We start from the raw sequence: 53,780 nt of genomic DNA, 5'->3' as shown, positions 1-53,780 counted from the left end.
GTGATGGCGGGGAAGATGCCTTGCCAGCGGGGATTGCTCATGGGGTGAACTCCTGGGGAAGAAAGAAGGAACGAAGGGGGTGAAGGAAAGCAGTGGCTGGGATGAATCGGTGTCGTTGGTAAATATATTAAGAAAATATTTGAAATATCTTGTGAGGGTATTTAGCAGCTTGCGTGCCAGCCGAATTTGCGCTTGGATGGGCTGAATCCGGGCGTTCGGGGGCTGAAGAAGCCTGCCAGGGGGCCTTCGTGCATCGTTGTTGGGCGCTGGGCACCGCAACGGGGCATGACTTTGGTGCGGGGCGGATGCGAAGGGATCCCAGACCCGCAACGCCCTTGCGATGCTGCTTCGAGGCCCTTGCCAGCCGCGTTCGGGACAGTCAAGTGCAGTGTCTCTAGAGGCAGCAAGCCGTTTCAGCTTGCTGCCTCGATAGAATCTGTGGTTATCTCCAAAAATGGGGTTGCCGCGCCCTGCGCGAGCGGCCCACCATTCGTTCCAGGCCCGTTGCCCCTTTTCGCCCATGACCAACAACACCACGCCTTCGATCTCGGTTGCAGACATCCGCAAGTCCTTCCTGGACTTTTTCGCCTCCAAGGGCCACACCATCGTGCCCTCGAGCTCGCTGGTGCCGGGCAACGACCCGACGCTGATGTTCACCAACTCCGGCATGGTGCAGTTCAAGGACGTGTTCCTGGGCACGGACAAGCGCCCCTACAACCGCGCGGTATCGGTGCAGGCCTGCCTGCGCGCCGGCGGCAAGCACAACGACCTGGAGAATGTGGGCTACACCGCGCGCCACCACACCTTCTTCGAGATGCTGGGCAACTGGAGCTTTGGCGACTACTTCAAGCGCGAGTCGCTGCATTGGGCCTGGGAGCTGCTGACCACCGTGTACAAGCTGCCCCCCGAGCGCCTGCTGGCCACCGTGTACCAGGAGGACGACGAGGCCTACGACATCTGGACCAAGGAGATCGGCCTGCCGCCCGAGCGCGTGATCCGCATCGGCGACAACAAGGGCGGCCGCTACAAGTCCGACAACTTCTGGATGATGGCCGACACCGGCCCCTGCGGCCCCTGCAGCGAGATCTTCTACGACCACGGCGACCACATCCCCGGCGGCCCCCCCGGCAGCCCCGATGAAGACGGCGACCGCTTCATCGAGATCTGGAACAACGTGTTCATGCAGTTCGACATGGCCGAAGACGGCTCGGTCAGCCCGCTGCCCGCGCCCTGCGTGGACACCGGCATGGGCCTGGAGCGCCTGGCCGCCATCCTGCAGCATGTACACAGCAACTACGAGATCGACCTCTTCGACGCGCTGATCAAGGCCGCCGGCCGTGAGACCGGCGTGGCCGACCTGAACAACAAGAGCCTGCGCGTGATCGCCGACCACATCCGCGCCACCGCCTTCCTGGTGAGCGACGGTGTGATCCCCAGCAACGAAGGCCGCGGCTACGTGCAGCGCCGCATCGTGCGCCGCGCCATCCGCCACGGCTACAAGCTGGGCAAGAAGACTCCGTTTTTCCACAAGCTGGTGGCCGAACTGGTGCGCGTGATGGGCGACGCCTACCCCAAGCTGCGTGAGCAGGAGCAGCGCATCACCGAGGTGCTGAAAGCGGAAGAAGAGCGCTTCTTCGAGACCCTGGCCAACGGCATGGAAATCCTGGACACGGCCCTGGCAGGCGATGCCAAGGTGCTGCCCGGCGACGTGGCCTTCAAGCTGCACGACACCTACGGCTTTCCGCTGGACCTGACCAATGACGTCTGCCGCGAGCGCGACGTCGAGGTGGACGAGGCCGGCTTCAAGGTCGCCATGGAAAAGCAAAAGGCCCAGGCCCGCGCCGCCGGCAAGTTCAAGATGGACAAGGCGCTGGAGTACACCGGCGATGTGAACCGCTTCACGGGCTACGAGCAACTGGCCGAAACGGCCAAGATCACCGCCATCTACGTCGATGGCACCAGCAGCGCAGCCCTCAAGGCAGGCCAGAACGGCGTGGTGGTGCTCGACACCACCCCCTTCTACGCCGAAAGCGGCGGCCAGGTGGGTGACGAAGGCACCATCACCAGCGGCTCTGCCCGCTTTGCGGTGGGTGACACGCTCAAGGTCAAGGCCGATGTGTACGGCCACCACGGCACGCTCGAAGAGGGCACGCTGAACGTGGGCGACACCGTGCAGGCCGAGGTCAACACAGCCGTGCGCGCCGCCACGGTGCGCAACCACTCGGCCACCCACCTGATGCACAAGGCCCTGCGCGAAGTGCTGGGCACGCATGTGCAGCAAAAGGGCAGCCTGGTGAACGCCGAGCGCACGCGCTTCGACTTTGCCCACAACGCCCCCGTGACCGATGCCCAGGTGCGCGAGATCGAGCGCCTGGTGAACGAGGAGGTGCTGGCCAACGTGCCCACGCAGGCGCGCGTGATGGACATCGAATCGGCCCAGAAGACCGGCGCCATGATGCTCTTTGGCGAGAAATACGGCGAAACCGTGCGCGTGCTCGACATCGGCACCAGCCGCGAGCTGTGCGGCGGCACGCATGTGCAGCGCACGGGCGACATCGGCCTGTTCAAGGTGGTGGCCGAAGGCGGCGTGGCCGCAGGCGTGCGCCGCATCGAGGCGGTGACCGGCACCAACGCACTGTCCTACCTGCAGCAGCTCGAAGACACGGTGAACCAGGCGGCTGGCACTTTCAAGACCCCGGTGGCCGAGCTCAACCACCGCATCGGCCAGACCCTGGACAGCGTGAAGGCCCTGGAAAAGGAAATCGCAGCGCTCAAGGGCAAGCTGGCATCGAGCCAGGGCGACGAGCTGGTGGGCCAGGCGGTGGACGTGAACGGCATCAAGGTGCTGGCCGCGGCCTTGCCCGGTGCCGACGCGAAAACCCTGCGCGACACCATGGACAAGCTCAAGGACAAGCTCAAGACCGCCGCCATCGTGCTGGCCGCCGTCGATGGCGACAAGGTGCAGATCGCTGCGGGCGTGACGGCCGACAGCATCGGCAAGGTCAAGGCCGGCGAGCTGGTCAACTTCGTGGCCCAGCAGGTCGGCGGTAAGGGCGGCGGCAAGCCCGACATGGCCATGGCCGGTGGCACCAATGCGGCGGGCCTGCCTGCCGCGCTGGCCAGCGTCGAGGCCTGGGTGCGCGAGCGCGCCTGAGGCTAAGCGGTAGGTACAGGAAGGTACACCCGATGGACCTGCCTGGACTGATCCCCAAACCGGGCCGCTGCCTGCTCGCCATGGCTTTGGGGCTATGGGTGGCCTGTGCCGCAGGCGCCCCGTCGGATGCTGTGGAGCGCGTGCAGTTCCAGGCGCCTGCCGGTGAGTCGGGTGGCTCGGTGACCCTGCAGGCCTGGTGGTACCGCCCGCCCGCCGCACTGGCCCCGGCCACGGGCAAGGACACCAGGCCCCTGCCTGCCGTGATCCTGCTACACGGCTGCGGCGGCATGCTCAACCGGCGCGGCCAGCCGGCAGAGCGCATGCGCGAGTATGCGGACCTGCTCAACCAGCAGGGCTGGCATGCCCTGGCCGTGGATTCGCTGACACCGCGCGGCGAAAAGGAGCTGTGCACCCAGCGCGTGGGCACGCGCAAGATCAACCAGAACGACCGCCGCCGCGATGCGCTGGCCGCCCTGCAGTGGCTGGCCGCCCAGCCGGGCGTGGACGGCCAGCGGCTGGCGCTGCTGGGTTGGTCGCACGGCGGCAGTGCCGTGCTGGCTGCCAGCAACCTGCGCCATGCCGACGTCGCCGCTGCCAAGGTGCTGCCGCGCCTGTCCGTGGCTTTTTACCCGGGTTGCGGTTCCGACCTGCGCGGTGGCTACCGGCCGGCCGCCGATACGCTGATGCTCGTCGGCAAGGCGGACGACTGGACCCCTGCCGCACCCTGCCAGGCCCTGGCTGCGCCGCGCGGCACACCACGCGACGATATCCCGGGCAGCCGCGAGGTGCGGGTGGTGGCCTACGAGGGCGCCTACCATGGCTTCGATGGCACCGTGCCCTTGCGCCTGCGCACCGACGTGCCCAACGGCGTGTACCCGGGGCAGGGCGTGCATGTGGGTGGCCACCCGGTGGCGCGCGAGCAGTCGCGCAAGGAGTTGCTGGCCGCCCTGGGCAAGGCGTTCAACCGCTGACCTGCAGAAGGCCTGCGGTAGGCCCTCGGCGGGTCAGAACAGCTCTACATCGTCGTTGGAGACCTTGGCCGTGAGGTGCCCGCCGGCAATCAGGTCTTCGTAGAAGCAGACCTGGTTGCGGCCGTGCTCCTTGGCGTAGTAGAGCGCCTGATCGGCCTGGCCCAGAATTTCGACCGGGGAGCCACGCGAGGTGCCCACGAAACCCAGGCTCACCGTCACCCGGCCCACCTGCGGAAAGTCGTACTCCTGCACGGTCTCGCGGAAGCGGTTGAACACCTTGTGCGCCCGCGCCAGCGTGATGTTGCGCAGCAGCACCACGAACTCCTCGCCACCAAAGCGGAAGATGCGGTCGTGCGAGCGGAACGAGGTGCGCAGGATGTTGGCGATCAGGATCAGCACCTCATCGCCGTAGAGGTGGCCGAAGCGGTCGTTGACCAGTTTGAAGTGGTCGATGTCCACCACGGCCAGCCAGTTCTGCGCGGGCTCGCTTTCGGAGGCCACTTCTTCGGTGACCAGCGCTTCGGCGCTTTGCGGGCGGTTGCTGCTCAGGCCGCTGGCGGTTCGGGAGAACTGCTCGTCGAAGGTCTTGCGGTTGAACAGGCCGGTCAGCGCGTCGCGTTCGCTGTAGTCCAGCAGGTTCTGGTAGTTCTGGTAGACCAGGAACACGCCCTTGATGACTTCGAGCTTGTGGGCCGAGAACGGGCGCGACTGCGTGATCTCCAGGCAGGTGCTGACCTTCTCGTGCATCCATACCGGCAGCCACAGCGTATGGCGCCCAGGGCGGTGCGAAAGCGCGCTGTCGCCCTGGCTCTTCACGCATTCGCACAGCTCGGGGTACTGCTCCAGCAGTTCGCGCCGGGGGTCGGCGGCAGCCTCGGAGTCGGTGGAGACCAGTTGCCCGTCCTCCACCCAGGTGCGTGGGCGCACATGGGCCACGCCCTTGTCGGTAAACAGCTCCAGCGCCCGGACCGCCTTGATGCCGCTGAGTTTTTGCAGGGTGGAGAGCACCGACACCTCCAGCCGCAGGTGGTCGCGGTGGCCGGTCATTTCAACCAGGTGTTGCAGGATGGGCTTCATAGGCGCGGTGATGGCGGTCGTCCGGTGGAGGGGGCGCTAATTGCGCCGCACAAACACAATATCCCACACGCCATGCCCGAGGCGCAGGCCGCGGTTCTCGAACTTGGTCAGTGGGCGGTAGTCCGGCTGCGGCGCAAAGCCGTCGGCGGTGTTGGCCAGCAGGGGCTCGGCACCCAGCACCTGCAGCATCTGTTCGGCGTAGGGTTGCCAGTCGGTGGCGCAATGCAGGTAGCCGCCGGGCTTGAGCCGGGCGGCCAGCTTGGCGACCAGCGGCGACTGGATCAGCCGGCGCTTGTTGTGCTTGGTCTTGTGCCAGGGATCGGGAAAGAAGATATGCACGCCATCGAGGCTGGCCGGGGCCAGCATGTGGTCGATGACCTCGACGGCATCGTGCTGCAGGATGCGGATGTTGCCGATCTCCTGCTCGCCGATGCGCTTGAGCAGGGCACCCACGCCGGGCTCGTGCACCTCGCAGCACAGGAAGTTGTCATCGGGGCGCACGCGCGCAATATGGGCCGTGGCTTCACCCATGCCAAAGCCGATCTCCAGGATCAACGGGGCGGTGCGGCCAAAGGCGGCAGGGGCGTCGAGCGGGGCGGCGGTGTAGGGCAGCACGAAGCGCGGGCCCAGGTCTTCGAAGGCCTTGGCCTGGCCCGTGGTGGTGCGCCCGGCGCGGCGCACAAAGCTCTTGATGGTCTTGGGGTGGGCAACGCCAGCGGGCGCGGCGTTGCCGGCTTGGGGGGGCCTGGCGGCGGGTGCCGCGCTGTCGGGGGCAGGGGAAAGGGATGGCAGTTCGGTCACGATGGGCCATTGTAGTTTCTGAACCACGCATTGGCCCATTGCGCCAGCGCATCCCCCGTGCAAGTGTTGTGCGGATGTGCCAGCGCAGGCAGCCCCAGGGCCTGTGCCGCCTGGGCCAGCGCCTGCAGGGGATCGTGCAGGTCCAGGGCCTGGGCACCGTTCTGCTTGGAGAGTTTCTCCCCGTTGTCGCCACGGACCAGGGGGGTGTGCAGGTACTGCGGCGTGGGCGCGCCGAGGGCCTGCTGCAGCAGGATCTGGCGCGGGGTGTTGTCGGCCAGATCCTCCCCACGAACGATGTGGGTAATGCCCTGGGCCGCGTCATCCACCACCACGGCCAATTGATAGGCCCACAGGCCGTCGGCGCGGCGCAGCACGAAGTCGCCGATCTCGGCCGCCACCTCTTGCTGCTGTTCACCCAGGCGCCTGTCGCTCCAGCGCGTGGGCAAGAGGCCTTCGGGCACCCGAAACCGCCAGGACCGGCCGCCCCGCCCATTCAGGCCATGGCGGCAGGTGCCAGGATAGGGCAGGGCCGCATGCCGCTCGCGCGCATGGCCGAGCGCGAGCTGGGCCTCCTCGATGTCCTTGCGCGAGCAGGCGCAGGGGTAGGCGGCATCCTGGGCGACGAGGTGGTCCAGGGCCTGCTGGTATGCGGCGCCCCGCGCCGATTGCCACAGCGGGGGCTCATCGGGCACCAGGCCGCAGGCGGCCAACTGCTGCAGGATGATCTCGCCTGCACCCGGGATGCAGCGCGGGGTGTCCACGTCCTCGATGCGCACCAGCCAGCGACCGCCACGCCCTCCGTTGAAGGCGCGGGCGTCGAGCCAACTGGCCAGGGCGGCCACCAGCGAGCCTGCATGCAGGGGCCCTGTCGGCGACGGCGCAAAACGGCCGATGTAGCCGGACCCGGGGCCCTGCACAGGGTCCTCGCCTTCTTTCATGCCACGGCGAGTGCCAGCTCCAGTCCGGACACGAAGGCATCTTCCAGGCGGTGGCCCAGGCACCAGTCGCCGCAGGCACCCAGGCCCAGTTGGGCGTCCCACAGGTGGCTGCGGCCCAGGGGGTGGGTGGTCTGGGCATAGCGCCAGCGCTGGGTCTGGGCGTGCGCGGGTTGTGCACGGATGCCGGTCACCTCGGCAAAGGCCTTGATCAGCTTGGCCTGCACGCGCTCGGCGTCGTCTTCGAGGTGTTCGGCCGACCAGGCAGGGCTGGCCTGCACGGTCCAGCGCTCCACGCTGGGGCGGCCGGGCTTGGAGGATTCGCGCGCCAGCCAGGCAATGCGGTGGTGCGTGCTGCGTGCGGCATTCCACTGCGGGCCCAGGGTGGTCAGGCCCGGGCGCACGGCCTGCGGGTAGGCCAACATCAATGTCCAGCAGGGGGCGATGGCGACGCTGGACAGGGCCGCTGACAGGCTGCTGTCGATGGCCGAGGTGGACAGCAGGGCCTGCGCGGGCGTGGCCGGCTGGGCCAGCAGCACGGCGTCGAAGCCGGCGTACACGTGGTGGCCGCCGTCGGGCCCTTCGGTGCGCAGTTGCCAGCCAGGGGCGTTCAAGGCGTCATGCTCGATGCGCGTGACGCAGGTGTCGGTGATCAGCCGGCCGGCCTGGGCCAGCGGTTCGGCCCAGGTGGCCACCAGCGACTGCATGCCGGGGCTGGCGACCCAGTGCGCTTCGCGCGTGGGCAGGCCGGCGGCGGTCACGCGGCCGGCAGCATCCAGCACGCGCACGGAATTGGCGCTCCAGCGCTTGCACACGCCGGGCACGGTGTCGATGGCGCGCGCAAAACGCGCATCGCGCACGGTGAAGTACTGCACGCCGGCGTCGAAGCCGCCAAAGGGTGAGTCGACGGTGGTCGTGCGTCCGCCGGCGGCGGAGGATTTTTCGAAGACGGTGACCTGGTGGCCCGCCTGCACCAGGGTGCGGGCGCAGGCAATGCCGGCCATGCCGGCGCCGATGATGGCGAAATGCCGGGGTGGCTTGGCACTGCCGGCGGTTTTGCGGGTGGAGGGGGTTGTCGTCGTGGTCGCCGCCGCAGCAGCAGGGCTGGGTGCAGGGCGTCGGGGCCGTTTGGCAGGGCGAGAAACAGGTTTGCTCATGGGAGGCCTTTCGGGAACGGTTGGCAGGAAAACTCCGACACCGACCACTCTACACGCCCCACGCAGGGCTGCGCATCAGAAATGATGGTGGTTTTCCAGCAGTGCGCGGCGTGTGGCGGGGCTTTGCAGCTGGTTGAGCCACCACTGCAGCGCGCGGCCGGGCGCGGTGAAGCCCGGGCCGCCCCAGGCGTAGTGGATGGGCACGCGGCGTTCGGGCCGCGCCACCTTGCGTGTCACCAGCCGCCCGGCTTCGAGGTAGGGGCGCACCATGGGCTCGGGCAAAAAGCCGCCGCCCAGCCCGCGCAACTGGGCGCGCACCTTGGCCTGCATGGTGTCCACCGTGAGCACGTCCTGCCCGCCCAGCAGGCCCATGGTGGCGCCGCCGCGCAGCGCCGAGTCGGCCACCGCCACGGCACGGTGCTGCAGCAGGGTGGCGTCGGTGATGGGCTCGGGCACCGATGCCAGTGCATGGTGCGGCGCCACGACGTAGATGAACAGCAGGTCGCCCAGCGTGGCCTGCTGCAGGCCCGCCACGCTGGATCCGGCAATGGTGACGCCGATGGCCAGGTCCGCCCGGCCCGAGGTCAGGGCCTCCAGCGTGCCGGTCATGATGCCGTCGCGCAGCTTCAGGCGGGTGGGGGGCGCCATGGCGTAGAAGGCATCCACCAGCTCCATCATGGTGTGCGGGGAAATGGCGCCATCGACCGAGATCGTGAGCTGCGGCTCCCAGCCCGTGGCCACGCGTCGCACGCGGTGGGCCACGGCGTCGATGTCCTGCAGCAGCCGCGCGCCCTCGCGCAGCAGCTCCACGCCGGCCTCTGTGGGGCGGGCCTGGCGCGCGCTGCGGTCAAAGAGCAGCACGTCCAGCGCATCCTCGATCTGGCGCACGCGGTAGGTCAGCGCGCTTGGCACCAGGCCCAACTGGCGCGCTGCGGCCGCAAAGCTGCCGGCCTCGGCGATCACCTGCAGCATGGCCAGGCTGTCGGGGGTCAGCACATCGCGTGGGTTTTGCATGGTGGTGCCATGGTAATTCAATTTTTTTGAATCATGCCATCAATGTGCCAGCGCCCGGAACAGGGAGCACAGGCCTAAAGTTGCGTCTTGAAAGGGCTACACACCATGCTGACTGTTCGCAAATCCCAAGACCGCGGCTACGCCGACCATGGCTGGCTGCAGTCGCACCACAGCTTCTCGTTTGCTGGCTACCACGATCCCGAGCACATGGGTTTTGGCAACCTGCGCGTGATCAACGAAGACCGCATCGCCGCAGGCATGGGCTTTGGCACCCATGGCCACCGCGACATGGAGATCATCAGCTACGTGCTGTCGGGGGAGTTGGCCCACAAGGACAGCATGGGCAACATCAAGGGCATCCCGCCCGGCGACGTGCAGCGCATGAGCGCGGGCACGGGTGTGCAGCACAGCGAGTTCAACCATGCAGAGGGTCAGACCACGCATTTTCTGCAGATCTGGCTGCTGCCCGACGTGCAGGGCATTGCACCCGGCTATGAGCAAAAGGCCTTTACCGATGCCGAAAAGCGCGGCACGCTCCGCCGGGTGGCCTCGCCCGACGGGGCCGACGGCTCCGTGACCGTGCACGCCGACGCCACGATCTACGCCGGCCTGTTCGACGGCGGTGAGTCGGCCACCCTGGCGCTCGACCCGGCCCGCAAGACCTATGTGCACCTGGTGCGTGGCGCGCTGCAGGTCAACGGGCAGGCGCTGTCGGCCGGTGATGCCGCGCTGATCGAGAAGGAAACGGCCCTGGCACTGACCGAAGGCCGCGATGCCGAAGTGCTGGTGTTCGATCTGGCCCCTTGACCTAATTTTTTGTCCGCCCCCTGTTCTTTACCTGTTACCTGAAGGAGTCCACCATGTTCAATTCCCTGCAAAACCCCCTGGCCCTGGCCTCGCGCCTGCTGCTGGCTGCCCTGTTCCTGCCTGCCGGCATCGGCAAGCTCACCGGCTTTGCCGGCACCGTGGGCTACATCGCCTCCGTGGGCCTGCCCATGCCCACCGTAGCGGCAGGCCTGGCCGCCGCCGTGGAAGTGCTGGGCGGCCTGGCGCTGGTCTTCGGCTTCGGTACCCGGTTTGCCGCACTGGCCCTGGCGTTCTTCACGCTGGTCGCCAGCTTCTTCTTCCATGCCTACTGGGCACTGCCGGCCGACAAGCAGATGATGCAGCAGCTGATGTTCTTCAAGAACGTGGGCGTGACCGGCGGCCTGCTGGCCCTGGCGGCCTTCGGCGCCGGTGGCTGGAGCGTGGACGCACGCCGTTCTTCCAACTGACGTCGCCATCCTGCGGCATGATGGCGTTTTAACGTTGCAAGGAACCGCCGCATGCTGCAGATCGCTGTCGTCTACCACTCGGGCTACGGCCATACCCAGCGCATGGCCCAGGCCGTGGCCGATGGCGCGGGTGCGCAGCTGATCGCCATCGATGCGGACGGCAGCCTGCCCGAAGGCGGCTGGGAAACCCTGGCCGCCGCCAGCGCCATCATCTTCGGCTCACCGACCTACATGGCTGGGCCCAGCTGGCAATTCAAGCGCTTTGCCGACGCATCGTCCAAGCCCTGGTTCAGCCAGGCCTGGAAGAACAAGCTGTTCGCCGGCTTCACCAACAGCGCCGCCACCAATGGCGACAAGCAGATCACGCTCGACTACCTGTTCCACCTGGCCATGCAGCATGGCGGCCTGTGGGTGGGGGCGGGCGTGCTGCCATCGAACTCCAAGGCCGCCACGCGCAACGACGTGAACTGGCTGGGCGCTTACAGTGGTGCCATGGCGCAATCACCTTCCGACGCTTCGGCCGGCGAGATGGCGCCGGGCGACTTGGACACAGCCCGTTTCCTGGGACAGCGTGTGGCCGAGCTGGCTGCACGCTTTAAGTGAAGCACCCCCTGTGTCGCTTCGCGCCTTCCCCCTCTCTCGTCTCGCTGCGCGAGCCGGGAGGGGGACGCCCCCAGCGCGGCGGGGCGGCCCTTGCGCGGGGGCACTGGCCTTGGCCGTGCCAATTTCATGCGTCGCAGCTGGCGCATAGCGCAATGAAGAACTGATTCCAACCCCACGACTACAGGAGCCTCCCATGCAACCATGCCATCGTCTTCGCGCCCCGTGCGCTGGAGCACGCTCATGAGCGGCGCATTGCGCCTGTCCGGCCATGCCAAGGACCTGGGCGGCGGCTTCACCGTGCGGCGCCTGCTGCCTGCCGTGCAGTGCCGCTCGGTAGGGCCGTTCATCTTCTTCGACCATTTCGGCCCGGTGTCGGTGGTGCCCGGCGCGGCGCACGATGTGCGGCCCCATCCGCACATCGGCCTGGCCACGGTGACCTACCTGTTCTCCGGCGCCATCATGCACCGCGACAACCTGGGCTACGTGCAGCAGATCGAGCCCGGCGCCATCAACTGGATGACGGCCGGCAACGGCATCGTGCACTCCGAGCGCCGGCCCGAGAGCTTGGCCGACATGACCTATGTGAACCACGGCATCCAGCTGTGGGCCGCGCTGCCGGTGGCGGCCGAGGAGGCCGATGCCTCCTTCGTGCACACGCCGGCCGCTGCCATTCCCGAGGTGCAGGTCGGTGATGCGGTGGTGCGTGTGCTGATCGGAACCGCCTTTGGCCAGACCTCGCCCGTGGCGACCTATGCGCCCACGCTGTACCTGGACGTGCAACTGCCTGCGGGCGGCGTGCTGGAATTGCCGGCGGCCCTGGCGCAGGAAATGGCCCTCTACCCCGTGGATGCCGAGCTGCTGCTCGACGGCGAGCCCTTGCCCGACCACACCCTGGCGGTACTGCCCGCAGGTGCTGCGGCGGCGCCCGTGCGGCTGCAGGCCGGCGACAGCGCCGTGCGCCTGATGGTCATCGGTGGCGACGCGCTCGACGGGCCGCGCCACATGTGGTGGAACTTCGTCTCCAGCCGCAAGGAGCGCATCGTGCAGGCCGCCGGGGACTGGGAAGCAGGCCGCATGAAGGTGGTGCCAGGCGAAACGGAATTCATCCCGCTGCCGGAGCACCGTTTCCGCGCGGATTGAGCAAGGGTCCACTGAAACCGAGAAATCGGCGCCGATTTCTCGGTTTCAGTGGACCAGTCAGGCCCCTTCAGGCTTGTCGGTGGACAGGTCGGCGGCCAGCACCCGGCGCTCGTCGAAGACGAAGCAGCCGCCGTGGTAGTGGGCTCCATCGGTTTCCTCGAAATACTTGAGGATGCCGCCTTCGAGCTGGTAGACATGCGGCAGGCCTTCCTCGCGCATGAGGATGGCGGCCTTCTCGCAGCGGATGCCGCCCGTGCAAAAGCTCACCACCGTCTTGTCGGCGAGTTCCTCCTTGTGCGCACGCAGGGCCGGGGGGAACTCGGTGAACTTGTCGATGCGCCAGTCGATGGCGTTGTCAAATGTGCCGTGGTCGACCTCGAAGGCATTGCGGGTGTCGAGCGTCACCACCTCGCGGCCTTCGTCGTCGTGGCCCTGCGCCAGCCAGCGGTGCAGCGTGGCCGGCGTCACCGCCGGGGCGCGGCCTGTGGAGGGCTGGATGGTGGGGTGGTCCATGCGGATGATCTCGCGCTTGACCTTGACCAGCATTTTGCGAAAGGGCACCGTGTCCGACCAGCTCTCCTTGGGCGCCAGGTCGGCAAAACGGGCGTCGGTGCGCAGCGCATCCACGAAACCGCGCACCGCTTGGGCCGGGCCCGCCAGGAAGAAGTTGATGCCTTCCTCGGCCAGCAAGATGGTGCCCTTGAGCTGCGCCGCAGTGGCGCGCTCGTGCAGCAGGTCGCGCAACGCATGCGCATCGGGCAGCGGCACGAATTGGTAGCAGGAGATGTTGAGGACGTCGTTCACGGCGATGGCCTGTTTACACGGGTTCTGGGAAAGGAGTGTTCTGCCGGGGGCGACTCTCCGGACGGGCGCGGTTACGGCCTGATTGTCGCGCTGCTGCCGGCCCCTGGCCCGTAGCCTGGCGGGTTGCCCGCCAGGTTCCCTCAGGGGGCGGGTACCAGCAGCGTGGTCTCGATCTTGTTGGCCAGCTGGGCGATGGCCAGCGACGCCGGGCAGCCCGGCGTGTTGAGCAGCAGCAGCTGGCGGCGCATCACGGCGTCGCGCACCGACGGGTCGGCCGGGATGTCGCCCATGTGGATCAGCCGCACTCCGCGGCCGGTCTCGGTGCTGACGAAGCGGTCCAGCACCTGCTGCAGCTGGCTGGTGATGGCCCGGCCATCGCCCGGGCGGGCGGCCTGGTTGATCACCATGCGCACATGCTGGCGCTTTTGCTGCATGGCCAGCACCTTGATGGCGGCGTAGGCGTCGGTCAGCGAGGTGGGCTCGGGCGTGGCCACGATCAGCACCTCGGAGGCCAGCGAAATCGAGAACAGCACCACGTCCGAGATGCCGGCGCCGGTGTCCAGCAGGATCACGTCGTAATTGGGCGCCAGTGCCTGGATCACGTTCAGGAACTGGTTGCGCACCTCGGGCGTGAGGCGCGAATACTCCACCATGCCCGAGCCGGCCAGCAGCACCGAGAAGCCGCCGGGCGCCTGGATCACGGCGTCTTCCAGCAAGGCCTTGCCGGTGAACACGTCGTGCAGGGTGATCTTGGGGTGCAGGTTGAGCACCACGTCCAGGTTGGCCAGGCCCAGGTCGGCGTCGAGCACGAGCACACGCTGGCCGCGCCGCGTGAGCGCTGCCGCGAGGTTGGCCGACACGAAGGTCTTGCCCACGCCGCCCTTGCCGCTGGTGATGGCAATGATGCGCGCACCGGTGGCCGCCGCGCCGGGTGGGCGGCCGGGCGAGGGTGGGGCGTCGGAGGATGTGGGTGGGGGGGACAGCGCGTCGCTCATCTTCTAACTTTCAGTTGGCGCTGCCTGTTGGGTCCAGCGGGGGCAGATCGCCCCAGCCCGAGGGGGTGTACAAGGGGCCGAACAACAGGCTCTTCTCTTCGGCACTGACGGTGCTGTCGGGCTGCTCTTCGATGCTCACCCGGTTGCGGCCCGACGATTTGGCCTGGTAGAGCTGGTGGTCGGCCCGGTCGGTCCACAGCAGGGTGGTCGAACGGATCCATTGCAGGGCGAAGGCCCCGCCAACGCTCACCGTGACATTCAGTTCCACGGAGGGCGAGATTCTGACAGGTGTGTTGGCCACGGCACGGCGGATGCGTTCTGCCACCACCTTGCCAAACGCGGCCTGGCAGGCGGGCAGCACCACCGCGAACTCCTCGCCGCCGTAGCGTGCCAGGGTGTCCATGGGGCGCACGCAGGCGCTCAGGGTGCGTGCCACCGACTGCAGCACCACGTCACCGGCCAGGTGGCCATGGGTGTCGTTGACCGCCTTGAAGTGGTCGATGTCCAGCATCAGCAGCAGGGCCGCCTCGCCCGAGCGCGTCACGCGGTCGATCTCGCGCTCGAGCACGGCGCGAAAATGCCGACGGTTGGCCAGCCCGGTGAGGGGGTCCTTGAGGGAGAGTTCGCACAGACCGTCGATCAGGCCCTGGAGGTAGCGCGACGGTGCTTCGCGTTGCAGGGAGGCTTCGCTGCCGGCCGCCTGCGCCACGAGGGCGTGTGCAATGTCCAGACGCAGATCGCGCAGGTCTACGAGATGAGAGGCCGCAGAGTCAGACACAAATGGATAAGGCAGAGTTCGTTGAGTGTAGCAGCGGGACGGCGCAAAAATGCAGCTTCTGGGCGGGCCGTGGGGTGATACGGCTCAGGTGGCTGCACCCTCAGGGTCGGGCGGTGGTATCTGCTGCAGCGCCTGCAGGGCCTCGGCGTCGGTGCGGTACATCTGCAGCCCCGGGCCGGGTTCGAGCAAGCAGGCGCGGCGCAGCACCTGGTCCACCGGCAGTTTCATGCCGCTCACGTGCAGTATGCCGCCACGCGCCTGCATCAGGGCGCGCAGCGCGGCAAAGGTCTCCACGCCGGTGATGTCGATGCGGTTGATGGGCTGGGCCATGAGGCACAGGTGGACGATGGCGGGGTCGGCGGCCAGGTGGTCGGTCACATGCCGCTCCAGCGCGCTGGCCGAGCCGAAATCGAGCTCCGCATCCATGCGCAATGCCAGCAACTGGGGGGCCAGGGGCGGCAGGTGCCACAGGTGGCGGTCGCGCAGGCTGCCATCGGGGTGCAGGCCGACCTCGATAATGCGCGGGTGCAGGCGCTGGTACAGAAAGTGGCTCAGGTTCATCACCAGCCCCACCAGCACGCCCCAGTACATGCGCGGTGCGGTGGCCAGCGTCAGCGCAAAGGTCACGCCGGCCATCACAGCCTCGACACGCGAGATGCGCCACAGGCGCAGCAGGGTGGCGGGCTTGATGAGGCTGGTTACCGCCGTGACCACCACGGCCGCCAGCACCGACTGCGGCACGTGGTAGAGCGCCGGCGTGAGCCACAGCAGCACCACCAGCACCAGGGCGATGGCGAACACCGTGGCCCAGCCGGTGCGGGCACCGGCATACAGGTTGATGGCCGAGCGCGAGAACGAGGCGCTGGTGGCAAAGCTGCCGCACAGGCCGCTGCTGATCTTGGCCAGGCCCTGGCCGATCAGGTCCTGGTTCTCGTTCCAGCGCTCGCCCGAGCGCTGGCTCTCCACCTTGGCGCTGGAGGCGGTTTCGAGAAAGCTCACCAGCGTGACCACCAGCACCGGCATCACCAGTGCGGAAAACTGCGACCAGGACAGCAGGCCCGGCCAGTACAGGGACGGCAGCCCCTCGGGCAGCGTGCCGACCACCGAGCCGCCACTGTCGGCATAGCCCAGCGCCCAGCTCAGCGCCCCGGCAGCACCCACGACCACGATGGCGGCCGGAAAGTTCGGGCGCCAGCGCCGGGCCAGCACCAGCAGCGCCAGGCTGCCCAGGCCGAAGGCGGCAGCCACCAGGTCGAAATGGCCCAGCGACGGGGTGGACCACAGGGCGCCGAGGTCCGAGCGCAGGCCGGTGAAGGCGCGCAACTGGGAGGCTAGGATCAGCAGCGCGGCCGCCTGCGTGAAGCCGCTGAGCACGGGCGAGGTCACCAGGTTCAGCAGCCAGCCAAAGCGTGCCATGCCCATCACCAGCTGCAGCAGGCCCGAGAGCAGGGCCATCCACGCCGCCAGGGCCACCCACTGCGCGCTGCCGGGCTCGGCCAGCCCGGTCAGGGAGGCGCCGATCAGCAGGCTGGTGAGGGCCGTGGGCCCCACGCCCAGCCGGGTGGAGGAGCTGAACAGCACGGCCACCAGGGCCGGGATCAGCGAGGCGTAGATGCCGGTCACCAGCGGCATGCCGGCCAGGGCCGCATAGGCCACACCCTGTGGCACCAGCATCAGCCCCACGGTCATGCCGGCCGAAAACTCCCCTTTGAGCAGGTGGCGGTCGGGACGGGGCCAGGCGAGAAACGGAAGCCAGCGGGACAGGGAGGGCAGGGAAGGCATGGCCCCGATTGTCGCGCGCTTGTGCGGGCTGCCTGGCGTCCTACAGCCACTTCGGAGCTATCCGACCCTGTGCGCGCGTCGGTTTGCCTAAAGTACGAAGCATGTTTCAACCCGCAAGGAGCTTTCCCATGAACACCGCAACTACCGCTCAGCGCCCCCTTCACCGCATCGCCAGCGTGCTGGCCGTCAGCGCTCTGGCGCTGGGTCTGGCTGCTTGCAGCAAGACCGAAGACGCCACCGTGGGCCAGCGCCTGGACTCGGCCGTTGACCGCACCGAGCAGGCGGCCACCGAAGCCCGCATCAAGGCCGAGAGCGCCATGCAAAGTGCCGGCAACAAGATGGAGCAAGGCTCGCAGACCGCGATGGAAAAAATCGACGACGCCACCATCACAGCCCAGGTCTCTGCCGGCCTGGCCAAGGATCCTGACCTGAGCGCCATCAAGATCAATGTGGACACCGTCAATGGTTCCGTGACGCTGAACGGCCCCGCCACCACGCCTGCCGCCAAGGAGCGTGCCGAGACGATTGCCACCGCCGTGAAGGGCGTTACCTCGGTCAACAACCAGTTGACCGTCACACCGAGCTAAGGCACAGCCGTACCTGACGGCTTGCACCGGGCCCCGGGACTGTAAAGATACCGGACCCCACGCGCACCGGGCAGGGATGGACTTGCGACCCGCCAGTCGGGCAGCGAGCAGGCTGCCTCCTTCATCTTCATTGCGAGGACTGGCATTCGAAGACCGCCCATGCAAGTAATGCGTGCAATTCAAGCCATCGGCCATGCCCTGGCCTTTGCCTGCCCCCGAACAGGGGCCATGGCAAAAGAGCCGCGCCGCACAAGGTGATCCTTGTGCGGCGCGCTACCATTGGCTGCATGCAAGACCATGCCACCGACATCGCCTCCCGCCTCGTCCACCACGATTACCTTCCGCCTGCGGGTTTTCAGGCCCCCCAGACTGCCGTCTACAAGGCCTCGACCGTGATCTTCCCCAACGTGGCCGCCATGCGCAGCCGCGAGTGGAAGGACAAGAGCGGCTACACCTACGGCCTGCATGGCACCCCCACCACCTTCATCCTCGAAGAGCGCCTGTGCGCCCTGGAGGGTGGCCTGCAGTGCCTGTTGGTCCCGAGCGGACTGGCAGCGATTGCCAATGTGGCACTGGCGCTGCTCAAGCCCGGCGATGAACTGCTGATTCCCGACAATGTCTATGGCCCGAGCAAGGACCTGATCCACGGCGAGCTGCGCCGCTTCGGCATCACGCATGCGGTCTACGACCCGCTCGATCCGGCCGATCTGGCCGCGCGCATCACGCCTGCCACCCGCCTGGTCTGGCTTGAAGCGGCCGGCTCGGTCACCATGGAATTCCCCGACCTGTGCGAGCAGGTGCGCATTTGCCGCGCGCGCGGCGTCATGACGGCGCTGGACAACACCTGGGGCGCGGGCCTGGCGTTCGCGCCGTTCGACCTGCTGGGCGACGGCAGCCTGGGCGTGGATATCTCGGCCCATGCCCTGACCAAGTACCCCAGTGGCGGCGGCGATGTGCTCATGGGCAGCATCGTTACGCGCGACGAGGCGCTGCACATGCAGCTCAAGCTCACCCACATGCGCCTGGGCCTGGGCGTCGGTGGCAACGATGCCGAGGCGGTGTTGCGCTCGCTGCCCAGCATCGGCCTGCGCTACCGCGCGCACGACGAGGCGGCGCGCTCCCTGGCGTCCTGGATGCAGGCCCAGCCCGCCATCGCCCAGGTGCTGCACCCGGCATTGGCCGGTGCGCCGGGCCATGACCACTGGAAGGCGCTGTGCGGCGCAGCCTATGGCGGTGCGGGCGCGGCGGCCGGCCTGTTCAGCGTGGTGATCGATGCGCGCTTCGGCCAGGACCAAGTCGACGCCTTCTGCGACGGCCTGCGCCTGTTCAAGCTGGGCTACAGCTGGGGTGGGCCCATGAGCCTTGTGGTTCCTTATGAGCTGGCGCGCATGCGCGGCCGGCCCACGGCGCACCTGAAGCCCGGGACGCTGGTGCGGTTTTCCATCGGCCTGGAGGCGGTGGAGGACCTGCGCCAGGACCTGCAGCAGTCCCTGCAGCGGGCCTTTGCCCCCGCTTGACGGGCGCGGGGGTATGTCGGCAAACACAGGCCTAGCTGTTACAGTGGGCCTCTACTTCAGGAAGCAAACACCTTGGCAACACCCAACTACGGATACGAAAAGCGCCAGCGCGAGCTCGCAAAAAAGCAAAAAAAAGAAGAGAAGCTGCGCTCCAAAACCCAGCGCAGGCCGGATGACCCACAGGGTGACCAGCCAGCCGGTGGCAATGGCGATGGCGCACCGGGCGGCAACCAGCCCACGGGCGCACCAGGCGGCTGAGTCTTCGATCGCCGTGTCCGGCACCCTGCCGCGCCTCAATGGCCGCAGGCGGGTCCGGCAGCACGGCGCTCAGCGCAGCAGCTTTTTCAGCTCTGGCCACACGTTGGCCAGCATCTGCGGGTGCGCCTCTGCACGCGGGTGAATGCGGTCTGCCTGGAACAGGCGGGTAGGGTCCGGGCCATCGGCCACGCCCTTGAGGAAAAACGGCACCACGGCCACTTTTTTGGCCTGGGCCACGGTGGTGAACAGGCCGGCAAACCGGTTCGCGTAGTCGGTGCCATAGTTCGGCGGCACCTGCATCCCCACCAGCAAGACCTTGGCCCCGGCCTTTTGCGCCGCATCGGTCATGGCGCTCAGATTCTCTTCGGTGTTCTTGAGCGGCAGGCCGCGCAGCGCGTCATTGCCGCCGAGCTCGATCACCACCACGGCAGGCTTGTGCTGGGTCAGCAGGGCGGCCAGGCGTGAGCGCCCGCCCGAGGTGGTCTCGCCGCTCACGCTGGCATTGACCACGCGGCGCTCGATCTTTTCCTCCTGCAGCCGCTTTTCCAGGAGGGCCACCCAGCCGGCGCCGCGCGCCAGGCCGTACTCGGCGCTCAGCGAATCGCCCAGCACCAGAATGGCGGGCGCGCCTGGCGCGGAAGATGCAGGCGCCTGTGCCCAGGCTACGGGGGCGCAAACCCCTGCCAAACCCAGGATGCCCGCCGAGAGGATAAAGTGGCGCCGATACTGCAGATGTCGAATCAAAGCAAAGAACCTTTCATGTCCGAATCTTCCCCATCGCCCGTGACCCCCATTATTGCCGTCGAGCATGTCTTCAAGTCGGTCACGGATTCGACCGGTACGCTGGACATTCTGCGGGATATCGATTTCCGCCTGGCGCCAAGGGAAACTGCGGCCATCGTGGGGGCTTCGGGCTCTGGCAAGAGCACGCTCCTGTCCATCATCGCCGGGCTCGATACGCCCACGCGCGGCACGGTGCGCCTGGACGGCCATGACCTCTTCGCCATCGACGAGGACGAGCGCGCCGCGCTGCGCGCGCAGAAGGTGGGCTTCGTGTTCCAGAGCTTCCAGCTCATGGGCAACCTCACCGCGCTGGAGAACGTGATGCTGCCGCTGGAGCTGGCCAACCGGCGCGACGCGCGCAAGGCCGCTGCCGACATGCTGGCCCGCGTGGGCCTGGGCCAGCGCCTTTCGCACTATCCCAAGGTGCTCTCGGGCGGCGAGCAGCAGCGCGTGGCGCTGGCGCGAGCCTTCGTGGTGCACCCGGCCGTGCTGCTGGCCGACGAGCCCACGGGCAGCCTGGACTTTGCGACGGGCGAGACCATCATGCAGCTCATGTTCGAGCTCAACCGCGAGCAGGGCACCACGCTGGTACTGGTCACGCACGACCGCGGCATCGCCGCGCGCTGTGAGCGGCGCATCACCATTGATGCCGGGCAGGTTGCTGAGAACTAGGCTACCCCCTGAGGCGCTTCGCGCCTTCTCCCTGGAAGGGGGACGCCACCGGTGGCCTGGCAAAGCCAGTTCCACGGTGGCACTGGCCTTGACGCGCCAGTTGCATGGGCCTACAGCGCCATCGACAGCTGATAGGGAATCAGCTTCGTCCAGTCGATAATCAGGGCATGTCTTCCCCCAAAGTTCTTTTCGGCTTCCACGCCGTGGGCGTGCGTCTGAAGACCGCGCCCAAATCCGTCATCGAGATCTACTACGAGGTCACGCGGCGCGATGCGCGCATGCGCCAGTTCCTCGACCGGGCCCGCGAGGCCGGTGCCCGCCTGATCGAAGCTGACAGCGAGCGCATCGCCAAGCTGGCCGGCAGCCATGGCCACCAGGGCGTGGCGGCGCGGGTGGAGCCCGTGGCCCAGATCACCTCGCTCGACGAGCTGCTGGAGAACCTCGAAGCCGCTGGCGTCGAGAACCCGCTGCTGCTGGTGCTCGACGGCGTGACCGACCCGCACAACCTGGGCGCCTGCCTGCGCGTGGCCGATGGTGCCGGTGCCCATGCCGTCATCGCCCCCAAGGACCACGCCGTGGGCATCAATGCCACGGTGGCCAAGGTCGCCAGCGGAGCGGCCGAAACCATGCCCTACTTCATGGTCACCAACCTGGCGCGCACCCTGGGCGAGCTCAAGGAGCGCAACATCTGGTGCATAGGCACCAGCGACGATGCGCCCAAGACCGTCTACCAGGTGGACTTGAAGGGCCCCGTGGCCCTGGTGCTGGGCGCCGAGGGCGACGGCATGCGCCAGCTCACGCGCAAGACCTGCGACGAGCTGGTCAGCATCCCCATGAAGGGCGCGGTGGAAAGCCTCAATGTGTCTGTCGCCAGCGGCGTCTGCCTCTACGAGGCGCTGCGCCAGAGGACTTGACCGTATGCAGGAGGATCGCCTGGACACCGTGCGCGCCTGGGTGCAGGAGGCCCGGCACATCGCCGTGCTCACCGGCGCGGGCGTGAGCGCCGAATCGGGCGTGCCCACCTTTCGCGATGCGCAGACGGGCTACTGGGCCCAGTTCCGCGCCGAGGACATGGCCACCGAGGAGGGCTTTCGCGCCCATCCCGAGCGGGTCTGGAACTGGTACCAGCACCGGCGCCAGTTGATGGAGGGCGTGGCGCCCAACGCCGGGCACCTGGCGCTGGCGGCCTTCCAAGCGGCCCACCCGGGGCGGCTCACGCTGATCACCCAGAACGTGGATGGCCTGCACCAGCGCGCGGGCAGCACGGGCGTGCTGTGCCTGCATGGCGATCTGTTCGCCAACCGCTGGCTCGACACGCCGCGCAACTGCTGCCACATCGACGATGCAGTGGCCGGCAGCCCGCCGCATTGCGACCGCTGTGGCAACCGGCTGCGCCCCGGCGTGGTGTGGTTTGGTGAAATGCTGCCGCTGGCCGTGTTCGAGGCCGCTGAGCGGGCGGCGCAGGATTGCGACCTCATGCTGGTCGCCGGCACGGCAGGCGCCGTGTACCCGGCTGCAGGCCTGGCGCGCCAGGCGCGTGCGGTCGGTGCCCGTGTGGTCGTGGTCAACCCCGCCCCCAGCGAACTCGACGATGCCGCAGATGCCGTGCTGCGCGGTACGTCGGCAACCCTGCTGCCGCAGTTGCTGCAAGCCTGATCGGGCTACGCCTGGTTCAGGGGGCATGCCCCAAAATTGTGCGCTTTGTGCGACAGACTGTCGCAGACCGGACAAGTTGTCACGGGCCGTGCCTGTAGCCTGCGCCACCTTTGCACAATTCTCCGGGCACCTTCACATCATGAGCCGTCGTCACTTTCTCCTGCGCGCCACCCAGATGGCTGCGGCCACCAGCCTGCCTGTGTGGGCTTCCACGGCGAGCGCTGCCGAAGAACCGATGTCGGCCAGGCACATCAACCTGGGCTGCTCCATTGCCCTGACCGGGCCGCTGGGCCAGGCCGGCATCGAGCAGGTGGCGGGCATGAAGGCCGCGTTTGCCGAGCTGAACCAGGCCGGCGGCGTGCACGGCCGCGAGATCCGCATGGACGCCAAGGACGATGCCTACGTCGCCAGCCGCACCCTGCAGAACGTGACGCAGATGCTGGAGGCGCAGTCCATCTTCGCGCTGATCTCGCCCCTGGGAACGGCCAACACGGCCGCCATCCTGCCGCTGATCGAAGGCAAGGGCATCCCCACCGTGGGCCCCATCACGGGTGCGCCCTCGCTGCGCTCGGCCGAGCAGCGCAACGTGTTCTTCGTGCGCCCGAGCTACCGCGACGAAACCCAGCGCCTGGTCAAGCAGGTGGTGGAGATGGGCCTCAAGCGCATTTCCGTGGTCTACCTGGACAACCCCTTTGGCAAGGAAGTGCTCAAGGACATGTCGCGCGCGCTCGATGAGATCAAGGTCGAGCGCGCCGGCGAATTCGCCCTGGCGGTGGACGGCAAGAATGGTGCCGAGCTGGCCGAGAAGGTGGCCGCAGAGCGCCCGGGCGCCGTGCTGCTGGCCACCACCGGCACGGCCAACACGGCTTTCGTGCTGCCATTCCGTGCCAAGGCGGCCGGCGTGCCGCTGGCCGGCCTGTCGGTCACGGTGATCTCGTCGGAGCTGCCCAAGCTGGCCGCCGCCACGCGCGGCATGGCCCTGGTGCAGGTGTTCCCGGACGCGAATTCGCAAAAGTCGGTGGTGGTGCGCAAGTTCCAGAGCACCATGAAGGCCACGGGTGCCAATGCCGCCTTCATCAACAGCGGCAGCTCCCTGGAAGGCTGGGTCAATGCCCAGATCATGATCGAAGGCCTGAAGAACGCGGGCAAGGACCTGACCCGCGACAAGCTGCGCAATGGCCTGGCGGGTATCCGCTCGCTCTCGTTCGGCGACTTCAATGTCGGCTTTGGCAGCAAGGCACCCTACGTGGGCTCCGACTCGATCTACCTGGCCATCTACGCCGAGAACGCGCGCCGACTGAGCTGAGCCAAGGCCTTTCCCTGCATGCCTGCGGTCGGCGCACCAAGCGGCTGCGCCAGGCTCACAGGTACCACCGCCACGCCTGCAGCATGCCTTGCGCGGTGGCTTCGCTGCCGGTGAATGCCGCGAGCACGTGCGCCACCTGCGCGCGGCTGCTGGCCTTGAGCTCATAGGTGTCGTCGAGCGCATCGTCGCCCAGGGCCGCCAGGGCGTTGGCCACCGTGGCGATGGCGCCCAGCGCGGTGGGCAGGTCATCGGCAAAACGGTTCGGGTCGTTGAAGTTTCCTCGTCCCGCCATGTCGAACCAGACGCTACCGTCGTTGCGGTCCAGGATGAATGGGTTGGCGCCTTCCTGCGCGATCACCAGCCAGTGTGCAGGCCAGCCCTTGATCGGGTTGTCGGGGTTGCGTGACCAGGCATAGCCGTCCTGCCGTGCCCAGAGCTTGTGCAGCGGCGGCACGTCCACCGGGTTGCCCCCCGCGTTGATGGCGAGGCCCACCGGGCCTACCGACGCATGCCAGGTCTCGCCCCAGGGCCCCACCTCGCGGTAGAAGGCCTCCACGATGGCGGGCAGAGGGAAGGGCCCTTGCCAGTCGCTGGCGGGCTGGGGTTGCAGGTGGCCCCAGGGGGCGAGCAGCGGGCGCAGGCGGTCGAATGGCGCCACCATGGTCACTCCGAATGCACGTCGGTGAAGGCACCGTTGGCGGTGTTGATGTGGACGAGCTGGCTTGGCTCCCAGGGAATCTCGTAGCCCACCGAGCAGGCACTTTGCGTGGCCCCCGGGCCGTGGTCGGGATGCACTTCGATGAAGCAGGGCGTCAGAAAGCCCCAGAGCGTGCCTTCATTCAATGCAACCCCCGGTGGCACCACCTCGCATTCGAGCAGAAAGGCAACGAGCGCCGGGGTGGCGTCGTCGCGGATCTGCCGGGCATTGGCGAGCAAGCGCGAGAAAGCCTGGGCCTGCGCTGCCGTCGGCCCCTGTTTGGCGCCATGCACGCGCAGGGCAAATCCGTCGCCCAGGTGGGCAATGCCGACCGTTCCTTCCCAGACCTTGGACTGGCCTTCGGCGGACAGGGCACCGAAGGGTGCTGCCTGCAGGTTGCGGGTGAACATGCCCATGGGGTCCTTTGAGGCGGGTGTGGGGGTGCCCAAGTATCCTGCAGGATCCGCGCACTCGGCGATCCTCCCTGCTGCGGTACCGCCTGCAGATACCTGCGGTGCCTGCGGCGAACCCCGTGCCTGCGGTCGTCCTGCACAGGGCGGGGCCTGCCTGCAACCCGCCCGGGGAATATTTGGCTTGGCGTTTTGCGCAAGGCATGCCTAAGATGTTTCCAACGGGGGGCAGGGGGGTGAGCGACGGCCAGGCCCCTTCACGAAAAGGGCTGTATGGCATCTGATTTCTCCGGGGCCTACTGGGAGCACAATCCTGACGCGCTGCTGGTCATCGCGCCGGACGGTGCTGTCCTGCACTGGAACCCGGCAGCGGAAGCCACCTTCGGCTACACCGAGGCCGAGGCCCGGGGCCGCAGCCTGGCACAGCTGATTGTGCCGCCGGACCAGGTACACGACGAGGAGTCGATCTGCGCCGAAGCCCTGCAGTCCGGCGTGTCCGTGCACGAGTCGGTGCGCCGGCGCAAGGATGGCTCGCTGGTCCATGTGAACGTGTCCACCCGGGCTGTCTTTGGCGAGGGCGGTCAACTGGCCTACTTTCTGTCGAGCAAGAAGGACGTCACCCAGCTCAAGGTGCTGCGCGATGCCAAGCTGGTCGAGGCGCGCTTTCGCGACCTGCTCGAATCCACGCCCGATGCCATCGTGATGGTCAACGCCACCGGGCGCATCGTGCTCGTGAACTCGCAGGCCGAGCGGGTATTCGGCTACCCCCGGGCCCAGTTGCTGGGGCAGGCGGTCGAGGTGCTGCTGCCCCAGCGCTACCGCAACGCCCACCTGGGGCACCGCAGCGGCTTTTTCGTCCAGCCGCGCACGCGCACCATGGGGGCGGGTCTGGAGCTGTATGGTGTGCGCAGCGACGGCAGCGAGTTTCCGGTGGAAATCAGCCTGAGTCCACTGGAAACGGAAGAGGGCACCATGGTGATGAGCGCCATCCGCGACATCACGGCGCGCAAGAAGGCCGACCAGAAGTTCCGCGACCTGCTCGAATCGGCGCCCGATGCCATGGTGATCGTGGACCGGGATGGGAACATCGTGCTGGTCAACTCCCAGGCCGTCAAATTGTTCGGCTGGGCGCGCGAGGAGCTGCTGGGCCAGCCGATCGAGCTGCTGGTGCCCACGCGCCACCGCGGCCAGCACCCGCGGCACCGAGGGGGGTTCTTCACCGAGCCGCGCACCCGCTCCATGGGGGCAGGTCTGGACCTGTACGGCCTGCGCAAGGATGGCTCCGAGTTTCCGGTCGAGATCAGCCTGAGCCCGCTGGAGACCGAAGAGGGGCTGTTCGTCTCCAGTGCCATCCGCGACGTGACCGAGCGCAAGCGCTTCGAGCAGGCGCTGCGCGACAAGAACCTGGAGCTGGAGAACGCCGCGCTGGTCAAGGACCGCTTCCTGGCCAGCATGTCGCACGAGCTGCGCACGCCGCTGAATGCCGTCATCGGCTTCACCGGCACCCTGCTCATGCGCTTGCCGGGGCCCCTCAACGCCGAGCAGGAAAAGCAGCTGCGCATCGTGCAGACGGGCGCGCGCCACCTGCTGTCGCTGATCAATGACCTGCTGGACGTGGCCAAGCTGCGCGATGGCAAGCACGTGCTTCAGTGGGAGATGGTGGATTGCTGCGCAGTGGTGGAGGAGGTGGCTGCGACCTTGGGCCCTGATGCGCAGCGCAAAGGCCTGGCCTTCGTGGTGAGCATGCCCGAGCATGCAGTCCTTGTCCGCACCGACCGGCGCGCCCTCGCCCAGGTGGCCATCAACCTGGTGGGCAATGCCATCAAGTTCACGGGCCAGGGTCAGGTGCTGGTGCAGCTCGATGCGCCGGACCCGGCCAGCCCGCGGCTGAGCCTGCGCGTGCAGGACACCGGGCCCGGCATCCCCCTGGCGGACCAGTCGCGGCTGTTCGAGCCGTTCTCCCGGGTGGAGGGTGCCGAGCGGCACCAGGAGGGTTCGGGCCTGGGCCTGCACCTGAGCCGCAAGCTCGCCCAGGCGCTGGGCGGCGACATCACGCTGCACAGCCGGCCAGGCGAGGGCAGTACCTTCATTCTTGATTTGCCGGGAGCCCAGGGATGACCGCCCGCATCCTGGTCATCGAAGACGACGAAGCCAGCCGCATGCTGGTGACTTACCTGCTGGAGGCCGATGGCTACCAGGTCTACAGCGCGTCCAACGGGCGCGATGGCGTGCGCGCCGCGCTGGAGCATGGGCCCGATCTCATCCTGTCGGACCTGCAGATGCCGGTCATGGACGGTTACGAGGTGGCCAGGCTGCTGCATGCCGACCCCGGCTGGCGCCGGGCTCCGCTGGTCGCCGTGACGGCTTTTTCCATGCCCGGAGACAGGGAGAAGGCGCTGGAGGTGGGCTTCCAGGACCACATCTCCAAGCCCATCGACCCGGAGCGCTTCGTGCGCCAGGTCGAGGCCTATCTCTCGCCGTCATCGCGGGCGGTACGCCCGCCGCGGTGATCCACAAGCAAGGAGGGCGGCAGCCATGGCAAAGATCCTCGTCGTGGACGACCAGGCCCCCAACCGGGCCCTGGTCGTCACGCTGGTGCGGCATGGCGGCCATGAGGCCCTGGAGGCCGTGGACGGTGCGCAGGCGCTGGCTCTGGTGCGCGCCGAGCGGCCGGCGCTGGTGATCTCGGACATCCTCATGCCCACCATGGACGGCTACGAGTTCGTGCGCCAGCTGCGCTCCGATCCCGCGCTGGCGGCCACCCGGGTCATCTTCTACAGTGCCCACTACCAGGGGGAGCAGGCGCGCAGCCTGGCGCTGGCCGGAGGCGTCTCGGAGGTGCTGGTCAAGCCCTGCGAGCCGCAGGACATCCTGCGCGCCATCGAACGCACGCTGGCGCAGGCGGCTCGCGGCTTCGAGGGCGCACCCCCGGTCGTGGAGCCAGCCTTCCGCTCCCAGCACCTGCGCCTGGTGACCGACAAGCTGCGGGGCAACGTGGTGGAGCTGGAGGCCACCAACCGCCGGCTGGCGGCGCTCACCGAGCTCAATCTGCAGCTGGCCTCCGAGCGCGACCCGGCCATGCTGCTCAACAAGGTCTGCACGGGAGCACGCGAACTCATAGGCGCCCAGTACGCCGTGCTGTGCGCCGTGCGCAAGCCGGGCGATGCGTCGCTGGTGTGCACCAGTGGCATCGACCCGGTGCTGGCGCGCTCGCTGCCTGCGCCCGATGCCTCGTCAGGCCTGCTGGGGCGGCTGCAGACGGAGCGCCGCTCGCAGCGGCTGCTCAACCCCGGCGGCGACCCCACCATGGCGGGTCTGCCGCAGGGCTACCCGCCGCTGTACTGCGCGCTGGAGGCGCCGGTCACTTCGCTGGCTTCGTCCTATGGCTGGATCTGCCTGGCCAACAAGGAGGGTGCCGACCACTTCAGCGCCGAGGACGAACGCATCCTGTCCATCCTGGCGGCCCAGGTGGGGCGCATCTATGAAAACGGCAGCCTCTACCTGGAGGTGCAGCGCCATGCCGAGCAACTGCACATCGAGGTGATCGAGCGCCGGCGGGCCCTGGAGGAGCTGCGTGCCAGCGAGGCCAGATTGCACCGGGCGCAGGTGCTGGCCAAGATCACCCACATCATCAGCGGACCGGGCGGGCAGTTCGAGAGCTGGCCCGCCACGCTGGCGCAGATGCTGCGGCGCGACCCGAACACCATGCCGGCGTCTGCCCGGGAATGGATCGGCATGGTGTACGCCGACGACCGTGCACTGGTGCGCAGCATGGCCTTGCAGGCGGTGCGCGAAGGCGTGCGCATGGACTTCACCTACCGCCTGTGGCGTGCCGATGGGGCGCTCTTGCACCTGCGCCAGGTGATGGAGCCGCTGCCCGGCGAAGGCGCTGCCCCCGAAGGCTTGCGCTGGTTCAACACCATCCAGGATGTCACGGCGCAAAAGCGGGCCGAAGAAGCGCTGCGCGAGAGCGACCGGCGCTTCAACGAACTGCTCGACAAGGTCGAGATGGCCTCGCTGATGCTGGACCGCAACGGCTGCATCACCTACTGCAACGACTGCCTGCTGCGCCTGACGGGCTGGGAGCGCGGCGAGATCTTCGGGCGCAACTGGTTCGAGCTGTTCCTGCCGCCGGGCATGGACGGCATGCAGCGGGGGTTCGAGGACATGCTGGCCGACCGGCCGGCCGCCTGGCATTTCGAGCAGGAGATCCTTACGCGGTCCGGCGGGCGCCGGCTGGTGTACTGGAACAACACGGTGCTGCGCTCCGTCGATGGCGAGGCTATGGGCATCGCCTGCCTGGGCGAGGACATCACCGAGCGGCGCGAGGCCGAGCACAAGATCAAGCGCCTCAACCGCGTCTATGCCGTGCTCAGCGGCATCAGCACGCTGCTGGTGCGCATGCGCAGCCGCCAGGAGCTGTTTGCCCAGTCCTGCGACATCGCGGTGCGGCACGGGAAGTTCCGCATGGCCTGGATCGGCCGGGTCGACCGCGCGGCGCAGCAGGTGATTCCCATGGCCATCGCCGGCACCGACCCGGACTTCTTCGACGACCTTGCCGGCCGCCTGTCGTATGCGGACGAGCCCTCGGGCGTCTACAGCCTCACGGCCACGGTGGTGCGAGAAAAGCGCGCCGTGGTCTGCGACCAGGTCGAAGGCGATCCCCGGGTGCTGCTGCCGGCCAGGCTGCAGGCCCGTTCGGTGGCCTCCCTGGCCGTGCTGCCCCTGCTGGTGGCACACGAGGTGGTGGGCGTAATGGCGCTGTTTTCCGACGAGGCCAGCTTCTTCGATGCCACCGAGATGAAGCTCCTGGGCGAGCTGGCCGGCGACATCAGCTTTGCGCTTGACCACCTCGAAAAATCCGACCGCCTGAACTACCTGGCCTACTACGATGACATCACCACCTTGCCCAACCGCACGCTGTTTCTGGACCGCGTGAACCAGCACATGCGTGCGCGCGAGGGCCACCGGCCGCAGGGTGCGCCCTTCCTGGGGGTGGCGCTGATCGACGTGAACCGCTTTCGCATCGTCAACGACACGCTGGGGCGCTCGCTGGGCGACGAGCTGCTCAAGCTGGTGGCGCAGCGCCTGCAGTTGCATGCCAGTGCGATGGACATGCTGGCGCGCATTGGCGTCAACAGCTTTGGCGTGGCCGTGTGCGAGGCGCGCGATGCGAGTGCGGTGGCCATGGCCGTGGACCACCTGGTGCGCGCCTGCTTCGACGAGCCCTTCCAGCTGGGCACGCAGGAGCTGCGCATCACTGCGAAGGCGGGCGTGGCCCTGTTCCCCATGGATGGCGGCGATGCCGAGGCGCTGCTGCGCAATGCCGAGGCCGCGCTCAAGAAGGCCAAGGCCTCGGCCGACGCGCTGATGTTCTACACCTCGGAGATGAATCTGCGCGTGGCCGAGGCGCTGAGCCTGGAGAACCACCTGCGCGAAGCGCTGGAGCGCGGCGAGTTCGTGCTGCACTACCAGCCCAAGCTGCACCTGGCCAGCGGCGAGGTGACCGGCGCCGAGGCCCTGATCCGCTGGAACGACCCGCGGCGCGGCCTGGTGCCGCCGGGGCAGTTCATCCCCATCCTCGAAGAGACCGGCCTGATCTACGACGTGGGCCGCTGGGCCCTGGGCCAGGCGCTGGCCGACAACCTGCGCTGGCGCGCCGCAGGCCTGGCGCCAATACGGGTGGCGGTGAATGTCTCCTTCTTGCAGCTGCGCCACCGGGGTTTCATCGAACAGGTGCGCGCGGCTGTGGCGCACGGCCCAGAGGCTGCTGCCGGGCTGGAGCTGGAGATCACCGAGAGCATGGTGATGGACGACGTGCAGCACAGCACCCAGAGCCTGCACGCCATCCGCGAGATGGGCATCACCGTGGCCATGGACGATTTCGGCACCGGCTTTTCCTCGCTGAGCTACCTGGCCCGGCTGCCGCTCGACACGCTCAAGATCGACCGCTCGTTCATCCTGCACATCGCCGCCGGCCCCAAGGGCAGCGCGCTGGTGTCCACCATCATCAACCTGGGCCATTCGCTGGGGCTCAAGGTCGTGGCCGAAGGGGTGGAGACCGAGGAGCAGTCTCGCCTGCTGGCACTGCTGGGCTGCGACGAGATCCAGGGCTTTCTCTACAGCCGGCCCGTGCCGGCCGATGTGTTCGAGCAGCAGTTCCTGCGCGGCGCGCAGCCCGCCAGTTGATGAGGACATTGCTGCCCGGCGGCGGTTCGCAGCTGCCCTATGATTTGGGGCTCTGCATTTGAATGCCAGGCCCATGGGCGAAGAACACGACTACCTGCGACCATCCCCAGCGGACGACCAGACGCGCCGCGCACTGCGCACCAACACCCTGGCCATCCTGGCCTTCTGGCTGGTGGTCATGGGGCTTCTGTACTTCGGCATGAAGCAATTCATGGCGCCGCGCGGTGCCACCGTCACTTCCACCGGCTCGCTGGTGATACCGCGCCACAACGACGGCCATTTCCGCGTGGCGGGTACCGTCAACGGGGTGCCGGTGAACTTCATGGTGGACACAGGCGCGAGCCTGATCGCGGTGACCGATGCGGTGGCGAAAAAGGCCGGCCTCACGGGCGGTGTGCCCACCACCTTCCGCACGGCCAATGGCAACCGCGAGGGCAAGGTCTCGGTCTCCGACTCCATCACCGCGCGCAACCTTGCGGTTTCTGGCCTGCGCGTGGGCACGGGCTACACCGGCGAGAGCGAAGACGACGCCCTGCTGGGCCAGAACTTCCTGCGCCAGTTCGACGTGGAGATCAAGCGCGACTCCATGGTGCTCAACCCGCGCGGCAGTTGAAAAAAGGCACCGGCACGCCGGTGCCGGGCCTCAGCCCTTCTTTTGCACGGACTTGATGATGCTGGAGAAATCCAGCGCGCCATGGCCCGCCAGGCTGTGCGCCGCATACAGGTTGCGCGCCAGGCCGCCCAGGGGCGTGGCGGCCTTCACGGCGGCGGCATTCTCCTGCGCCAGGCCCAGGTCCTTGAGCATCAGGTCGGTGCCGAAGCCGCCGGCGTAGCCCTTGCTGGCAGGCGCGGTCTCCATCACGCCGGGCATGGGGTTGTATTTTTCGAGTGCCCAGTTGCCGCCCGAGCTGCGGCGCATGATCTCCGACAGCACCTTGGGGTCCAGGCCATTGGCCACACCCAGGGCAATCGCTTCGCTGGTGCCGGCCATCAAAATGCCCAGCAGCATGTTGTTGCAGATCTTGGCCGTCTGGCCCGCGCCCACGCCACCGGCGTGGAAGATATTGGCGCCCATTTTTTCGAGCACGGGGCGCGCACGCTCCAGGTCAGCCTCGTCGCCGCCGACCATGAAGGTCAGCGTGCCGGCAATGGCGCCGCCCGTGCCGCCCGATACCGGCGCGTCGATGAAGGCCACGCCCTTGGCCTTGGCGGCCTCGGCCACCTTGCGCGAGGTGGCGGCGGCGATGGTCGAGCAGTCGATCACCAGCGTGCCGGCCGGCAGCTGGGCCAGCAGCTCGCCGGTGCCCAGGAACAGGCTGTCCACATGCTGGCTGGCGGGCAGCATGCTGATGACCACTTCGGCGCCCTGCACGGCGGCTGAGGCATCGGCCGCGATGCCCACGCCATCGGCGGCCAGCTTGTCGCGCGCGGGGTGCGAAAGGTCGAAGGCCCGGACTTCGTGGCCCGCCTTGTGCAGGTTCACGGCCATGGGGCCGCCCATGTTGCCCAGACCGATGAATGCGATTTTCATGTTCGTATCTCCTTGGTGTCGTTGTGATGTGGAAAGGGGGTCAATCCGTGGCGATGTCTGCGCCCCGGCCGGCGAGTTCCTCACGCAGCACGGAGCGGTGGCAGCGCGCCTCGCTCTCGCAGTAGCAGCCGACCGACATGGCACCATGGTGCGAAAGGGTGGCCAGCAGGTCCAGCGTGCGGCTGGTCTCGGGCTGGGCCAGTTCCTTGCGGAACTGCTTCACGAAGGCTTGCCACTCCTTGTCGCTCTGCGCCTGCTGGCCTTGGGCCATGAGTTCGGCGCTGGGCGAGAGCAGGGGGTACCACACGTCGTACCAGTTCTGGCTGCCGAACTCGGCCTTGGGCACACCGCGCGGCGGCCGGCGCACGGTGCCGATGCGGGTGCCTTCACCGGGGGCACGCGGGGTGCCGAGGCGGACGATGCGAAGTGGCATGGTGGTGGCTTCCTGGGTGGCGCGTCAGTCGTCGGCCTCGAAGATGCTGTGGCGCTTGGTCGCTGGCTTCTTTTTGGTGGCGGTGCCTGGCTTTTTTGTGGCCGGGCTGGCCTTGGCAGCGGCCGACTTGCGCGGCGGCGTGGCCTTGGCCTGGGGGTTGTATGCCAGGGCCGTGTCGATCCAGAAGCTCCACTGCGTGCGCGTGGCGTAGCCATTGGGCTCGATCCAGAAGTAGCCCTTCATGCCGCCACCGGGCGACAGCTCGCGCGTGTTCTGCATTTCCTGGAACTCCGGGTGGCGGTCCGGCGGCAGGCGCACCAGCAGCTCTTCGCCTTTGACGCCGATGCACAGCTTGCCATCCACGAAGAAGCAATAGCAGCCGAACATGGTGCGCTCGTCCCCATCGCTGCGCTGCGCCAGCGCGGCGCGCACGGCGTCGATCAGGTGCAGGGTCTCGTCGGAAAGGGGGCGGGCGGGCATGGGTTCGGCGGGCTCAGCGGATCACGTCAGGGGCATCGCCGTCGAGCATGCGCCGCGCAATGATCACGCGCATGATCTCGTTGGTGCCCTCCAGGATCTGGTGCACGCGCGCATCGCGCAGCAGCCGCTCCAGCGGGTACTCGCGGATGTAGCCGTAGCCGCCATGCAACTGCAGCGCCTCGTTGCACACGGTAAAGCCCGCATCGGTGGCAAAGCGCTTGGCCATGGCGCAGTAGGTGCTCGCATTCGGGTCGCCCGCGTCGAGCTTGCTGGCGGCCATGCGCACCATCTGGCGCGCGGCCACTAGCTCGGTGACCATGTCGGCCAGCTTGAACTGTAGCGCCTGGAAGCTCGCAATCGGCTTGCCGAACTGCTTGCGGTCGTGCATGTACTGTTGCGCCTGCGTGAGCGCGCCCTGGGCCGCGCCCACCGAGCAGGTGGCGATGTTGATGCGACCGCCGTCCAGGCCCTTCATGGCAATCTTGAAGCCCTCGCCCTCGCGGCCGAGCAGGTGGTCGGCCGCAATGCGCACGTTGTCGAAGCTGATGGTGCGCGTGGGCTGGCTGTTCCAGCCCATCTTCTCTTCCTTCTTGCCGTAGCTGACGCCCGGCGCATCTGCCGGCACCACGAAGGCCGAGATGCCCCCCGCACCCGAGGCCGCATCGCCCGTGCGGGCCATGAGCACCAGCACGTCGGTGGCGCCCGCGCCCGAGATGAAGGCCTTCGCGCCATTGATCACGTACTCATGCCCCACCAGCTCGGCCCGGGTCTTGAGCGAGGCCGCGTCCGAGCCCGCGCCGGGCTCCGTCAGGCAGTACGAGGCGAGCTTTTCGCCGGTGGTCAGCAGCGGGCCCCAGTGGTCGCGCACGGCCGGCGTGGCCCAGGTGCCCAGCATCCAGGTCGCCATGTTGTGGATGGTGATGAAGGCCGTGGTGGACGGGTCCACCGCCGCCATTTCCTCGAAGACCAGCGTGGCATCGAGCCGCGGCAGGGCCAGGCCGCCCGCAGCCTCGGGCGCATACAGGCCGCAAAAGCCCAGCTCGCCGGCCTTGGCAATGGCCTCCTTGGGGAAGATGCCTTCGGCGTCCCAGTGCGCCGCGTGAGGCGCGAACTCGGCCCGCGCAAAGTCGCGGGCCGTCTGGGCAAAGGCGCGTTGTTCTTCGGAGAGCTCAAAGTCCATGGTGTCTGTCTCGCTGTCGTCTTTGTTGTTCTGTTGGGGCAATGCGCTCAAGGCTTGGCGGGGCTGTCCATGCTGAGCCAGCGCATCAGCCCCTTGCGGCGCTCCTGCGTCTCGCGGGTCAGGCACTCGTGGTAAAGCCGGGGCCCTTCGGGCTGCTGCTCGCTGGCACGCGTGGCCTGCTTGCACTGCGTGGTGCGCGCGCGCAGCCAAGCCGAGTGCTCCTGGCGCAGCTGCGGGCGCTCATGCGCCGACAGCGCGCGCATCACGTCGCCGTAGAGCACGGCCATGGTGGTGTCTGCCGCCTGGAAATCCTGCACCGCGCAGGCATTGGTCTCGGCCACCGTGCCGCCTTGCCGGCAGGCGGCACCGGCCTGGGCGAGTGCGATGGATGGACCCATGAGCAAGGGCAGGGCGCAGGCAATGGCCTGGGCAGCAAGGCGCGCCATGGTGGCTGGCGGGGAGGGCAATGGATCTCGGTACATGCAGCCGATTTCACCATGCCCTGCCAGCCATGCCCTCACAACGCACAGCGCCGCCTGGGGCCATTTTTACTTCAGGCTGATCGTGGTGTTCACACCATGCGAGGTGGTGCTGTCGTCGAACCAGCGGGCCGTCACGGTCTTGGTCTGGGTGTAGAACATCACCACCTGCTTGCCGTAGGGGCCCAGGTCGCCGAGCTTGGACGCGCGCGAGCCCGTGAACGAGAACAGCGGCACCGGCACCGGGATTGGCACGTTGATGCCGACCTGGCCCACGTCGATCTCTTCCTGGAACTTGCGCGCTGCGGCACCCGATTGGGTGAAGATGGCCGTGCCGTTGCCGTTGGGGTTGCTGTTGATGAACTCGATGGCTTCGTCGATGTCGGCTGCAGGCACCAGGGCCAGCACGGGGCCGAAGATTTCCTGGTCATAGATGGCCATGCCGGGCTGAACGTTCGAGAAGATGGTCGGGCCCACGAAGTTGCCCTTTTCGTAGCCGGGCACCGTGGGCTTGCGGCCATCGAGTTCCAGCGTGGCGCCGTCGGCAATGCCGCGTTCGATCAGGCTCTCCACGCGCTCCAGGGCGGCGCAGGACACCAGCGGGCCCACGTCGGTGCCCTTTTCGGTGCCGCCGTTGATCTTGAGCGTCTTGGCCTTGGCCACCAGCTCGGGAATCCACTTTTGCGACTCGCCCACCAGCACCACCACGGGCAGTGCCATGCAGCGCTGGCCGGCAGCGCCGAATGCGGCGCCGGCAATGGCGTTGAGCGTCTGCTCCTTGTTCGCGTCGGGCAGGATGATGGCGTGGTTCTTGGCGCCCATCATGCACTGCGCACGCTTGCCGGCCAGGGTGGCGCGGTTGTACACATGCGTGCCCACCTTGGTGGAGCCCACGAACGATACGGCCTTGATGTCCTTGTGGTCGCAGATCGCGTTCACGGCCATTTCGCCGCCGTGGATCACGTTGAGCACGCCGGGTGGAATGCCGGCTTCCAGCGCCAGCTCCACCAGGCGCATGGTCACCATCGGGTCCTGCTCGGAGGGCTTGAGCACGAAGGTGTTGCCCGTGGCGATCGCCATGGGGAACATCCACAGCGGGATCATCGCCGGGAAGTTGAAGGGCGTGATGCCGGCGCACACACCGAGCGGCTGCAGCAGGGTGTAGGTGTCCACGCCACCGGCCACGTTGTTGGCCAGCTCGCCCAACTGCAGGTTGCCGATGCTGGCGGCGTGCTCCACCACTTCGAGGCCGCGGAACACATCCCCTTCGGCGTCGGGCAGGGTCTTGCCCTGCTCGGCCGTCAGGATAGCGGCCAGCTCGGCAATGTTCTCGCGGATCAGCTGCTGGTACTTGAGGAAGATGCGGGCACGGGTGCCGATGGGGGTCTTCTTCCAGGTCTTGAAGGCGTCCTTGGCCGAGGCCACGGCGGCATCGATCTCTTCGGCCGTTGCAAACGGCACACGGGCCAGCACCTGTTGCGTGGCCGGGTTCACCACGTCACGCCACTCGGTGGTCTTGGACTCGACGAACTGGCCGCCGATCAGCAGCTTGACGGTGGGGGCCAGTACGGCCGAAGAGGTAGGTGCGTTCATCGGGTTGTCTCCTGAAAGTGGGGGCGCGAAAACGGGGAAGTATCTGGCAACCTGTGCATGGTAGCTGTGCAAAATTGTGAAGACAATAGACAATACTGCGCACAAGGTTTGCAAAAATGCACATGATGCGTTGGCCGCTGTGCATGTGCACCTGCACGCTTGACGAGAGCTTCCATGGACTGGGACAACCTGCGCTACTTTCTGGAATTGGCCCGTGCCGGCACCCTGGTGGGTGCGGCGCGCCGCCTCACCGTGGACCACACCACGGTGGCGCGCCGCATCCAGGCGCTGGAAAAGCAGGTCGGCTCGGCCCTGTTCGCCCGCGAGGCCGGCGGCCACCGGCTGACCGAGGCCGGCCGCGCGCTGCTGCCCCAGGTCGAGGCCATGGAAGCCGCCTTTCTGGCGGTGGAGAACGCCGCCCCCGGCGTGCGCCAGGGACTGCAGGGCCTGGTGCGCATCGGCACCACCGAGGGCTTTGGCAACCTGGTGCTGGCACCGCAGCTGGCGCATTTCGCGCTGCAGCACCCGGGCCTGGTGCTCGACCTGCTGGCCCTGCCGCGCCTGGTGCACCTGTCGCGGCGCGAGGCGGACATCGTGATCTCGCTGGAGCGCCCCGCGCGCGGCGCGGTGCTGGTGGTCAAGCTCACCGACTACGTGCTGCAGCTCTACGGCACGCGCGACTACCTGGCCCGCTATGCGCCCATCCGTACCGCGGACGACCTGCGCGGCCACAGCTTCATCAGCTATGTGGACGACCTGCTGTTCACCAAGGAGCTGCAGATCCTTGATGAGCTGCACCGCCCCGCACGCTTTGCGCTGCGCAGCACCAGCATCCTCGCGCAGTACGAGGCGGTGCGCGCCGGTGCCGGGCTGGCGGTGCTGCCGGCCTTCGTCGCCGCGCAGGATCCGGCCCTGGCGCCCGTGCTGCCCGGCATGGCGCGCTTCACGCGCACCTTCTGGATGTCCATGCCCGAGGAGAACAAGCACGTGGCGCGCATGCAGGCCACCTGGGCCTTTCTGCGCGAGACGGTGGCGGCCCAGCAAGGGCTGCTGCTGCCCGAGCCCGTGGACAACACGGCTGGCTGATAGGGCTATGGCGCGAGCAGCGCCCGGTGCACGGCATCCCAGGTGTCCGGATTCTGTGCGGCCAGCAGGCCCGGCCGCACGTCCACCGGGGTGTAGCCCGTTCCATCCAGACGCGCCACCTGCCCGCCGGCCTCGGTCAGGAACAGGGCGCCTGGTGCATGGTCCCAGGACTCGGCGCGCCAGAACAGCGCGAAGTGCTGCTGGCCCGCAGCGATGGCAGGGTACTCGTGGCCTGCACAGCGCAGCCCGGGCAGTACCTGGGCGATGCGCCCGGCGCGTGCCTCGGTGCGCGTGCGCAGGTCCGGCGGCAGAAACCGCGTGAAAACGGCACCGCGCAGTGCCTCTTCGCAGGGCGCTGCGTGGGACGTGTGCGCACGCACGCCGTCGGTCCAGGCCCCGCTGCCGCGCTCTGCGGTATGCATCCGGTCCGCCAGCGGGTCCAGCATCCAGGCGGCCACGGTCTCGCCGCGCCGCACCAGGGCCACCATCACGGCAAAGCAGGGCTGGCCCGCGACGAAATTGGCCGTGCCGTCGAGCGGGTCTACCAGCCACAGGTCGCCGTCGTGGGCAAGGCGCTCGCGCAACTGCGCCTGCGCGCTCACCGCTTCCTCGCCCAGTACCACCGACCCGGGCAACAGGGCCGTCAACCCGGCCGTGATCAATGCCTCTGCCTCTCGATCCGCCGCAGTCACCAGCTCGCCGGGGGACTTCTCCACGATGTCCTGCGCGCACAGGGCCTGGTAGCGGGGCAGGATGGCCTGCGCCGCAGTCTGGCGCAGGAGTTCGGTGACTTGGTCGATCATGGGGCAGCAGCGGGGCGGTTGAAGCAGGGCAGGGCGATGCTACTACCCCCTGCGCCGGAATGCCTGGCGCGATAGGATCGGCCTCCATGACCTTGCCTGTGGCCCAAACGCCTACCCCGCCCCGCGTGCGCCCACGTGCCGCCGCCATCATCACGCGTCCCGGGCAGGTGCTGCTGCACCGCGCCGAAGGCGATGCGTTCTGGGCCCTGCCCGGCGGCGGCATCGAGCCTGGCGAGAGTGCCAGCGAGGCCCTGGTGCGCGAAATGCAGGAAGAACTCGGCCTGGCGGTGGTGCCCGGCGCGCTGGCTTGCGTGGTCGAGAACTTCTTTGTCTATGCCGGCGTGGCGTACCACGAGACCGGCCTGTACCTGCATGTGCACCCCGCGCCGCAAGGCCTGCTGGACCAGTCCGACGGCCCCTATGAAGGTGTGGAGGGCCGGCGCAGGCTGGAGTTCGCCTGGTTCGAGCGCGCCGAATTGGCGCGGCTCGATCTGCGCCCACCCTTTCTGCGCGAAGCGCTGGCGCGCGACACCGCGCAGGTGCTGCACATCGTCTACCGCGACCCGCTGCCCCCAGGGGTGCTGCCGGCCCCTTCGCCACCCCCCTCGAAAGCCCCCGCATGAGCCCCAACGACCTGCAGGCCTACCTGCACCAGCACATTCCCCTGTCCATCGCGATGGCCGTGTCCGTGGTGGAGGCATCGCTCGAGCGCGTGGTGCTGAGCGCGCCGCTGGCACCCAACATCAACCACCGCGAGACCGTGTTCGGCGGCAGCGCATCGGCCGTGGCCATCCTGGCCGCGTGGTCCATGCTGCACATGAAGCTCTCGGCGCAGAACCTGGGCAGCCGCCTGGTGATACAGCGCAACACCATGGAGTACGCTTTGCCCATCGACGGGACGTTCACGGCCGTGGCCGAGGCGCCCACCGAGCAGGCCTGGCGCGCCTTCGTGCGTGTGTTCGAGCGCAAGGGGCTGGGCCGCATCGAGCAGGCGTCGGTGCTGATGTACCAAGGGCAGCCCGCCGGGCGGCTCACCGGCGAATTCGTGGCCTTCGGGCAGGGGTATCGGTAGTCCCGCTACCATGCGTCGACCAACTGCAAGGGAGACCACCATGGGACTGCTGGACGGCGTGATGGGCAATGCATCCAAGATCGATGCATCCAAGATTCAGGAAGAGTTCGCCCGCATCCTGATGCCGGGCGAGGTCGTGGAGCATGCCTACCAGCTGATTCGCGACTACTTCGTCTTCACCAACAAGCGCCTGGTGCTGGTGGACAAGCAAGGCATCACCGGCAGCAAGGTCGAGTACCACTCCTTGCCGTACAAGAGCATCACCCACTTCAGCATCGAGACCGGCGGCACCTTCGACCTCGATGCCGAACTCAAGATCTGGATCTCGGGCAGCGCCACGCCCTTCCAGAAGCAGTTCAACAAGAAGCTCAGCATCTATGATGTGCAGAGCGTGCTCGCCAGCTACGTGCTGAAGTAGGGGCATGGCCCGGAAAAGCGGCTGTGCAGCGCCGCTTTTCTGCCCATTGCAGGAGGCGCTTGCCGCATATGCTGGACCACCGGGCGATGGTCTGCCCTGGTGCTTTGCCGGAAAGCACCGGCAGCCAATCCCTGCACAGGAGTCCAGTGGCCATGTCCCCCCTCATTTCCGGCCTCGCGTCCGTCGCATCCTTTCTCTACAACGCCGCCTCGGGCAGCAAATCAGCGGCCTCTTCGCGCACCAGCCAGCCGGCTGCGGCCGAGCCATCGGCCGTGGTCACCCTGAGCAAGGAGGCCGAGGCCCTGACCGGCTTTGCCGGCAAGGGCATCCTGATGGCCTCTGGCAAGCTCGACGGCCCGCTGGGCACACGCGCGGCTGCCGATGCGGGCACGGCGCTGACGGCATCACAGGCCGACCGTTCGGTGTCCAAAAAGGATTTCCAGGAACTGCTCACCAGCTTTGGCGCCAGCGATGCGCAAAAAGAGCAACTGGCCGCTGGCTTCGACGCCAACCAGGACGGCTCCATCACGCGCGACGAATTCCTCAAGGGCATTGCCGCCACCTCGGGCACCAAGGGCGGCAGCGAGCTGTCGCAGTCGCTGCTGCAACTGGTGGATCGCCATGGCAATGCCAACGGCGTGGTGAACCAGACCGAACTGGCACAGCTCACCACGGCGTTTGCCAACGCGCAGCTGCGCAAGGCGGCCTGACCGCCTGCACCCTTCGGGCGCATCCACAAAGCAAAAAGCGTGGCCATGCCACGCTTTTTGCTTTTGGGCCTTCAGCAGGCCGCCGCAGGTTTATATCCTGCCCATGAGCAGCAGGATCACCAGGATCAGCACCACCAAGCCGATGCCGCCGCTGGGTCCATAGCCCCACGAACGGCTGTGGCCCCAGGTGGGCAGCGCGCCGACGAGGATGAGGATCAGGACGATCAGGAGAATGAGGGAGAGCGACATGGCAGTTCCTTTTGTTGTGGTGACTGCATTGTTCGATCACCCCCTGCGCCGGATCGCAGGCGGCGGGCGCGCCCCCATGTCAGGCTTTTCCGACGCAGCGTGTGGGAGGTGCGGGCCCTGGCCTCAGTCGAGCGTGATCCCGGCCTTGGTGATCAACTGCTCGTACTGGCTCGACTTGGCTGCGGCGTTGCGGCCGATCTCCTCCACCGACCAGGCCAGCGGCTCGAAGGCGAAGGTGTTGAAGCGCTCGCGCACTTCGGGGTCGGCCAGTGCGGTGAGCACGTCCGCATGGATCTTGTTGCGCACGGCGGCGGGCACGCCCTTGGGGGCCACCAGCACCACGAAGGAGTTCACATCGAGCTGGGCCGGGCCGCCGGCCTCGGCCACGGTGGGCACATCGGGCAGCTGCGGGATGCGCCTGGGCGCTGCCACCGCCAGGTATTTGATCTTGCCCGCCTTGTAGACCCCCTGGCTTGAAGGAATGCTGGCAAAGCTCCAGGCCACCTCGCCGGTGGCTAAATTGGTGTAGAGCTGGCTCACCTCCTTGTAGGGCACATGGGTCATGCGCACGCCGGTGATGGATTCGAGCCACTCGCCGCCCAGGTGGCCCGGGCTGCCCACGCCCCAGGATCCATAGCTGAGCCCGCCGGACTTTGTCTTGGCGTCGTTCAGCAGGTCGGTCATGTTCTTCCAGGGCGACTGGGCCGGCACCGCCACCATGAACGGGGTGCGGAACAGCGGCGCCACCGGGTCGAAGGCCTTGAGCGTGTCGACGTTGCGCTTCTTGTACAGGTGCGGCACGGCGGCCAGGTGCTCGCTGTCGAGTTGCAGCAGCGTGTAACCGTCGGCCGCGCCCCGCTTGGCCGCATCCATAGCGATAAAGCCACCGCCGCCGGGGCGGTTGTCCACCGTCACGGTCTGTTTCCACTGGGTCGACAGCTTGTGCGCCACCAGCCGCAGCACGGCATCGGGCCCGCTGCCCACGGCAAAGGCGGTGTAGAGCGTGACCGGCTTGCTCGGAAAGTCGCTGCCCTGGGCATGGCTGGTGCCCGCAGTGCCCATCAGCATGCCCGCGCAGGCAAGCGAAACGAGCAATGGGCGTCTGGTGGTCTGGTTCACGGGTGTCTCCTGGAGGTGTGATGGATCGTCTGATGGCTGATTGACAGTATGCTGATGAAAATCATAGATCCGGCAAACGACGGATGCGCTCGGTGAAAACCCTTGATGCGATTTTTACGGCAAAAGTGAGTAACGACAGCTTGCGTTCATGCCTTCCAAATTGCTACACTTATCATCAGCATGCTGATTAAATTTAATCAAGAGGTGAGCAATGGAGCAGACAAATGAGCGCGCTGCGGGCCTTCCCGTGCTGGTGGCGGGCGGTGGCATTGGCGGGCTGGCAGCGGCCCTGGCCCTGGTGCGGCAGGGCTTTGCTGTGCAGGTGCTGGAGCAGTCGCCGGCCATCGGCGAGATCGGTGCCGGCATGCAGTTGGGCCCCAATGCCTTCCATGCCTTCGATGCCCTGGGCGTGGGCGAGCAGGCGCGCAACCGCTCGGTGTTCACCGACTGCATGGTGATGCACGATGCGCTGGACGAGTACCAGGTGGGCCGCATCCCGACGGGCGAGGCCTTCCGTGCCCGCTTCGGCAATCCCTATGCGGTGATCCACCGCGTGGATGCGCACAACTGCCTGCTCGACGGCGCGCTGGCCACGGGGCGCGTCACCTTTCAGACGCACACCCGCATCGAACGCGTCGAGCAGGACGCGAGCAGCGTCACCGCCTTCGACCAGCAGGGCAAGGCCTGGCGCGGGGTGGCACTGATCGGTGCCGACGGCGTGAAGTCCGTGGTGCGCCAGCAGTACGTGGGCGACCCGGCCCGCGTGACCGGCCACGTGGTCTACCGCGCCGTGGTGGAGCGCGAAGAGTTCCCCGAGGACCTGCGCTGGAATGCCGCCAGCATCTGGGTGGGGCCGCACTGCCACCTGGTGCACTACCCGCTGCGCGGCGGCGAGCAGTACAACGTGGTCGTCACCTTCCACAGCCGCCAGACGGAGGAGTGGGGGGTGACCGAAGGCAGCCGCGAGGAGGTGCAGAGCTACTTCCAGGACATCTGCCCCCGCGCCCGCCAACTGATCGACCTGCCCAAGAGCTGGAAGCGCTGGGCCACCGCCGACCGCGAGCCCATCGCCCGCTGGACGCATGGCCGCACCACGCTGCTGGGCGACGCGGCCCACCCCACGACGCAGTACATGGCCCAGGGCGCCTGCATGGCGCTGGAGGACGCGGTGACCCTGGGCGAGGCCCTGCGCGTGCACGGCAACGACTGGGACGCTGCGCTCGACCTGTACCAGCGCTCTCGCGTGGCGCGCACCGCGCGCATCGTGCTCTCGGGCCGCGAGATGGGGCGCATCTACCACGCCCAGGGCGTGGAGCGCCTGGTGCGCAACGACCTGTGGCGCGGGCGCGGCCCCGAGCGCTTCTACGACGCCATGGAATGGCTGTATGGCTGGAACGTGGGCAATTGCCTGGCCGCGCACTGAACCTTGAGGAGACACAACACCATGCAAGAACTTGGACGCCTCGAAGACCTGCCCCAGGACTACCGCGACGAACTCGCGCAATCGAACCTCGTGCCGCTGTGGCCCAGCCTGCGCGCCATGCTGCCGCCGGGCACGCCGCGGCCGCGCACCGTGGCCACGCACTGGCCCTATGCGGCGCTACGGCCTCTGTTGATGCGCGCCGGCGAGCTCACGCCCATCGAGAAGGCCGAGCGCCGGGTGCTGGTGCTGGCCAACCCCGGCCACGGGCCGGACAGCATGCAGGCCAGCGCCGCCATGTACCTGGGCATGCAGCTGCTGCTGCCCGGCGAGTGGGCGCCCGCGCACCGCCACACACCGAATGCCGTGCGCATGGTGGTGGAAGGCGAGGGCGCCTGCACCACGGTGGATGGCGAGCGCTGCCCCATGGAGCGTGGCGACCTGATCCTTACGCCCACCGGCCTGTGGCACGAGCACGCCCACGAGGGCACCGCGCCCGTGGTCTGGCTCGACGTGCTGGACCTGCCGCTGGTGCACTACCTGGAGGCCTCATACCACGTGGATGGGCCGCGCCAGGCCATCACCCAGGCTGCGGGCGACCGCGCCTATGCGCACGGCGGCATCGTGCCCACGCCTGTGTTCGGGCGCACGGCGCGCGCCTACCCGATGTTGCGCTATCCCTGGGCCCAGGCGCGTGCCGCCCTGCAATCGCTGGCGGCCGACCAGCCCGCGCTCGCGTCGGTGCAGATCACCTACGTGAACCCCGAGACCGGCGCCGATGCCGAGAACATCCTCGGCTTCTACGCGCAGATGCTGCGCCCGGGCCAGGTGCTGCGCCTGCCTGCACGCTCCCCTGCCATGGTGTTCCACCTGATCGAGGGCATGGCCGACGTGCAGGTGCAGGAGCAGCGCTTTGCGCTGGCCGAGGCCGACACCTGCTGCGCCCCGGGCTACACGGCCGTCACGCTGGCCAACCGCTCGGCCGACCAGCCGGCCTTTTTCTTCATCGCCGACGAAAGCCCGCTGCACCGCAAGCTGGGCGTGTTCGAGAACCGTGGCTGATCGCTGCGCCATTCCTTTTGTCTTTTTGAAAGCCCTGCATGTCCACCACCTACCTCTGGACCCCTCCCGCCACCGTTTCGCTGCCTGTGCGCGGCCAGGCCGCGCGCCTGCCCGTGAACCGCCTGTTCTTCGTGGGCCGCAACTACCACGCCCATGCCGTCGAGATGGGCCGCCCCGTGGACAAGTCGCAGGAGCGGCCGTTCTACTTCACCAAGTCGCCGTCCACCGTCGTGGAATCGGGCGCCACCGTCGCCTACCCGCCGGGCACGGAGAGCTACCACTACGAGATGGAGCTGGTGGTGGCCATCGGCGCGGCGGGCTTTCGCATTGCACCGGAGCAGGCGCACACCCACATCTACGGTTATGCCTGCGGGCTGGACATGACGCGGCGCGACCTGCAGCTCGTGGCGCGCGACAAGGGCCGGCCCTGGGACCTGGGCAAGGATGTGGAGCAGTCCTCCATCGCCTCCGAGGTCGTGCCTCTGCCCGGCGTGGTGATCGAGCGCGGCGCCATCGCGCTCAGCGTCAACGGCCAGGTGCGCCAGCAGTCCGACGTCGCCCAGCTCATCTGGAACATCCGCGAGATCATTGCCGACCTCTCGCAGTTCTACCACCTGCAGCCGGGCGATCTGGTCTACACCGGCACGCCCGAGGGTGTCGGCGCGGTCGTGCCGGGCGACCGCATCGAGGGCCATGTCGAGGGCGTGGGCTCCATTGCGCTGACCGTGGGGCCTGCCGAATGAGCGAGGCTGACGGCATGAGGCTGCACCACTTCTTTCGCAGCGGCACCTCGCACCGGCTACGCATCGCGCTGCACCTCAAGGGCCTGCAGGCCGAACACATTCCCGTGGACCTGCGCCAGGAAGAGCACCTGGGTGACGCTTACCGCGCCATCAACCCGCAGAGGCTGGTGCCCGCGCTGGAGCATGACGGGCAGACTTTCATCCAGTCGCCTGCCATCATCGAATGGCTGGATGAGCGCTACCCCGAGCCGCCGCTGCTGCCGGCGAGCGCCGATGCCCGCGCCCACGTGCGCGCCCTGGCTGCGCTGGTGGGCTGCGACATCCACCCGGTCAACAACCGCCGCATCCTGGAGTACCTGCGCCACCAGCTGGGTTGCGACGAGGTGGCCGTGAACGCCTGGTGCGCCACCTGGATAGGCGCGGGCTTCGACGCCTATGAGGCGCTGCTGGCGCGCGATACCGGGCGCGGCGCCTTCAGCTTCGGGCATGCGCCCACGCTGGCCGATGTGTACCTGGTGCCCCAGGTCGAAAGCGCGCGCCGCTTCCAGGTCGATCTGGCGCGCTGGCCGCTCATCAGCGCGGTAGACGCGGCCTGCGCTGCCTTGCCTGCCTTCCGGCTCGCAGCGCCTGCGGCCCAGGCGGGCGCGTGAGTGCCCGGCCCGGCAGCGGCTTCCGATAGACTGCGGCCTCACGGATTGCCGCTGCCTGCTGTCCACCACCGCCCGCCTGCTCGCTTGTCTGCCCATGTCCTCATCCCATTCCCCAGCGCTTGAAGAACTGCCCGGCCACTACATCCGCCGGTTGCAGCAGATCGCGGTGGCCATCTTCCTCGAAGAGACGCAGGAAGTGGGCATCACCCCCGTGCAGTTCGCCGCGCTGGCGGCCGTGCAGCGCGAACCGGGCCTGGACCAGCGCCGGCTGGCTGGCCGCATCGGCTTTGACACCTCGACCATCGGCAGCGTGATCGACCGGCTCGAGGCGCGCGGCTGGATGGTGCGCAACAGCAGCCCGGGCGACCGGCGTGTGCGCCTGCTGATGCTCACGCCCGACGGCGAAGACCTGCTGCGCCAGGTGGAGCCCGGCATGCGCCGTGCCCAGAAGCGCATGCTGGCCCCCCTGCCGCCCGAGCAGGGCGAGCTCTTCATGGCCATGCTCAAGACCCTGGTCAACGCCAACAACGTGCTCAGCCGGGCGCCCAGCGTCACCAGCACGCCCGAGCTGCCCGCCTCGCGCACCCGAGCCAAGGCCAGCAAGGGCTGACCAGGAATGAAAAAGGTGGCGAGCCCGAGGGCTGCGCCACCTTGTCATGCATGCGGTCCGGAGTCCCGGTGTCAGTGGGCCCCTGCGGCGTCGGCCGAGGCGGCGCCCCCTTGCGATGGCCGCTTGGTCAGCCAGATCAGCCCGATCAGCAGCACGAACAGGCCGGCCGATCCGAGGAAGATGTCGTCTGCCGCGCGGGTGAAGGCCTGCTGGTCGATCAGCCGGTTCACCTGCGCCAGTGCCTGCAACTGCGTCATGCCAGACGCCATCAGGTTGTCCAGAGTGGCGCCGAACACGCCCTGGCCCTGGATCAGGCCCTCGGTCAGGTGGGCATGGTGCATGGCGGCCCGGCTCTCCCACAGCGTGGTGGCGATGGACGTGCCCATCGCCCCGGCGGTGATGCGCACGAAGTTGCTCAGGCCCGCAGCGGCCGGGATGCGTTCGGGCGGCAGGCCCGACAGCGTCAGCGTGGTCAGCGGGATGAAGAAGAACGCCATGGCCGCGCCCTGCAGCAGGGTGGGGATCAGGATATGCACGAAGTCGGTCTGCACGGTGAACTGCGAGCGCATCCACAGCACGATGCCGAAGACGATGAACGCGCCCGTCGCCATGCGCCGCGGATCCCACTGGCCCACCTTCTTGCCCACCAGCGGCGTGAGCAGGATGGCGAAAATGCCCACCGGCGCCAGCGCCATGCCGGCCGAGGTGGCGGTGTAGCCCATCCACTGCTGCAGCCACAGCGGCAGCAGCACCACGTTGCCGAAGAACAACGCGTAGGCCACCGACAGCGCCAGCGCCCCGAAGGTGAAGTTGCGGCCCTTGAAGAGCTTGAGGTCCACCACCGGGTGCTTGTCGGTGAGCTCCCAGACCAGGAACACCGCGAACGCCACCACGGCCACCACCGCCATCAGGATGATCTCGTTGGAGGCGAACCAGTCGAGCTCCTTGCCCTTGTCGAGCATGAGCTGCAGCGCACCCACCCACAGCACCAGCAGGGACAGGCCCACGGTGTCGATCGGCAGCTTGCGGATCGGTGTCTCGCGCTTGCGGTAGATGCCCCAGGTCAGCAGGCCGGCCAGCAGCCCCACCGGCACGTTGATGTAGAAGATCCACGGCCAGGAGATGTTGTCGGTGATCCACCCGCCCAAGAGCGGCCCCACCACGGGCGCGACCAGCGTGGTCACGCCCCACAGGGCCAGCGCCGTGCCCGCCAGGGCGCGCGGGTAGCTGGCCAGCAGCAGGGTCTGCGACAGGGGAATCATGGGCCCGGCGACCAGGCCCTGCAGCACGCGGAAGAAGACCAGCATCTCCAGCGACGAGGCAAAGCCGCACAGCCAGGAGGTCAGCACAAACAGCAGCACGCTCATGGTGAACAGCCGCACCGCGCCAAAGCGCTGCGTGAGCCAGCCCGTGAGCGGCACCGAGATGGCGTTGGCCACGCCGAAGCTGGTGATGACCCAGGTGCCCTGGCCCGGGCTCACGCCCAGGTCGCCGGCAATGGCGGGGATGGAGACGTTGGCGATGGACGAATCGAGCACGTTCATGAACGTGGCCAGCGACAGCGACAGCGTGCCCAGCAGCAGGGCCGTGCCCTGCAGCGGTGGATACGCCGCAGGCGGCCCGGGCGGGGCGGCTGGCGGCGTCGTCACAGCAGGCGGCGCCGAGGCGCCGGCCTGGTCTGCGGTGGGGTTGGCGGCAGTCATGCGGACTCCGGCTTACTGCACCACAGGGGCACGCACGGGCGCCGAAGCGTGGTTCTGTGCCTGCGCTGCGCTGCTGGCCTGTGCCTGGGTCACCTTGGGTGAGGCCACGGCCACGGCCTTGCGGCCCAGGTTGGCGGCGATGATGTTTGCCACCTCGTCGTCAGCGGCCTTGAACTGCTCGTCGAACACGGCGGTGGCGGCCACGGGCGTCGTGCGCTGCGTGTCCGAGAGGGTCTTGCCGCTCTGGTCGGCGGTGTCCACCTTCACGTCCATCGACAGGCCCACGCGCAAGGCGTGTTCACTGACTTCCTTGGGGTCCAGCGCAATGCGCACGGGCACGCGCTGCACCACCTTGATCCAGTTGCCTGTGGCGTTCTGCGCGGGCAGCAGGGCAAACGCGGCGCCGGTGCCGGCACCCAGGCCCGTGACCTTGCCGTGGTAGACCACCTTGGTGCCGTATACGTCGGCCACCAGTTCGGCCGGCTGGCCGATGCGCAGGTTCTGCAGCTGGCTTTCCTTGAAGTTGGCGTCCACCCACAGGTCGTTCAGCGCCACCAGCGTCATCAGCGGGGCGCCGGCCTGCACACGCTGGCCCACCTGCACGCCGCGCTTGGCGACATGGCCGTCGAGCGGTGCGAGCAACTGGGCGCGCTGCACGGCCAGGTAGGCCTCGCGCACGCGGGCCGAGGCACGCTGCACGTTGGGGTGCTGCTCGATGGAGGTGCCTTCGGTCTGGGTCTGGCTGGCGGCCAGTTGCTCCTGCGCTGCCACCACGGCGGCCTGGGCCGCTGCCACCGTGCTCTTGGCAGAGGTCACCTGGGCATTGGCGTGCTGGAACTCTTCCTTGCCCACGGCGCCGCTGGCCATCAGCGGGGCTCGGCGGGCCACGTCGTCCTGCAGGCGCGCGGCTTCGGCCTGGGCGCGGGCCAGGTCGGCGCTGCGCAGGCTGACCTGGGCTTTCAGGGTGGAGTTGTTGGCGAAAAGCGTGCGCACTTCGCGCACCGTCTGCGCCAGTTGGGCCTCGGCCTGTTCCAGCGCGACGCGGGCGTCGGCTGGGTCGAGCTTGACCAGCAACTGGCCGGCCTTCACGTAGTCGGTGTCGTCCGCACCGATGGAGACCACGGTGCCACCGACCTGCGGCGTGATCTGCACCACGTTGCCCGCGACGTAGGCGTTGTCGGTGGTCTCCATGTGGCGGCCATTGGCCCAGTGCCAGGCGCCCCAGCCGATGGCGGCAATGGCCACGGCGGCGGCGATCAGGGTCAGGCCGCGGCGGCGCGCTGGGTTGGTGGCTTCTTTGTTGGAGGCAAGGGGTTCGCTCATGGCAAGGGTCCTTCGGGAATGTGCTGTTGTGTGTGGTTTTTTATGCGTCGTATCGGGGTGCTGGTGCTCAGCGGGCCGCGGTCTGTAGCGTGGCCGTGTCGTCCGTCCAGCCGCCGCCCAGGGCCTTCATCAGCTGCAGGCGGGTGTCGAGCTGGCGCGCGCGCAGGTCCACGGCCAGGCGGCGCTGGGCCAGCACCTGGCTTTCTGTGGAGAGCACCACCAGGTAGTTGCCCAGGCCCGCGCGGTAGCGCTCCTGTGCGAAGCGGTAGGCCTTTTCGGCGCTGGCGGCGGCCTCGTCCTGCAGCGCCTGCTGGCGCGTGAGCGACTGCACGGAAGCCATGGCGTCGCCGGCTTCCTTCACGGCGTCGAGCACCATGCCGTTGTACTGGGCGATGGCTGAGTCGAGCTCGGCCTGGCGGCCGCCCAGTTGGGCGCGCAGCCGGCCACCGTCGAAGATCGGCAGCCGCAGCGCGGGCGTCACGCCCATCTGGCGCGAGCCTGCGTTGAACAGATTGTCCAGCCCCAGCGAGTTCAGGCCGATGAAGGCGGCGATATTGATGTTGGGGTAGAACTCCGTGCGCGCGACCTTCACGCCCTGGGTGGCGGCTTCCACACGCCAGCGCGCAGCCACCACGTCGGGGCGGCGGCCCAGCAGGTCGGCACCCAGTGCGTCGGGCACGGCCGTGGGCTGCAGGGCGGCCAGTTGCGGGGTCAGCGAAGTCAGCGCATCGGGCGCCTGGCCGCTGAGCACGGCGACCTGGCGGCGCGCCAGGGTGATCTGCTCTTCCAGGGCCTCGATCTGGGTGCGCGCATCGGGCACGGCGGCCTGGGCCTGCGTCAGCTCGACCTGGCTATCGAGGCCTGCGGCCACGCGGTCGTTGGTCAGGCGGCGCTGCTCTTCACGCTGCGCAAGGGCCCGCACGGCCACCTCGCGCTGCGACACCAGGCGGGCCAGGGCCACATAGCTGCGGCCCACTTGGGCGGCCAGGGTGTTGGCGGCAGCGGCGGCATCGGCCTGGGCGGCGCGGGCCTGGCCCAGGGCCGCTTCCAGCTCGGCCGCGTGCTGGCCAAAGAAGTCGGGCGACCAGCTGAAGCTGGCCTGCACCGTGCCGCTGTTGTAGGTGTTGCCGGCCACCGGGGCGGGCACCAGGCCGTGGGCCGTGTAGCGCTGGCGCGTGGCGTCCACGCCCAGGTTCACCTGCGGGCCGTTGGCGGCTTCGCGCACCTGGCTCAGCGCCACGGCCTGTTCCAGCCGGGCGCGGCTCACGGCCAGGCTGGGGCTGCCCTGCAGGGCCTTGTCGACCAGGGCGTTGAGCTCTGCGTCACCGAGGGTGGTCCACCATTGCGACGGGGCGCCAGACTCGGTGGCCGCTGCGTTCAGGCCCAGTGCGGCCGGCGTGGTCTGTGCCAGTGGCGTATGGGCTGCGCCGGGGCTGGCGCAGCCGACCAGGAAGAGGGCGGCCGCCAGCGCGACGGCCGACACGGCGAAATGGGCCGCCATGGCGGCACGGGTGGACAGGGGGGTGGTGGATGAGGACATGTCTGCTATCTCTTGGGGGGATACGGGGGCGGGGCGGCCGGGTCAGGCGGCCGGTGGCTGCTGTTGTTGTTCCTGGCGCACGGCATCGCCGTTGGCCAGCATGCGGCGCAGCATGCTGAGCAGCAGTTGCCATTCATCGCGGGTGAAACCGCGCAGGTGGTTGTTGAGCACTTCGGCGAGCACAGGGGGCACCTTGGCGGCGACGGCCTCGCCTTCGGGCGTGAGCACCACGTGCACCACGCGCCGGTCGGTGGTCGAGCGTTCGCGCAGCACCAGGCCCTTGGCTTCCAGGCGGTCCAGCGTGCGCGTCATGGAGGCCGCATCCGTCTCCAGTTCCCGGGCCATCACGGCCACCGTGGCCGCGGCCTGGCCCGTCATGGCCTGGCATTTGGAGATCTTGAACAGCGGCAGCCACTGCGCGAAGGTGAGGTCGTGGGTGGACAGCTGCGCGTCCGCCTGCGTGCGGATGGACGACATCACCTTGCGCATCAGGTAGCCCACGCTTTCCTCGGCAGGGCTGTGGCTCTTGCCGTAGAAAGGGGTGGACGAAGCGGGTGCGGAGCTGGTTGTCATGGGATAGGAATTTAATTGACTAGACAATGATTGTCATTGCAATCAATTAATTCCCGAGCTGTAACTAGGGGTTATTACCAGTGTCGCTGGGGGTTGTCGGCGTGGCTTCGCGAGGGCGGGTGCACTGCCCGATATAGTGGGCGGGCCATGTCGGCAGTCCTGCGGGTATCCCCGAATCGTTCATGACCATCCCTGCTTCCCCTATTGCGCCTGCGGACCCTTCTTCGTTGTTGCGCATCGCCGTCATGGGCGCCGGGGCGGTGGGCTGCTACTACGGCGCGCTGCTGTCCCGCGCCGGCCACCCGGTGACCCTCATCGGCCGTGAGGCCCATGTGGCGGCCGTGCAGCAGCGGGGCCTGCGGCTGCAGACCGCAGTGCTCGACGTGCAGGTGCCCATGCAGGCCAGCACCGAGGCCAGTGCCGTGCAGGGGGCCAACGTGGTGCTGTTCTGCGTCAAGTCCTCGGATTCCGAAGACGCGGCGCGCCAGATCCGCCCCCTCCTCGCGCCCGGTGCGCTGGTGCTCACGCTGCAGAACGGGGCGGACAACGACGAGCGCGTGCGCGCCGTGCTGGACGCCAGCACACCCGTGGCGGCTGCCGTGGTCTACGTGGCCACCGCCATGGCCGGGCCCGGGCATGTGCAGCACCATGGCCGGGGTGAGCTGGTGATTGCGCCCTCGCCGCGCAGCGAGGCGGTGGCGGCACAGTTCGCCGCCGCCGGCATTCCCACGCAGATCTCGGACAACGTGCGCGGCGCGCTGTGGGCCAAGCTGGTGCTCAACTGCGCCTACAACGCGCTGTCGGCCCTGGCGCAGCAGCCCTATGGCCCTCTGGTGCAGGTGCCTGGTGTGACGGACGTGATCGCGGACACCGTGGCCGAATGCCTGGCCGTCGCGCAGGCCGATGGTGTCACCATTCCCGGCGACATACAGGCGGCCGTGCGCGGCATCGCGGCCACCATGCCGGGCCAGTATTCGTCCACCGCGCAGGACCTGGCGCGCGGCAAGCCCAGCGAGATCGACCACCTCAACGGCTATGTGGTGCGCCGTGGCGCGGCGCTGGGCGTGCCCACGCCGCTGAACCGGGCGCTGCAGGTGCTGGTGAAGCTGGCGGAAGGGCGGGGTGGTTCTGGATCGGCTTTCGGTGGTGGTTGACGCTTGCCTGTGCTGAGTGCGGGAGCCGGGATGTGCGCCCGGCGGCGCAGTAACTTTCTCTTGGCCGCCAAGAGAAAGTCACCAAAGAGAAGGCGGCCCCCAGTCTGCGTCCCCCTTTCGCCCTGTCGGGCGAACGGGGGCAACCTGCGATGCTCGGTCCTGGGGTGGTGCCGATGAACTCGCTGCGTTCTTCGAACTCCGCTCAAACAGCATCGGCAAGCTAGAGCACGAAGTGCGTGTGTCCTTCGGCACACGCACCCACCCCAGCCCCTGCGCTTCTCGGCGCAGCCAGCAGGGGTGGGGAGCGGGTACCACCCGGCTGCTGCTTTCGCAGCTGCGCCAGGTGCCGGTTACGCGCTCCGCGCTGCCGACGCAACTGGCGCGAGCGCTCTGGCGAGCAGAGCGCAGCGAAGGACCATAGGCCGAGCGAAGCAATGGCCCGTGTGGAGCCCGCTCCCACCCCCTTCTGACCGTGCCGAGAAGCGCAGAAACTGGGGTGAGCGCGTGCCGAAGGACACGCGCATCGTTGTCTAGCTTGCCGCAGCTGTTTGAGCGGAGTTCGAAGAACGCAGCGAGTTCTGCGGCACACCCCAGCTTCGAGCGTCGCAGGCAGCCCCCTCGCCCACCGGGCGAGGGGGACACGGGCAGCGGGGTCGCCTTTCTTTGGGGTACGTTTCTTTGGCGACTCAAAGAAAGGTACCTCGGCCGCCGGGCCGAGACCCGGCTCCCGCCTTTTATCGAGGCATGCAGCAAGCAAACGCGACCGCTATCGGCAACATAATCAGACCTCGCCATTCACTTGTTGCAAGCAGCCAAACCATGTCCCATTCCCTTCGTCCCCTGGTCGCCTCCCTCTCCCTGGCCTTCGCCGCCGCCCTGGCCCACGCCGCCCCCGTGGCCGAAGTCCACGCCCTGGCACAGAAGGAGCAGCAACCCCTGCTCGACACCCTGCGTGACCTGGTGCACATCGAATCGGGCAGCAAGGACATCGAGGGCCTGAACCAGATCGCCGAGCGCATCGCCAGCCAGCTCAAGCAGCTGGGCGGCACGGTGGACGTGCTGCAGACCAGCGACGTCTACCGCCTGGACGACACGCCCGAGAAGGTGGGCCCCGCCGTGCAGGCGGTGTTCAAGGGCACGGGCAGCAAGAAGATCATGCTGATCGCGCACATGGACACGGTGTACCTCAAGGGCATGCTCAAGGGCCAGCCCTTCCGCATCGAGGGCGACAAGGCCTATGGCCTGGGCATCTCTGACGACAAGCAGGGCGTGGCCCTGATCATCCACAC

Annotated in this window: 55 protein-coding genes (2 of these 55 cut by a window edge); 29 read left to right on the top strand and 26 right to left on the bottom strand. The window is 68.0% G+C overall.

The genetic code is table 11. The features are described from left to right. Nucleotides 1–41, bottom strand: partial view of a dihydrodipicolinate synthase family protein gene (locus tag ACSQ3Y_RS22685; protein WP_436178962.1) — the start only. The gene continues 874 nt to the left of window position 1, outside the view; only the first 41 of its 915 coding nucleotides appear in the window; it begins with the start codon at nt 39–41; its stop codon lies beyond the left edge, outside the window. 479 nt (nt 42–520) lie between these two features. Here ACSQ3Y_RS22685 and alaS point away from each other — a divergent pair, with 479 nt between their 5' ends. Together alaS and ACSQ3Y_RS22675 are read left to right on the top strand one after the other, a co-directional pair. After that, nucleotides 521–3,154, top strand: a complete 2,634-nt coding sequence (gene alaS / locus ACSQ3Y_RS22680) for an alanine--tRNA ligase (protein WP_057203767.1) — start codon at nt 521–523, stop codon at nt 3,152–3,154. A 32-nt stretch (nt 3,155–3,186) separates the two neighbouring features. Then, a complete protein-coding gene (locus ACSQ3Y_RS22675) occupies nt 3,187–4,125 on the top strand; it encodes a dienelactone hydrolase family protein (RefSeq protein ID WP_436178961.1) in 939 nt (312 codons plus the stop codon). 33 nt (nt 4,126–4,158) lie between these two features. On the opposite strand, the gene ACSQ3Y_RS22670 is transcribed toward ACSQ3Y_RS22675, so the two are convergent. The 5 genes from ACSQ3Y_RS22670 to ACSQ3Y_RS22650 all read right to left on the bottom strand — a co-directional run bounded on the left by ACSQ3Y_RS22670 (nt 4,159) and on the right by ACSQ3Y_RS22650 (nt 9,109). After that, nucleotides 4,159–5,202: a GGDEF domain-containing protein gene (locus tag ACSQ3Y_RS22670; RefSeq protein WP_057203765.1), complete on the bottom strand. Its 1,044-nt coding sequence runs from the start codon at nt 5,200–5,202 to the stop codon at nt 4,159–4,161. A 36-nt stretch (nt 5,203–5,238) separates the two neighbouring features. Beyond that, entirely contained in the window at nt 5,239–6,042 is an 804-nt protein-coding gene (trmB, locus tag ACSQ3Y_RS22665) for a tRNA (guanosine(46)-N7)-methyltransferase TrmB (protein WP_436178960.1), read from the bottom strand. After that, a complete protein-coding gene (gene gluQRS, locus ACSQ3Y_RS22660) occupies nt 6,000–6,941 on the bottom strand; it encodes a tRNA glutamyl-Q(34) synthetase GluQRS (protein WP_436178959.1) in 942 nt (313 codons plus the stop codon). Before gluQRS ends, trmB begins: the two co-directional genes overlap by 43 nt. Further along, on the bottom strand, nt 6,938–8,095 hold the full coding sequence (locus ACSQ3Y_RS22655) for an NAD(P)/FAD-dependent oxidoreductase (RefSeq protein WP_157422185.1): 1,158 nt from the start codon (nt 8,093–8,095) through the stop codon (nt 6,938–6,940). The genes gluQRS and ACSQ3Y_RS22655 overlap by 4 nt, the downstream gene beginning before the upstream one ends. Before the next feature lie 75 nt (nt 8,096–8,170). Continuing rightward, complete coding sequence (locus ACSQ3Y_RS22650) at nt 8,171–9,109, bottom strand: LysR family transcriptional regulator (RefSeq protein WP_057269757.1); 939 nt, start codon at nt 9,107–9,109, stop codon at nt 8,171–8,173. A 105-nt stretch (nt 9,110–9,214) separates the two neighbouring features. Here ACSQ3Y_RS22650 and ACSQ3Y_RS22645 point away from each other — a divergent pair, with 105 nt between their 5' ends. From ACSQ3Y_RS22645 to ACSQ3Y_RS22630, 4 genes are all read left to right on the top strand, one after another. Then, entirely contained in the window at nt 9,215–9,916 is a 702-nt protein-coding gene (locus ACSQ3Y_RS22645) for a pirin family protein (RefSeq protein WP_057269732.1), read from the top strand. 53 nt (nt 9,917–9,969) lie between these two features. Then, nucleotides 9,970–10,383 (top strand): DoxX family protein, encoded by a 414-nt coding sequence (locus tag ACSQ3Y_RS22640; protein WP_057269733.1) that lies wholly within the window; start codon nt 9,970–9,972, stop codon nt 10,381–10,383. A gap of 51 nt (nt 10,384–10,434) precedes the next feature. Then, nucleotides 10,435–10,986: a flavodoxin family protein gene (locus ACSQ3Y_RS22635; protein ID WP_057269734.1), complete on the top strand. Its 552-nt coding sequence runs from the start codon at nt 10,435–10,437 to the stop codon at nt 10,984–10,986. 240 nt (nt 10,987–11,226) lie between these two features. After that, nucleotides 11,227–12,126 (top strand): pirin family protein, encoded by a 900-nt coding sequence (locus ACSQ3Y_RS22630; protein WP_436180159.1) that lies wholly within the window; start codon nt 11,227–11,229, stop codon nt 12,124–12,126. A 57-nt stretch (nt 12,127–12,183) separates the two neighbouring features. Here ACSQ3Y_RS22630 and ACSQ3Y_RS22625 read toward each other — a convergent pair whose 3' ends face one another. From ACSQ3Y_RS22625 to ACSQ3Y_RS22610, 4 genes are all read right to left on the bottom strand, one after another. Further along, complete coding sequence (locus ACSQ3Y_RS22625; protein WP_057269736.1) at nt 12,184–12,930, bottom strand: sulfurtransferase; 747 nt, start codon at nt 12,928–12,930, stop codon at nt 12,184–12,186. Nucleotides 12,931–13,070: 140 nt separating this feature from the next. Further along, a complete protein-coding gene (locus ACSQ3Y_RS22620) occupies nt 13,071–13,925 on the bottom strand; it encodes a MinD/ParA family protein (RefSeq protein ID WP_057203758.1) in 855 nt (284 codons plus the stop codon). A 10-nt stretch (nt 13,926–13,935) separates the two neighbouring features. Further along, a complete protein-coding gene (locus ACSQ3Y_RS22615) occupies nt 13,936–14,703 on the bottom strand; it encodes a GGDEF domain-containing protein (RefSeq protein WP_057203757.1) in 768 nt (255 codons plus the stop codon). An 84-nt stretch (nt 14,704–14,787) separates the two neighbouring features. After that, entirely contained in the window at nt 14,788–16,485 is a 1,698-nt protein-coding gene (locus ACSQ3Y_RS22610) for a SulP family inorganic anion transporter (RefSeq protein ID WP_436178958.1), read from the bottom strand. 128 nt (nt 16,486–16,613) lie between these two features. Between ACSQ3Y_RS22610 and ACSQ3Y_RS22605 the strand changes: the two genes are divergently transcribed. The 3 genes from ACSQ3Y_RS22605 (at nt 16,614) to ACSQ3Y_RS22595 (ending at nt 18,847) form a co-directional block, all read left to right on the top strand. Further along, nucleotides 16,614–17,072, top strand: coding sequence for a BON domain-containing protein (locus tag ACSQ3Y_RS22605; protein WP_057203755.1), 459 nt, complete (start codon nt 16,614–16,616; stop codon nt 17,070–17,072). 287 nt (nt 17,073–17,359) lie between these two features. Then, nucleotides 17,360–18,589, top strand: a complete 1,230-nt coding sequence (locus ACSQ3Y_RS22600; protein WP_436178957.1) for a PLP-dependent transferase — start codon at nt 17,360–17,362, stop codon at nt 18,587–18,589. Between the two features lie 72 nt (nt 18,590–18,661). Beyond that, the gene (locus ACSQ3Y_RS22595; protein ID WP_057203754.1) at nt 18,662–18,847 is read left to right on the top strand and encodes a hypothetical protein; all 186 of its coding nucleotides are present in this window, start codon (nt 18,662–18,664) and stop codon (nt 18,845–18,847) included. 69 nt (nt 18,848–18,916) lie between these two features. On the opposite strand, the gene ACSQ3Y_RS22590 is transcribed toward ACSQ3Y_RS22595, so the two are convergent. Further along, entirely contained in the window at nt 18,917–19,591 is a 675-nt protein-coding gene (locus ACSQ3Y_RS22590) for an arylesterase (protein WP_436178956.1), read from the bottom strand. 15 nt (nt 19,592–19,606) lie between these two features. Here ACSQ3Y_RS22590 and ACSQ3Y_RS22585 point away from each other — a divergent pair, with 15 nt between their 5' ends. From ACSQ3Y_RS22585 to ACSQ3Y_RS22570, 4 genes are all read left to right on the top strand, one after another. Further along, on the top strand, nt 19,607–20,302 hold the full coding sequence (locus ACSQ3Y_RS22585) for an ABC transporter ATP-binding protein (protein WP_007859298.1): 696 nt from the start codon (nt 19,607–19,609) through the stop codon (nt 20,300–20,302). Nucleotides 20,303–20,469: 167 nt separating this feature from the next. After that, nucleotides 20,470–21,216: a 23S rRNA (guanosine(2251)-2'-O)-methyltransferase RlmB gene (gene rlmB / locus ACSQ3Y_RS22580; protein WP_007859295.1), complete on the top strand. Its 747-nt coding sequence runs from the start codon at nt 20,470–20,472 to the stop codon at nt 21,214–21,216. A 4-nt stretch (nt 21,217–21,220) separates the two neighbouring features. Continuing rightward, complete coding sequence (locus tag ACSQ3Y_RS22575; RefSeq protein WP_057203752.1) at nt 21,221–21,958, top strand: SIR2 family NAD-dependent protein deacylase; 738 nt, start codon at nt 21,221–21,223, stop codon at nt 21,956–21,958. Nucleotides 21,959–22,097: 139 nt separating this feature from the next. Next, nucleotides 22,098–23,264: an ABC transporter substrate-binding protein gene (locus tag ACSQ3Y_RS22570; RefSeq protein WP_057203751.1), complete on the top strand. Its 1,167-nt coding sequence runs from the start codon at nt 22,098–22,100 to the stop codon at nt 23,262–23,264. Between the two features lie 55 nt (nt 23,265–23,319). On the opposite strand, the gene ACSQ3Y_RS22565 is transcribed toward ACSQ3Y_RS22570, so the two are convergent. Both ACSQ3Y_RS22565 and ACSQ3Y_RS22560 read right to left on the bottom strand, forming a co-directional pair. Further along, a complete protein-coding gene (locus ACSQ3Y_RS22565) occupies nt 23,320–23,925 on the bottom strand; it encodes a hypothetical protein (protein ID WP_057203750.1) in 606 nt (201 codons plus the stop codon). A gap of 2 nt (nt 23,926–23,927) precedes the next feature. Then, entirely contained in the window at nt 23,928–24,371 is a 444-nt protein-coding gene (locus ACSQ3Y_RS22560) for a hypothetical protein (protein ID WP_157412603.1), read from the bottom strand. A gap of 273 nt (nt 24,372–24,644) precedes the next feature. On the opposite strand from ACSQ3Y_RS22560, the gene ACSQ3Y_RS22555 reads away from it, so the two are divergent. The 4 genes from ACSQ3Y_RS22555 (at nt 24,645) to ACSQ3Y_RS22540 (ending at nt 31,173) form a co-directional block, all read left to right on the top strand. Next, on the top strand, nt 24,645–26,489 hold the full coding sequence (locus ACSQ3Y_RS22555) for a sensor histidine kinase (RefSeq protein WP_057269738.1): 1,845 nt from the start codon (nt 24,645–24,647) through the stop codon (nt 26,487–26,489). Beyond that, on the top strand, nt 26,486–26,881 hold the full coding sequence (locus tag ACSQ3Y_RS22550) for a response regulator (protein ID WP_057203747.1): 396 nt from the start codon (nt 26,486–26,488) through the stop codon (nt 26,879–26,881). Before ACSQ3Y_RS22555 ends, ACSQ3Y_RS22550 begins: the two co-directional genes overlap by 4 nt. Nucleotides 26,882–26,906: 25 nt before the next feature. Continuing rightward, the gene (locus ACSQ3Y_RS22545; protein ID WP_436178955.1) at nt 26,907–30,560 is read left to right on the top strand and encodes an EAL domain-containing protein; all 3,654 of its coding nucleotides are present in this window, start codon (nt 26,907–26,909) and stop codon (nt 30,558–30,560) included. Nucleotides 30,561–30,633: 73 nt separating this feature from the next. Further along, entirely contained in the window at nt 30,634–31,173 is a 540-nt protein-coding gene (locus tag ACSQ3Y_RS22540; RefSeq protein ID WP_436178954.1) for a retropepsin-like aspartic protease family protein, read from the top strand. Nucleotides 31,174–31,203: 30 nt separating this feature from the next. Here ACSQ3Y_RS22540 and mmsB read toward each other — a convergent pair whose 3' ends face one another. The 6 genes from mmsB to ACSQ3Y_RS22510 form a co-directional block, all read right to left on the bottom strand. Continuing rightward, nucleotides 31,204–32,091, bottom strand: a complete 888-nt coding sequence (gene mmsB / locus ACSQ3Y_RS22535) for a 3-hydroxyisobutyrate dehydrogenase (protein WP_436178953.1) — start codon at nt 32,089–32,091, stop codon at nt 31,204–31,206. A 40-nt stretch (nt 32,092–32,131) separates the two neighbouring features. Then, entirely contained in the window at nt 32,132–32,524 is a 393-nt protein-coding gene (locus ACSQ3Y_RS22530; protein WP_057203744.1) for a DUF488 domain-containing protein, read from the bottom strand. A gap of 24 nt (nt 32,525–32,548) precedes the next feature. Then, on the bottom strand, nt 32,549–33,004 hold the full coding sequence (locus ACSQ3Y_RS22525; RefSeq protein WP_057203743.1) for a TfoX/Sxy family protein: 456 nt from the start codon (nt 33,002–33,004) through the stop codon (nt 32,549–32,551). A 13-nt stretch (nt 33,005–33,017) separates the two neighbouring features. Further along, nucleotides 33,018–34,184: an acyl-CoA dehydrogenase family protein gene (locus tag ACSQ3Y_RS22520; RefSeq protein ID WP_436178952.1), complete on the bottom strand. Its 1,167-nt coding sequence runs from the start codon at nt 34,182–34,184 to the stop codon at nt 33,018–33,020. Between the two features lie 47 nt (nt 34,185–34,231). After that, nucleotides 34,232–34,630: a lysozyme inhibitor LprI family protein gene (locus ACSQ3Y_RS22515; protein WP_436178951.1), complete on the bottom strand. Its 399-nt coding sequence runs from the start codon at nt 34,628–34,630 to the stop codon at nt 34,232–34,234. Between the two features lie 102 nt (nt 34,631–34,732). Continuing rightward, nucleotides 34,733–36,256 (bottom strand): CoA-acylating methylmalonate-semialdehyde dehydrogenase, encoded by a 1,524-nt coding sequence (locus tag ACSQ3Y_RS22510; RefSeq protein ID WP_436178950.1) that lies wholly within the window; start codon nt 36,254–36,256, stop codon nt 34,733–34,735. 174 nt (nt 36,257–36,430) lie between these two features. On the opposite strand from ACSQ3Y_RS22510, the gene ACSQ3Y_RS22505 reads away from it, so the two are divergent. Next, the gene (locus ACSQ3Y_RS22505) at nt 36,431–37,342 is read left to right on the top strand and encodes a LysR family transcriptional regulator (protein ID WP_436178949.1); all 912 of its coding nucleotides are present in this window, start codon (nt 36,431–36,433) and stop codon (nt 37,340–37,342) included. A 5-nt stretch (nt 37,343–37,347) separates the two neighbouring features. Here the strand turns inward: ACSQ3Y_RS22505 and ACSQ3Y_RS22500 are convergent, their stop codons facing one another. Beyond that, nucleotides 37,348–38,145: an inositol monophosphatase family protein gene (locus tag ACSQ3Y_RS22500; protein WP_436178948.1), complete on the bottom strand. Its 798-nt coding sequence runs from the start codon at nt 38,143–38,145 to the stop codon at nt 37,348–37,350. Nucleotides 38,146–38,231: 86 nt separating this feature from the next. Here ACSQ3Y_RS22500 and ACSQ3Y_RS22495 point away from each other — a divergent pair, with 86 nt between their 5' ends. The 4 genes from ACSQ3Y_RS22495 to ACSQ3Y_RS22480 all read left to right on the top strand — a co-directional run bounded on the left by ACSQ3Y_RS22495 (nt 38,232) and on the right by ACSQ3Y_RS22480 (nt 40,345). Beyond that, nucleotides 38,232–38,768 (top strand): NUDIX hydrolase, encoded by a 537-nt coding sequence (locus tag ACSQ3Y_RS22495; RefSeq protein ID WP_436178947.1) that lies wholly within the window; start codon nt 38,232–38,234, stop codon nt 38,766–38,768. Continuing rightward, entirely contained in the window at nt 38,765–39,217 is a 453-nt protein-coding gene (locus ACSQ3Y_RS22490; RefSeq protein ID WP_436178946.1) for a YiiD C-terminal domain-containing protein, read from the top strand. Before ACSQ3Y_RS22495 ends, ACSQ3Y_RS22490 begins: the two co-directional genes overlap by 4 nt. Before the next feature lie 40 nt (nt 39,218–39,257). Next, nucleotides 39,258–39,635: a PH domain-containing protein gene (locus ACSQ3Y_RS22485; protein ID WP_057203736.1), complete on the top strand. Its 378-nt coding sequence runs from the start codon at nt 39,258–39,260 to the stop codon at nt 39,633–39,635. Nucleotides 39,636–39,787: 152 nt separating this feature from the next. After that, on the top strand, nt 39,788–40,345 hold the full coding sequence (locus ACSQ3Y_RS22480) for a hypothetical protein (RefSeq protein WP_436178945.1): 558 nt from the start codon (nt 39,788–39,790) through the stop codon (nt 40,343–40,345). A 90-nt stretch (nt 40,346–40,435) separates the two neighbouring features. Here ACSQ3Y_RS22480 and ACSQ3Y_RS22475 read toward each other — a convergent pair whose 3' ends face one another. After that, the gene (locus tag ACSQ3Y_RS22475) at nt 40,436–40,594 is read right to left on the bottom strand and encodes a DUF3309 family protein (protein ID WP_007856361.1); all 159 of its coding nucleotides are present in this window, start codon (nt 40,592–40,594) and stop codon (nt 40,436–40,438) included. Between the two features lie 123 nt (nt 40,595–40,717). After that, nucleotides 40,718–41,662: a Bug family tripartite tricarboxylate transporter substrate binding protein gene (locus ACSQ3Y_RS22470; RefSeq protein ID WP_436180158.1), complete on the bottom strand. Its 945-nt coding sequence runs from the start codon at nt 41,660–41,662 to the stop codon at nt 40,718–40,720. Between the two features lie 262 nt (nt 41,663–41,924). Here ACSQ3Y_RS22470 and ACSQ3Y_RS22465 point away from each other — a divergent pair, with 262 nt between their 5' ends. From ACSQ3Y_RS22465 to ACSQ3Y_RS22445, 5 genes are all read left to right on the top strand, one after another. Next, on the top strand, nt 41,925–43,136 hold the full coding sequence (locus ACSQ3Y_RS22465; protein ID WP_436178944.1) for a 3-hydroxybenzoate 6-monooxygenase: 1,212 nt from the start codon (nt 41,925–41,927) through the stop codon (nt 43,134–43,136). A gap of 21 nt (nt 43,137–43,157) precedes the next feature. Further along, nucleotides 43,158–44,195, top strand: a complete 1,038-nt coding sequence (locus tag ACSQ3Y_RS22460) for a cupin domain-containing protein (RefSeq protein ID WP_436178943.1) — start codon at nt 43,158–43,160, stop codon at nt 44,193–44,195. A gap of 38 nt (nt 44,196–44,233) precedes the next feature. Further along, entirely contained in the window at nt 44,234–44,938 is a 705-nt protein-coding gene (locus ACSQ3Y_RS22455) for a fumarylacetoacetate hydrolase family protein (RefSeq protein ID WP_436178942.1), read from the top strand. Between the two features lie 14 nt (nt 44,939–44,952). After that, nucleotides 44,953–45,588, top strand: a complete 636-nt coding sequence (maiA, locus tag ACSQ3Y_RS22450) for a maleylacetoacetate isomerase (RefSeq protein ID WP_436178941.1) — start codon at nt 44,953–44,955, stop codon at nt 45,586–45,588. A gap of 94 nt (nt 45,589–45,682) precedes the next feature. Further along, nucleotides 45,683–46,198 (top strand): MarR family winged helix-turn-helix transcriptional regulator, encoded by a 516-nt coding sequence (locus ACSQ3Y_RS22445; protein ID WP_057203731.1) that lies wholly within the window; start codon nt 45,683–45,685, stop codon nt 46,196–46,198. 71 nt (nt 46,199–46,269) lie between these two features. On the opposite strand, the gene ACSQ3Y_RS22440 is transcribed toward ACSQ3Y_RS22445, so the two are convergent. From ACSQ3Y_RS22440 to ACSQ3Y_RS22425, 4 genes are all read right to left on the bottom strand, one after another. Beyond that, entirely contained in the window at nt 46,270–47,901 is a 1,632-nt protein-coding gene (locus tag ACSQ3Y_RS22440; RefSeq protein ID WP_436178940.1) for a DHA2 family efflux MFS transporter permease subunit, read from the bottom strand. Nucleotides 47,902–47,913: 12 nt separating this feature from the next. After that, nucleotides 47,914–49,224: an HlyD family secretion protein gene (locus tag ACSQ3Y_RS22435; protein ID WP_057203730.1), complete on the bottom strand. Its 1,311-nt coding sequence runs from the start codon at nt 49,222–49,224 to the stop codon at nt 47,914–47,916. A gap of 67 nt (nt 49,225–49,291) precedes the next feature. Then, complete coding sequence (locus ACSQ3Y_RS22430; RefSeq protein WP_436178939.1) at nt 49,292–50,764, bottom strand: efflux transporter outer membrane subunit; 1,473 nt, start codon at nt 50,762–50,764, stop codon at nt 49,292–49,294. Nucleotides 50,765–50,806: 42 nt separating this feature from the next. Further along, complete coding sequence (locus tag ACSQ3Y_RS22425) at nt 50,807–51,337, bottom strand: MarR family winged helix-turn-helix transcriptional regulator (protein WP_428000191.1); 531 nt, start codon at nt 51,335–51,337, stop codon at nt 50,807–50,809. A 182-nt stretch (nt 51,338–51,519) separates the two neighbouring features. Here ACSQ3Y_RS22425 and ACSQ3Y_RS22420 point away from each other — a divergent pair, with 182 nt between their 5' ends. After that, nucleotides 51,520–52,491: a ketopantoate reductase family protein gene (locus tag ACSQ3Y_RS22420; protein WP_057203727.1), complete on the top strand. Its 972-nt coding sequence runs from the start codon at nt 51,520–51,522 to the stop codon at nt 52,489–52,491. 819 nt (nt 52,492–53,310) lie between these two features. Next, nucleotides 53,311–53,780, top strand: the beginning of a protein-coding gene (locus ACSQ3Y_RS22415) for a M20/M25/M40 family metallo-hydrolase (protein WP_436178938.1). It continues 802 nt past the right edge of the window; the window shows 470 of its 1,272 coding nt (coding positions 1–470); its start codon is at nt 53,311–53,313; its stop codon lies beyond the right edge, outside the window.

The organism is Acidovorax sp. LjRoot66, from assembly GCF_964253305.1.
Classification (GTDB): domain Bacteria; phylum Pseudomonadota; class Gammaproteobacteria; order Burkholderiales; family Burkholderiaceae_C; genus Acidovorax.
This window is presented reverse-complemented; position numbering and strand designations above follow the sequence as displayed.

What these genes read in the sequence shown, in the direction of transcription:
- rlmB (WP_007859295.1), top strand. Translation starts at nt 20,470, where the DNA reads ATGTCTTCCCCCAAAGTTCTTTTCGGCTTCCACGCCGTGGGCGTGCGT.
- ACSQ3Y_RS22645 (WP_057269732.1), top strand. Translation starts at nt 9,215, where the DNA reads ATGCTGACTGTTCGCAAATCCCAAGACCGCGGCTACGCCGACCATGGC.
- maiA (WP_436178941.1), top strand. Translation starts at nt 44,953, where the DNA reads ATGAGGCTGCACCACTTCTTTCGCAGCGGCACCTCGCACCGGCTACGC.
- ACSQ3Y_RS22630 (WP_436180159.1), top strand. Translation starts at nt 11,227, where the DNA reads ATGAGCGGCGCATTGCGCCTGTCCGGCCATGCCAAGGACCTGGGCGGC.
- ACSQ3Y_RS22465 (WP_436178944.1), top strand. Translation starts at nt 41,925, where the DNA reads ATGGAGCAGACAAATGAGCGCGCTGCGGGCCTTCCCGTGCTGGTGGCG.
- ACSQ3Y_RS22425 (WP_428000191.1), bottom strand. Translation starts at nt 51,337, where the DNA reads ATGACAACCAGCTCCGCACCCGCTTCGTCCACCCCTTTCTACGGCAAG.
- ACSQ3Y_RS22620 (WP_057203758.1), bottom strand. Translation starts at nt 13,925, where the DNA reads ATGAGCGACGCGCTGTCCCCCCCACCCACATCCTCCGACGCCCCACCC.
- ACSQ3Y_RS22540 (WP_436178954.1), top strand. Translation starts at nt 30,634, where the DNA reads ATGGGCGAAGAACACGACTACCTGCGACCATCCCCAGCGGACGACCAG.
- ACSQ3Y_RS22485 (WP_057203736.1), top strand. Translation starts at nt 39,258, where the DNA reads ATGGGACTGCTGGACGGCGTGATGGGCAATGCATCCAAGATCGATGCA.
- alaS (WP_057203767.1), top strand. Translation starts at nt 521, where the DNA reads ATGACCAACAACACCACGCCTTCGATCTCGGTTGCAGACATCCGCAAG.
- ACSQ3Y_RS22480 (WP_436178945.1), top strand. Translation starts at nt 39,788, where the DNA reads ATGTCCCCCCTCATTTCCGGCCTCGCGTCCGTCGCATCCTTTCTCTAC.
- ACSQ3Y_RS22435 (WP_057203730.1), bottom strand. Translation starts at nt 49,224, where the DNA reads ATGAGCGAACCCCTTGCCTCCAACAAAGAAGCCACCAACCCAGCGCGC.
- ACSQ3Y_RS22635 (WP_057269734.1), top strand. Translation starts at nt 10,435, where the DNA reads ATGCTGCAGATCGCTGTCGTCTACCACTCGGGCTACGGCCATACCCAG.
- ACSQ3Y_RS22655 (WP_157422185.1), bottom strand. Translation starts at nt 8,095, where the DNA reads ATGAGCAAACCTGTTTCTCGCCCTGCCAAACGGCCCCGACGCCCTGCA.
- ACSQ3Y_RS22670 (WP_057203765.1), bottom strand. Translation starts at nt 5,202, where the DNA reads ATGAAGCCCATCCTGCAACACCTGGTTGAAATGACCGGCCACCGCGAC.
- ACSQ3Y_RS22510 (WP_436178950.1), bottom strand. Translation starts at nt 36,256, where the DNA reads ATGAACGCACCTACCTCTTCGGCCGTACTGGCCCCCACCGTCAAGCTG.
- ACSQ3Y_RS22445 (WP_057203731.1), top strand. Translation starts at nt 45,683, where the DNA reads ATGTCCTCATCCCATTCCCCAGCGCTTGAAGAACTGCCCGGCCACTAC.
- ACSQ3Y_RS22575 (WP_057203752.1), top strand. Translation starts at nt 21,221, where the DNA reads ATGCAGGAGGATCGCCTGGACACCGTGCGCGCCTGGGTGCAGGAGGCC.
- ACSQ3Y_RS22555 (WP_057269738.1), top strand. Translation starts at nt 24,645, where the DNA reads ATGGCATCTGATTTCTCCGGGGCCTACTGGGAGCACAATCCTGACGCG.
- ACSQ3Y_RS22565 (WP_057203750.1), bottom strand. Translation starts at nt 23,925, where the DNA reads ATGGTGGCGCCATTCGACCGCCTGCGCCCGCTGCTCGCCCCCTGGGGC.
- trmB (WP_436178960.1), bottom strand. Translation starts at nt 6,042, where the DNA reads ATGGGCCAATGCGTGGTTCAGAAACTACAATGGCCCATCGTGACCGAA.
- ACSQ3Y_RS22475 (WP_007856361.1), bottom strand. Translation starts at nt 40,594, where the DNA reads ATGTCGCTCTCCCTCATTCTCCTGATCGTCCTGATCCTCATCCTCGTC.
- ACSQ3Y_RS22470 (WP_436180158.1), bottom strand. Translation starts at nt 41,662, where the DNA reads ATGCTGATGGGCACTGCGGGCACCAGCCATGCCCAGGGCAGCGACTTT.
- ACSQ3Y_RS22560 (WP_157412603.1), bottom strand. Translation starts at nt 24,371, where the DNA reads ATGTTCACCCGCAACCTGCAGGCAGCACCCTTCGGTGCCCTGTCCGCC.
- ACSQ3Y_RS22420 (WP_057203727.1), top strand. Translation starts at nt 51,520, where the DNA reads ATGACCATCCCTGCTTCCCCTATTGCGCCTGCGGACCCTTCTTCGTTG.
- ACSQ3Y_RS22495 (WP_436178947.1), top strand. Translation starts at nt 38,232, where the DNA reads ATGACCTTGCCTGTGGCCCAAACGCCTACCCCGCCCCGCGTGCGCCCA.
- mmsB (WP_436178953.1), bottom strand. Translation starts at nt 32,091, where the DNA reads ATGAAAATCGCATTCATCGGTCTGGGCAACATGGGCGGCCCCATGGCC.
- ACSQ3Y_RS22550 (WP_057203747.1), top strand. Translation starts at nt 26,486, where the DNA reads ATGACCGCCCGCATCCTGGTCATCGAAGACGACGAAGCCAGCCGCATG.
- ACSQ3Y_RS22520 (WP_436178952.1), bottom strand. Translation starts at nt 34,184, where the DNA reads ATGGACTTTGAGCTCTCCGAAGAACAACGCGCCTTTGCCCAGACGGCC.
- ACSQ3Y_RS22640 (WP_057269733.1), top strand. Translation starts at nt 9,970, where the DNA reads ATGTTCAATTCCCTGCAAAACCCCCTGGCCCTGGCCTCGCGCCTGCTG.
- ACSQ3Y_RS22530 (WP_057203744.1), bottom strand. Translation starts at nt 32,524, where the DNA reads ATGCCACTTCGCATCGTCCGCCTCGGCACCCCGCGTGCCCCCGGTGAA.
- gluQRS (WP_436178959.1), bottom strand. Translation starts at nt 6,941, where the DNA reads ATGAAAGAAGGCGAGGACCCTGTGCAGGGCCCCGGGTCCGGCTACATC.
- ACSQ3Y_RS22440 (WP_436178940.1), bottom strand. Translation starts at nt 47,901, where the DNA reads ATGACTGCCGCCAACCCCACCGCAGACCAGGCCGGCGCCTCGGCGCCG.
- ACSQ3Y_RS22500 (WP_436178948.1), bottom strand. Translation starts at nt 38,145, where the DNA reads ATGATCGACCAAGTCACCGAACTCCTGCGCCAGACTGCGGCGCAGGCC.
- ACSQ3Y_RS22545 (WP_436178955.1), top strand. Translation starts at nt 26,907, where the DNA reads ATGGCAAAGATCCTCGTCGTGGACGACCAGGCCCCCAACCGGGCCCTG.
- ACSQ3Y_RS22610 (WP_436178958.1), bottom strand. Translation starts at nt 16,485, where the DNA reads ATGCCTTCCCTGCCCTCCCTGTCCCGCTGGCTTCCGTTTCTCGCCTGG.
- ACSQ3Y_RS22570 (WP_057203751.1), top strand. Translation starts at nt 22,098, where the DNA reads ATGAGCCGTCGTCACTTTCTCCTGCGCGCCACCCAGATGGCTGCGGCC.
- ACSQ3Y_RS22455 (WP_436178942.1), top strand. Translation starts at nt 44,234, where the DNA reads ATGTCCACCACCTACCTCTGGACCCCTCCCGCCACCGTTTCGCTGCCT.
- ACSQ3Y_RS22585 (WP_007859298.1), top strand. Translation starts at nt 19,607, where the DNA reads ATGTCCGAATCTTCCCCATCGCCCGTGACCCCCATTATTGCCGTCGAG.
- ACSQ3Y_RS22505 (WP_436178949.1), top strand. Translation starts at nt 36,431, where the DNA reads ATGGACTGGGACAACCTGCGCTACTTTCTGGAATTGGCCCGTGCCGGC.
- ACSQ3Y_RS22460 (WP_436178943.1), top strand. Translation starts at nt 43,158, where the DNA reads ATGCAAGAACTTGGACGCCTCGAAGACCTGCCCCAGGACTACCGCGAC.
- ACSQ3Y_RS22515 (WP_436178951.1), bottom strand. Translation starts at nt 34,630, where the DNA reads ATGGCGCGCCTTGCTGCCCAGGCCATTGCCTGCGCCCTGCCCTTGCTC.
- ACSQ3Y_RS22600 (WP_436178957.1), top strand. Translation starts at nt 17,360, where the DNA reads ATGCAAGACCATGCCACCGACATCGCCTCCCGCCTCGTCCACCACGAT.
- ACSQ3Y_RS22490 (WP_436178946.1), top strand. Translation starts at nt 38,765, where the DNA reads ATGAGCCCCAACGACCTGCAGGCCTACCTGCACCAGCACATTCCCCTG.
- ACSQ3Y_RS22675 (WP_436178961.1), top strand. Translation starts at nt 3,187, where the DNA reads ATGGACCTGCCTGGACTGATCCCCAAACCGGGCCGCTGCCTGCTCGCC.
- ACSQ3Y_RS22605 (WP_057203755.1), top strand. Translation starts at nt 16,614, where the DNA reads ATGAACACCGCAACTACCGCTCAGCGCCCCCTTCACCGCATCGCCAGC.
- ACSQ3Y_RS22525 (WP_057203743.1), bottom strand. Translation starts at nt 33,004, where the DNA reads ATGCCCGCCCGCCCCCTTTCCGACGAGACCCTGCACCTGATCGACGCC.
- ACSQ3Y_RS22650 (WP_057269757.1), bottom strand. Translation starts at nt 9,109, where the DNA reads ATGCAAAACCCACGCGATGTGCTGACCCCCGACAGCCTGGCCATGCTG.
- ACSQ3Y_RS22430 (WP_436178939.1), bottom strand. Translation starts at nt 50,764, where the DNA reads ATGTCCTCATCCACCACCCCCCTGTCCACCCGTGCCGCCATGGCGGCC.